Origin of the sequence: Actinokineospora sp. PR83 (assembly GCF_021056305.1) — a bacterium.
GTDB classification, from domain to species: domain Bacteria; phylum Actinomycetota; class Actinomycetes; order Mycobacteriales; family Pseudonocardiaceae; genus Actinokineospora; species Actinokineospora spheciospongiae.
In genome coordinates, this window is sequence record NZ_JAJCXD010000127.1 from 17,112 (window position 1) to 74,782 (window position 57,671).

Sequence of the window (57,671 nt, forward strand, 5' to 3'; positions counted from 1 at the left end):
GGTCAGCGAGACCGGTACCGCACCGCTGCTGCCGGTGCCGAGCACCAGTCCGGCCGCGACCAGTCCGGACGTGGTGGTGGCCGCGAGGGCGGCCACCAGCTTCCGGGAAACCTTGCGAGGACTCACGGTCTTCCTTCCTCGGTATCGACGACTGACACGAGACCGAATGCGCGCGAGGGTGGCTTTTGGAATGCGGGAGGCCGAAAGGGAATTTTCTTTCCCGGACCGCCGCGCACCGGCCAGAGTAGAGCCGCCGCAGAAGCGCACACAAGCGCGCAGGGCAATTTGTCAGCCGACCATGAACACCCCGTTCGAAATTGTCCACCGACGAGAACCCGCAGCTCAGAAGGAGTATTGACATCCAGGTACGATCTGATACCCGTCTTGGTCGCACGCAAGTGAAAACAGCCAGCCGAATCCGTCACCGAGCACGGGACACCCCTCGGACGATTGCGCGAACACGCATCCGGGGGGCAAACCGCACCGGCGGGTTTGTCAGATCCGGGGAGTGACGGCCGCCCCGGCGACCGGGTGGCGATCCCGCGCGGCGGCGCCCCGGTCACGTGCGCGCCCTCCCCGGGGCAGCCCGGGGTCCAGAGGAGCCGGGTGCGCGCCTGCCCCCGGCGCCCACGGCGCGGTGCGCGGCGGGCGCCATTACCCGGAGGTAACGCAGCGGGGCGTAGAACAGGGGTGCCGCAAAAGTTGTCCGCGTGCGTCAATAGTCCGGCCCCGATGGGGCAGGCCGGTGATGAGTTCCGGACTTTTTCGCGGTGATTGTGTTTCAACACCGTGACTCGGTGCGATGGATGAGGCAGTGTGGGTGGCCGGTCAGGTCAGCCGAACCGGGTGCGAACCCGGTTTCTTCGAGAAAGAACGAGGGACGGGGTCACGCTGTGAAGTCGGGCAAGTCGCGGGTCGGGAAGCACAGGCACAAGCGGCCCAGGGGGCGCGGGGTGATGGCTGCGGCGGGTGCGCTGCTGCTGGTGCCCGTGGCCGCCGCGGGCGAGCCGGTGAACTGGAGCGACCACCCCGAGGACATCATCCCGGCGGCCATGGCCACCGGTGGTGGGCTCATCGGCCTGAGCGCCGGTTCCGGTGCCGCGGACGGCTCCCCGGCGGAGGACAGCGCGCTCGACGCTCAGGTCCTCGCGCTGGCGGGCAACCCCGACCTGCTCGCGTACGGCGCGGGCCCGGAGATCGCCACCCCCACCGGGGCGCTCGGCATCCCCGGCAACATGCTCAAGGCCTACCAGCAGGCCGCGGCCGCCATGCCCGCCGCCTGCAACATGGACTGGCCGCTGCTGGCCTCCATCGGCCGCATCGAGTCCAATCACGCCCGCGGCGGCCGCACCGACGCGGCGGGCAAGACCGCCACCCCCATCCTGGGCCCGGTCCTCAACGGCGGCGGCTTCGCGGCCATCGCCGACAGCGACGGCGGCAGGTGGGACGGCGACGCCCGCTGGGACCGCGCGGTCGGCCCCATGCAGTTCATCCCCTCCACCTGGCGCGGCTACGCCTCCGACGGCAACGGCGACGGCCAGAGCGACCCCAACAACGTCTACGACGCCGCCCTCGGGTCGGCCAAGTACCTGTGCTCGGGCGGGATGAACGTCGCCAACCCCCAGCAGCGCGCGACGGCGGTGTTCCGCTACAACCACTCGGACACCTACGTCCGCACGGTGCTGGTCTGGGCGGACGCCTACGCCAAGGGCGTCACCCCGGTCGCCACCACCCCGGTCACCGCGGTCGACCTGGCGCTCCCGTCGGCCCCCGGCACGGTCGTGCACCCGCCCGCCCCGGTCCCCGCACCCCCCGCGGGCACCCCGGTCCCGCCGCCGGTCACCACCCCGCCCCCGCCGGTCACCACGGTCCCCCCGACCACCCCGCCCCCGTCCACCACGGTCCCCCCGGTCACGACCACGCCCCCCACCACGGCCCCGCCGACGACGAGCACCCCCGGGTGCCCCACCACGTCCCCGAGCGCCCCGCCGACCACCTCGGCCGCGCCCACCACGGCCCCGTGCGCCCCGGCCACGACCACCCCGGCAGGCTCCCCCGCCCCGACCACGTCGGGCAGCGCCGCCGGGTCGAGCCTGACCCCCACCCCGTAACAACCGCACGCGCAGAGGCCGCCACCCCGAACCGGGGTGGCGGCCTCTGCGCATGTCCAGCCAGAAAGCGGACGAAGCGGGCCCCCGAGAACCGCCAGTCCGGCGACCACAACCGCCCACCACCACAGCCACCCCACACGCCACAGGCCCATCACCAGCCCAGCCACCTGAACCCCATCGGCGCGCAGCCAACCACCCCACCAACCGGCGGCCGGACGGCCAGGCACGCCGAATCCCGCCGGACGCAGCCGCCGACCACCCCACCAAGCGCAGACCTGGCGGCCAGCCGCCCGACCCCCACCAGCCACCCCACCAACCGCCAGCCCACCAACCAGCCACCCCGAACCCCACCGCGCGCAGCCGCCGACCACCCCGAAAACCGGCGGCCCGGCTACGGAAATGCCCGGGTGGGTGGATTTGCTTGTGTGGGGGAGCCGATCATGTGCAAGCCTGCCTGGGCAGTGGGGCACTCTTTTCGCCCCACTCGGTCACACCGGGCACATGATCGGCGTAGGGGCCCCGCCCAAGCAGATCCACCCACCCGGGCACGCGAACGAAAATCCCGGCCCTTAAAACCACGGCACGGCCAAGCAGATCAGCCCACCCGGGCCCCAAACCCCCAGGCTAAAGCGCCAGCCGCATCAAACAGACCGCTCAGCAGCCCCAGCACAAGGCCCAGTAGGCCACTGCCCCGCCAACATCTCCAACGCCTCATCCCCGAACGGATTCACCCCAGGCCCCTTGGCCAACGCGTGCGCGACGTGCACGTGCAGGCACTTGACCCGCCCAGGCATCCCCCCAGCGGTCACCTGCGTCCCCAACGACTCGATGGCGTCCCGCTCAGCCAGGTACGCCTCGTGCGCCCGCAGGTAAGCCGCGGCCAACTCCGGGTCGGTCCCCAGCCGATCCGTCATCTCCTTCATCACGCCACTGGTCTCCAGCGTCGAGATGGCCGAGTTGAGCCGGGGGCACGTCGAGTAGTACAGCGTCGGGAACGGTGTCCCGTCCTCCAGCCGCGGGCTGGTCTGGATCACCGCCGGGTGCCCGCTGGGGCAGCGGTGGGCGACCTCGCGGATGGCGCGCGGGGTGCGGCCGAGCTGGTCGGCGACGGTGTCGAAGTCCTGCTGGGCGATCACCGGCCGTTCACCGAGCCCCACAGGTCCTCGTACCACGAGCCGGGGCGGGCGGGGGCGGTGGCGGGTTCGCCCTGACCGGGGTTCACGGCCTGGTCGGGCAGCTCCACCATGTACGGCGTCTCTCCTGGCATCACGTAGCGCAGTCTCTTACGCGCCTCGATCTGCGTCTGCGCCGGGTCCGCCAGCTGGGCCTTGCGCCGCTCCAGCTCGTCGACCTGGGTGCGCAGCTCCGCCTGCCGCTGCTCCTGGGCCTGCACGTCCGAGCGCTGCGACAGGTAGGTGCGCAGCGGGACGGCGACGCTCAGGGCCAGGGCGCAGACCACCGTGGCGAAGACCGCCGCCCGGCGGGTGGTGGACAGACCGAGGATGGCGCGCTTGGCGTTGTCCTTGGCCGCCTTGTTCTTCGCCGGGGCCGAGACCGGCACCGGGTCCGGGACCGAGACCGCGGGCCGGGTGCGCCGGACGCGGGTCGGCCGCTTGGCCGGGGCGCTGTGGCCCCGACCGCGTTCGCCCCCGCGCCCGGCCACCGGTCAGGCCTCCGGGGTGAAGCGGGGGAACGCCAGGTCGCCCGCGTACCGGGCCGCGTCGCCGAGGGTCTCCTCGATGCGCAGCAGTTGGTTGTACTTGGCCACGCGGTCGCTGCGGGCGGGGGCACCGGCCTTGATCTGGCCCACGCCGGTGGCGACGGCCAGGTCGGCGATGGTGGTGTCCTCGGTCTCGCCGGAGCGGTGGCTCATCATGCTGCGGTAGCCGTAGGAGGTGGCCAGGGTGACCGCGTCCAGGGTCTCCGACAGCGTGCCGATCTGGTTGACCTTCACCAGCAGCGCGTTGCCCGCGCGCCGGGCGATGCCCTCCTCCAGCCGGTCGGGGTTGGTGACGAACAGGTCGTCGCCGACGAGCTGGACGCGCTCGCCCACCTCGGCGGTCAGCCGCACCCAGCCGTCCCAGTCGTCCTCGGCCAGCGGGTCCTCGATGGAGACCATCGGGTACGCGTCGAGGAGTTCGGTGTAGTACGCCGTCAACTGCTCGGCGCTCTTCTTCGACCCCTCGAAGGTGTAGGCGCCGTCGGAGTAGAACTCGGTGGCGGCGACGTCGAGGGCCAGCGCGATGTCGCGGCCCGCGACGTACCCGGCCTTGCCGATGGCCTCGACGATCAGGTCCAGCGCCTCGCGGTTGTTCGACAGGCTCGGCGCGAAGCCGCCCTCGTCGCCCAGGCCGGTGGCCAGGCCCTTGGACTTGAGCACCGACTTGAGCGCGTGGTAGACCTCCGCGCCCCAGCGCAGCGCCTCCCGGAAGCTCTCCGCGCCGATCGGCGCGATCATGAACTCCTGGATGTCGACCTCGGTGTCGGCGTGCGCGCCGCCGTTGAGGATGTTCAGCATCGGCACCGGCAGCACGTGCGCGTTGGGCCCGCCCAGGTAGCGGAACAGCTCCAGCCCGCTGGACTCCGCCGCCGCCTTCGCCACCGCCAGCGACACGCCCAGGATGGCGTTCGCCCCCAGCCGGGACTTGTCCGGCGTGCCGTCGAGGTCCACCAGCTTCTGGTCCACGATCCGCTGGTCGACCGCGTCGATCCCGGTCAGCTCCGGGCCGATCTCGTCCAGGACCGCGGTGACGGCCTTCTCCACGCCCTTGCCGCCGTAGCGGGCCGGGTCGCCGTCGCGCAGCTCCACGGCCTCGTGCTCGCCGGTGGAAGCCCCGGAGGGCACGGCCGCCCTGGCCAGGGTGCCGTCGTCGAGGGCCACCTCCACCTCCACGGTGGGGTTGCCCCGCGAGTCCAGGATCTCGCGTGCGCCGACCTGCTCGATGACCGCCACGTGGTGCTCCTCACAACGTCCGAACTACGCCTGATCGAGCCTAGCGGGCCTGCGGCCCCCGGTGCGCGAGGCGTGGCTCTCACCGAGCGTGATCACTCCCGTGGCGGGTCGAGGGACCACCGATCCGCGCGTAGGGTGAGGCGGAGTATGACTGAGCAGCCCGCCAACCCGGTCGAGGCGTTCCGCCACGCTGAGTCGCTCGTGGCGCAACGCAGGCCGCTGGACGCGCTGGCGGCTCTGGCGCCGATCCTCGACGCGGACCCGGACGCCCCGAGCGTGCAACTGCTGGCGGGGCGGGCTTACCTGGGGTCGGCGCAGTTGCGGCGGGCCGAGGGGGCTTTCCGGCGGGTGTTGGAGTTGGATCCGACCGATCACTACGCGCTGTTCGCGCTGGGGAAGACGTTGCAGCGGCAGAGCCGGTTGGCTGAGGCGCAGACGCAGTTGCGGATGGCGGTGGCGATGAATCCGCTGCCGGAGTACCAGGAGGCTTTGGGGGAGGTTTCGGCTCGGATCGCGGTTGAGCGGTCTGACTGAGGCTTGTTCCGGGCCTTGCATCCTGCTGGCGTGGTTTAAGACGCCGGGATTTTATCTGTGGCGCCCGGGTGGGTGGATCTGCTTGGGCGGGGCCCCTACAGCGATCATGCGCCCAGTGTGACCGAGTGGGGCTGAAGAGATGCCCCACAGCCCAGGCAGGCTTGCACATGATCGCTTCCCCCACCCAAGCAAATCCACCCACCCGGGCCTCTGCTTAGCCGGGCCGGCGGTTTTCGGGGTGGCTGGTTTCGCTGCGCCCGATGGGGTTGCGGGTGGCTGGCCGCCAGGCCGCCAGGCCAGCGGGGTGGGGCGGTCGGCGGCTGCGCCGCTGGCGTTTCGCGTGGCAGGCCGTCAGGCCGCCGGTGTGTGGGGTGGCCTGACGGCGGGTCCTAGCCCAGTTCCACGGTTTTCTTGGCGTAGGCGTCGACGCCGCTGTAGACGTCTCGGGCGTACTTGTTCGAGGCGTTGTAGGTGAGGATGGCCTTCCACCAGCCCTGGCCGGTGGCCAGGTCGCCGCCGCTGGCGCACAGGTAGCGGGCGGCGGTGAGTGCGGCGTCGTCGACGTTCTGGGGGTTGGCTGGTTGGCCGTCGCCGTTGGAGCGTTCCGACCAGCGGGTCCAGGTGCTGGGGAGGAATTGCATGGAGCCGACGGCGCGGTCCCAGACCGGGTCGCCGTCGAGGCGGCCCTGGTCGGTGTCGGGGATGGCCTGGACGCCGGGGGAGCCGTCGAGGGGGACGCCGACGATGGGTTTGGTCAGGTCGCCGTTCGGGCCGACCTCGGTGCCGTTGTAGAGGCCGTGGTGGGACTCGACCCGGCCCACGCCCGCGAGGGTGATCCAGGTGAGGTTGCAGCCGGGGGTGGCGGCGCGGGTGCGGGCCTCGGCCTCCACGTAGGCCTGCACGGTGCGCACCGGCATGTCGGTGCGGTCGGCCATGCGCTCCAGCCAGGCCGCCCGGTCGGTGGTGGGGACGGGGCGGGGGGTGGGGACGGCGGTGCCGGGGGCGACGCTCACGGCGGGCACCACGAAGCGGTACGGGCGGGCGCGGGACGAGCGGTCCTCGCCCGCCGACCTGAGGAACACCACGAAGCCCGCGCCGAGGACGAGGACGGCGAGGATCACCGCCACCCGGCCTGCCCCGCGCAGGCGGGGTCGGGGCGGCGGGGACGACGTCGGCCCGGGCTGCGGGGCTTCCGGGTACGTGGTCGGCGGGGGTGTCGGGGATGCGGCCACGAAATCCAGGCTACGTCCCCATCGGGGCAGGTTCGACCAAAGCCGGGCACCGAGGGGCGACGTACCGGCGGTAGGTCGGGCCGGACCCCTCTCCACCTGCGCGGACGTGGGCGGAGCCTGCGGGTGACCGACCCGAAATCCGTTACGGTCGGGTGGCCCGCAGGGCGTAGATCAGCGGGATGCGGGGGGCTTCGGCGGGCAGGGAGAACCAGCCCGCGTCCGGGGCCATGGTGGACCAGCGCGGCCACGGCAGGCGCTCGGTCTCGCGCAGCAGGGTGATCCGCAGGCCCGCGCCGATCAGGGCGGTGACGACCTCGCCGATGCCGTGCGCCCACTCGTGGTGGGTGATGGCCTCCGCCAGCGCCGGGCCGTCGGTGTAGGTGTGGGCGCCGTCGCGCTCGATGGCGCCGCGGCCGCCGAGGTAGTCGTGGCGCAGCAACAGGGACTCGTCGCCGTCCGGGCTGGGGACCGGGCTCAGGGCGTTGAGCAGGGGGTGGAACTCGACCAGGTAGAAGGTGCCGCCCGGCTTGAGCAGGCCCGCGACCTGGGTGGCCCAGGCGTCGAGGTCCGGCAGGTAGCAGACGGCGCCCTTGCCGGTGTAGACGACGTCGAACCCCTCCGCGCCGAGGGCGGAGACGGCGTCGTGGACGTCGGCCTTGACGTAGGTGACCTCGGCGCCCGCGCTCTCGGCCAGCTCGCGCGCGGCGCGCACCGACTCGCCGGAGATGTCGAGGCCGACGGTGTGCGCGCCCTTCGCGGCGAACGCCAGGGTCTCCGCGCCGATGTGGCACTGCAGGTGGGCGACGTGCCTGCCCGCCAGCTCGCCGAGGTCGTCCCACTCGAAGTCGGCGAACCAGTCGGCCGGGTCGCGGGAGGCCACGTCGTAGAACCGGCTGGCGACGTGCACGGGGGTGCGCACGTCCCAGTTGGCCTCGATGGCCTGGATCATGCGGGTGGTGGCGGGGTCCATGCGGCCATGATGCCGGTTCGTCCCCGACGCGCGGGGACGAACCGGCAACCGTCCTACTGCGGCAGTGGCGGCAGTTCCGGCGGGGTCACCGCCGGGCGGGTCTGCAGCGCCGCGAGCGCCAGCTCGATGGCCTTGTCCAACTGGGTGTCGCGGCCCGCGGCGTAGTCCTGCGGGGCCATGACTACCTCCACGTCCGGGTCGACGCCGTAGTTCTCCAAGCCCCAGCCCACGCTGTAGAGGTACGTGGCGTAGCGGGGCTGGGTGACGAGGGTGCCGTCGACGAGCCGGTAGCGCATGTCCATGCCGATGACCCCGCCCCAGGTGCGCACACCGACGACCGGCGCGATGCCCAGGGCCTTGATGGCGGCGTTGACGATGTCGCCGTCGGAACCGGAGAACTGGTCGGCGACCGCGATCACCGGGCCGCGCGGGGCGTCCTGGGGGTAGGTCTCCTCGGCGTAGCCGTCGCGGGCGGTGTTCCAGCCGATGACCTTGCGGCCGAGCTTCTCCACCACGAGCTGCGACAGGTGCCCGCCGCGGTTCTCCCGCAGGTCGACCACGACCGCGTCCCGGCGCAGTTCCAGCCGCAGGTCGCGGTGCAGCTGCGCCCAGCCGGTGGCGACCATGTCCGGCACGTGCAGGTAGCCGACGCGGCCACCGGTGGCCGCGTGCACGTGCGCGCGGCGCCCGGCGACCCACGCCTGGTAGCGCAGCGGCATGTCGTCGAGCAGCGGCACCACGACCACGCGCCGCTTGGCACCGCCGGAGCCGGGGGCCACGGTCAGCTCCACCGGGCGGCCCGCGGTCCCGGCGAGCAGCGCCGCGGGGCCGGTGGCCGGGTCGACCGGGCGGCCGTCGACGGCGGTGATCGCGTCGCCCGCGCGGACCGCGACGCCGGGGGCGCGCAGCGGGGAGCGGGCCCTCGGGTCGGAGCTGTCGCCGGGGACGATGGCGGCGACCCGCCAGGCGCCGTCGTCGTCGCGGGTGAGGTCGGCACCGAGCAGGCCGAGCCTGCGCTTGCCGTCGGCCTGCCCGCCCGGCGGTATCACGTAGGAGTGCGAGGTGCCCAGTTCGCCGTGCACCTCCCAGAGCAGGTCGACCAGCTCGTCGTGCGAGCCCACCGCCCCCACCAGCGGGCGGTAGCGGTCGAGCACGCCCGCCCAGTCGACGCCGTTCATGTCCGCGCGCCAGAAGTGGTCGCGCATCAGGCGGCCGGTCTCGTCGAAGGCCTGCCGCCACTCCCCCGCCGGGTCGACGGTGACCCGGACCCGGTTGAGGTCGACGGTGATGTTGTCCTCGCCGCCCTCCTCCGGGTCGGCCTTGCGGTCGGCGGGCAGCACCCGCAGCCGGGCGCCGTCGCGGACGGCGATGCGCGTGCCGTCGCCGCTGGGCCACACCCGGTCCAGGCCCTCGACGAGCACGTCGGTCTTGAGCTTGGCCAGGTCGAAGCGCTCCAGCACCGAGCGCGGGGCGGGCTCGCCCAGCTCGTCGAGGTCGTCGCCGAGGCTGCCGCGGACCGGGTCGCGCAGCCACAGCACGCCGCCCTTGGCCGCGAACAGCCGCGAGTAGCGGGCGGTCGGCACCGGGAAGGCGATGACCCGCTCGGCGATGCCCTCGACGTCGACAGTGGTGCGCGGGGCGTCGTCGGGCCCGCTGTCGCCGTCGCGGCCGTCCTTGTCGTCCTTGCGGTCGTCGTCGGCGCCGAACGGGCGGCCCTCGCGGACCGGGGCGAACGGGGACGGCGTGGCGGCGGCCAGCGGCACCAGGTAGGGGCGCGAGCCGCTGGCGAAGGACAGGTCGAACACGTGCACGTCGTAGATCGGGTCGAAGCTGCGGGCGGAGAGGAACGCCAGGTGCTTGCCATCGAGGGTGAACGCCGGGTCGGAGTCGGCGAAGCGCATCCCGGTCACCTCGACCACCGACCGGTCGCTGGTGTTGACCATGCGGATCTGCCGCAGCGGCTCCGGCCCGGGGTGCGACCAGGCCAGCCAGGTCGAGTCCGGGGAGAACGCCAGGTCCTGCGGCTCACCGGACTCCGAGCGGGCCACCTCGTCCAGCTCGCCGCTGTCCACGTCGACCAGCAGCAGCCGCGAGTCGTGGGTGACCGCGGCGACGCGGCGGCCGTCCGGGGACGCGGCCAGCTCCAGCACCCGCCCGAGCTGCCCCAGCCCGATCCGGCGCGGTTCCACCCCGGGTTCGCGGCCCGCGACCGGCCCGAACTCCAGCGCGTCCTCGCCCTCGGCGTCGGTGACCCACACCGCCTCGCCGGTGCCGCCCAGCACCACCGGGAGCCGGGCGCGCGCCCCGGGTTCCACCGACAGCGCGCGGACCGGACCGTCGCGGTGGGTCAGCCAGTGCACGGTGCCGCGGACCTCGACGGCGCTGGCCCGGCCGGTGCGGTCCACGCCCACCGAGCCCAGGTGCCGGGACGGGACGACCGGGTGCGGGGCGCGGGCGTTGCGCGGCCCGCCGAGGCGGATGTCCAGCTTCCTCGGTTCCGCGTCGAGGCCCTCGACCAGCCACACCGCGCCCGCCGAGTGGTAGACCACCCGGGTGCCGTCGGTGCCGGCGTTGCGCGCGTAGAAGTCGTGGTCGCTGTGCTTGCGCAGGTCGGTGCCGTCGGCGGCGCAGGAGTAGAGGTTGCCGACGCCCTCGTGGTCGGACAGGAACGCGATCCGGCCGCCCACCCACATCGGCGACACCAGGTGTCCGTCCACATCGGACAGGATGCGGGTGAAGCCGCCGGTCCCGTCCGGGTCGACCCAGACCTTGCCCGCGGTGCCGCCCCGGTAGCGCTTCCACCAGGCGGGCTCGCGGGAGATCACCGAACCGAGCAGGACCGCGCCGGTGCCCGCCACCTGCAGGGCGCCGACCGGGCCGTGCGGCAGCCGCTCGGCCGGGCCGGGCTCGACCGGCACGGCGTAGGCCCAGGTGCGCCGGGTGGAGTGCTCCCCGGTGGCGCTGCGGGCGAGGACCCGGCCGTCGGGCAGCCAGCCCAGCACCTGGGTCGCCACGTCGCCCCAGTGCGTCAGCCGGGTGCTCGGGCCGCCGTCGACCGGGGCGACGTGCACCTCGGGTTCGACGTCGCGGGTGCTGGTCCAGGCGATCAGACCGCCGTCCGGGGAGAACCGGGGGTTGTCCACCGGTACCCGGTCGGCGCTGACCCGCCACGCCCGGCCGCCGTCGAGCGGGGCCGACCAGACGTCGTCCTCGGCCACGAAGGTGATCAGGCCCGCGTGCAGGTGGGGGAATCTGAGATAGGCGTCGGTCACCCTGTCAAATTAGCGACCGGGGCCGGGTCCCGTCCTAGTTTTCCCGAGCGGGCCAGTACCGGCGCCAGCCGTCGTGGTCCATCCGGGCCGGGTCCACCCCGTCGGCCCTGGCGGCGAGTTCCGCGGCCCGCACGTCGGCGGTGAAGCGCCGGGCGACGGCGCGGGCGGCGTCCTCGGGGTCGGTGCCGTCGAGCTTGGCCCGCGCGGCGGTGGCGAACAGCCGCGCGCCGACGTCCTCGCCCGCCGGGAGCAGGTCGGCGGGCAGGTTGGCCCTGGCGGTGCGCTGGGTGAGCTTCGCGGCCAGGGCGAGCGCGGGCTGACCGGACGCCACGCCGTCCACACAGGACTCGCGACGCTTCTCGGTCTGCTTGAGCTCCTCCCAGCGCAGCTCCTGGGTACCCGCGTCGCGCACGGCCGGGTCGCCGCCGGAGAACACGTGCGGGTGCCGCCCGACCAGCTTGGTCACCAGGTCGCGGGCCACGTCGTCGACCGTGAACGGGTCGGCCGCGTCCTCCTCGGCGACCCTGGCGTGGAACAGGACCTGCAGCAGCACGTCGCCGAGTTCCTCGCGCAGCGCCACCCGGTCGCCCTCGTCGATGGCGTCGAGCAGCTCGTAGCACTCCTCGACCAGGTACTGCCGCAGCGACGCGTGCGTCTGCTCGGCGTCCCACGGGCACCCGCCCGGGGAGCGCAGCACGTCCATCACCCGGGCGGCGGCCAGCAACCCGGTCCCGGGGGCGGCGAGCACCGGCACCCCGAGCGCGGTCAGCGCCTTCGCGGCGGGCAGGTCGAGGTCGTCGACGACGAGCACGACGGGTTCGGCGGCGGCCAGCTCGACCAGCGCCCCCGGGGGCGGGTCGCCGAGGGCGGGGTCGGTGGCGAACAGGTGCGCGGCGGCCCGCAGCGACGGCAAGGCCGCCGAGGGGATGACCCCTTCGGCGGCCAGTACAATCGCGCTGCCCTGGTGGGGCGTGCTCACCGCTGCGCTTCGACCTTCACCGGCACCAGCACGCCGGTGGACTCCGCGTCGCCCGCCGCCAACCGCATGGCGACCTGGTCGAACACGCCGTAGCGGGGGCTGATCTTCACCCCGACCCGGTCCACCCACGACTGCAGCACGCGCTGCCCGAACGGGATGGCGATCTGCAGCGGGTTCTTCGCCGCACCGGCCTGCGGCGCGGACACCTCGCGCTCGCGGATCAGCGCGATGATCCACGACGCGTTCTGCTGGTTCGGCTGGAACGCGACCACGGTGTTCGGCTCGGTGCCGAACAGGGCCGAGGACTCCAGCCCCTCCTGCGCCGTCGGGGTGGTGGTGATGGTCTCCCACTGCAGCGCGCCGTCGGCGGTGTCCTGCTTCTGCACCGCCGCGGCCCGGTCCAGGCCGACGGCGAGCTGCTCGGCCTTGGCCAGCGCCTTCTCCCGCAGCGACCCGGTGGCGCCGTCCTGGCCGGGGGCCAGGACCGCGTAGTCGAAGGTGACCTTGACCGAGTTCAGCTCGCGGTCGCCGATCGCGGCGAGCGCCAGGTAGTCGCGGGCCAGGAACTCCGGCTCGAACACCTTCGTCGCCGCGGTGGCCACGATCGCCTCCGGCGCCGCGGTCCCGTCGGTCGGCAGCGGCTCGGTGCTGGACCGGATCTGATCGGCCACCTGCGACAGCTGCGCGGGGTCGATGGTCACGGGGTTCTGCGCGGTGTAGGAGGTGATCAGCTCGTGCATCACGAGCTGGGTCAGCACCTCGCGCGAGAGGTCCCCCAGCTTGTGCTGGTCGGCGAGGGTCTGCGCGGCGGGCTCGGCCTTGACGGCCCGGTCCACGAGTTCCTGCACCTGCCCCACCCCGATCGTCCGCCCGTCGACGATCGCGGCGGCGTTGACCTGGCTCGGCCCGGAGGCGCAGGAGCCGAGCACGAGCCCGAGGACGACGGTCAGCACGGCGGCAGCGCCCCGGCGGCGGATGACTGTGGTCACAGTGGCACACCCTCTCACAACCACGCTGAGCAACGCACGAGCACCCGTTCGGGCGACGAGCTTCGTGGCCTGGTCACAGCGGGGACCGCGCGCCGGGCGCGTCAGCCCCGCGCGGTCCGGTCCAGGATGTCGATCAGGCCCCGGCACAGGGTCGGTGCGTCGGCGGGGTGGACCGCCACCCACCCGGCGCCGCCCGGTCGCGGGGTCCGCACCAGGGCGTAGCGGCCGTCCCCGGGGACGTCGAACCAGGACAGGACCGGGCCCCGCGCGCGGTCCACCCGCACGCCGAACTGGCCCGCCCTGGTCCGGGGGGCGTGGACGAGGTCGGTGAACGGCCTGGCCTGCTCCGCCCGGTCCGCGGGCCAGCGCCCGCCGGGGCGCCGACCGGGCGGGGCGGGCGGGATGCCGCGGACGACCGCGTCGACCAGGGCGGAGACGCCGATGTCCCGCAGGGTGATCGGGCCACCGGTGAGCTGGTCCGGGCCCGGGGCCTGGAGGGCGAGGACGGCCCGGCGCCCGGTCCGGGCGGCCAGGGCCCGGTACGGGGAGCCCGCGCCGCGGGCGTCGAGCCACACCGAGTCCACCGCGGCCTCCGGGGCGGCCAGCAGCCGCAGGGCGGATTCCAGGTCCGGGCTCGGGCGGCCGTGGCGGTCGAGGAGGCCGAGGGCGCGCAGCCCGGCCCGCACCTTCCCGCCCGCGACGGCGGCCTCGGCCTCGGTCAGCCCGTGCCTGCGGACCTGGACCGGGTACGGCAGCACGTCGAGGCCCGTGCGGTCCCACAGCTGGGCCAGTTGTTCCGGGGTGAGGGTCCAGTCGCGGGTCGCGGTGGTCACCGGGTCTCGCCGATCACCGGGGTGACGGAGGACAGGCCGTGGCTGAACAGGGCGTCCTTGTCCTCCTCGACCACGTACCGGGAGCGGTGTTCGGCGTCGTCCTCGGGTCGGCCGCCCGCACCGCCGCCACCACCCATGGGCATGCCCGCGGCACCGGGCGCGGCCGCGGCGGGCCGCGGGGTCTCGGCGAGCGGGCGGGCGAACGCCTGCGTGGTGCCGGGCTGCACCGGACCCCGGCGGGAACCGACCGCGGCACCGCCGTTCACCGCCTCCTGGGAGGGCGTGGGCGCCACCGGGCCGCCGCCCGGGTGACCACCGGCGGAGGCCGCGGCGGAAGCACCACCGGGGCCGAAGACGCTCGCGGCGGAGGTCTGGGTGGTGACCTCCTGGCTGATCGCCAAGTCGGCGGGGGCGACGACCGGGGGCTTGGGCGCGGTCGGCGCGGGAGCCTGGACCTGCGCCTGCTCCACGGGGGCGGCGACGGCGGGGGGCTCGGTGTACGGGACCGGGACGCCGAGACCGGTCCACATGGGATAGCCCGCGCCGCCGACCGGGGTGCCCGCGTACGCGCCGCCGGGGCCGTACTCGACCGGGGCGGACCCCCGGACCAGGCCGGGCGGGTCGGGGAAGGCGGGCACGGTCGCGTCGGCCTCGCGGTACCCGGCGGTGATGAACGCGTCCATCACCCGCACCGCCTCGGCCTTCGCGTTCTCCTGCTCGGCGTGCTGGTCGAACAGGTCCTGCTCCGGGGTGGGGCTGAACAGCGCCCGCTGCCAGTCGAGGTCCCTCGGCTCCGGCAGGTTCGTCTTCGCCTGCCGGGCGGCGAGGTCCGCGGCGAGCATCCGGATCCCGGTGACGGCGGTGACCTGACCCAGGGCCTGCCCCCAGGCACCGACCGGGGTGGTGGCCGCGGTGGCGGAATCGGCCGCCGCGCCCTGCCACCCCGAACCCAGCGCCGCCGACAGCTCCCGGTCGAAGGCGGCGAAGTCCTCGGTGATGCGGGCGCCGATGCGGCTCCACTCGTGGCCCGGGGTGCCCCCCGTGCCGGAGGTGATCCGGTCCACCAGCGCCACCATGTCCCGGTGCCGCCAGGCCCGCCAGTTGTCCACGGCCCGGATGGAAGCCGGGTCGTACCCCGCCACCGAGGCGTCGAAGTCGGCGGCGATCCGCCGCAACCGGGCGGGCAGGTCCTCGTCGGAGGCGCTCATGCCCACCCCACCCCGCGCAGCGCCGCGGCCGCGCCCGCTTCGTTGTCCCGGTAGGCCCGCGCGGTCGACTCGAAGTGCCGCGCGGCGGCGTCGAGCCCGGAGCGCGCCGACACCAACCGGGCGATCAACCCGTCGGGGGCGGTGCGCTTGTCGGCGAACTTGCCCGTCAGCCCCCGTCCCAGCGCACACGCCCCGAAGTCGGGGTCCACCAGGCCCTCCACGGCCCGGATGTGCTCGTCCAACCGGGCGATCTGCCCCCGGCACGCCGCCGCGGCCCGTTCAGCCGCACCCGGGTCGACCGCCAGGAAACCGGAACCGGACACCAACCCCACCTCACCCACCTGCACGCACCGACGTGGACAACTTCGCCCGGCGACGACGGGTCGTTACGAGCCGCTGGGCGTCGCTACAGGCCGATCACCGGGGGAGCGGTGGCCTCATCGGTGCCGAAGAGGCCCTCCGGGTCGGCCTCCACCAGGTAGTCGGGACGCTGGTGCTCGAGGTCGTCGTCACCGGAACCACGGGCCCCGCTCCCGGCACCCGCACCCACCCCGGCCGCGCCGGGTCGCCCGGCACCGCGAGCGGTGGGCGAACCGCCCGCTCCGACCGGTCCGCCGGGGTGGGACGCACCGGCACGGGCACCCGTTCCCGGCCCACCGGAACCAGGTCCACCGCCGGGGCCCCTGCCGCCGAGCCCACCGGACTCCCCGCCCGGCCCACCGCGCCCCACCCCACCGCGCACCACCCCGCCGCCGAGACCGATCCCGCCCGCGGAACCGGGACCGCCGCCTGCCCCGAGTCCCCACGACACACCGTCGGGCCTGCGACCGGCACCGTCCCGAATCCCCGGTCCGAGGTCCGCGCCCCCGGTCGGAGCGCTGACCGTTCCCGCTCCCGAACTGACGGTCTGCCCCGGCGTCCCGCCGACAACCGGAGCCGATCCACCGACAACCGGGATGACGGGACCGCCCCCACCGGACCCACCCCCGGGTCGACCGGGGCCGCCCCGGGGACCCGGTCCGCCTGCCGAGTCCGACCCCGCCGTGATCGGTGCGGGCTCCCCGATGCCACCGCCCCGGTCACCCCCTCCGCCCCGTGGGCCGACCCCACCGGGTTCACCGCCACCGGGGTCCACGACGGGCGGTGGCGGGGCGAACGCGGGGGCTGCAGCAGCGGTCGCTGTCAACGTCTGGTCGTAGGCCCGCACCGCCTGAGCCGCCTGCTTGTGCGCGGCCTCTTGGGCGGCGGCCTGCTGCTGGTCCTGCTGCGCCTGCTGGGCGTAGGCCACCGGATCGGTGATGGTCTGCAGGTGCCGGGCGGCCGAAAGCGGGTCGTAGGGCGGGTTCGGCGGGGGCGGCACCGTGTTCTTCGCGGTGGCCAACGCCTGCGCCTGCTGGTTCCCGACCGTCCCGGCCAACTGCGCAGCCCGCCCCGCCTCACCGGACTTGTTCGCCAGCAACGCCAACGCCTGCCGGGCACCATCGGCGGCCGCACCCTCCCAAGTAGACTCACTGCTGCCGATAGCCTTGGCCACCAGGTCACCGAACCCGACCATCCGGTTGCCGACCTCGATCCACGACTCGGCCACGGCCCCCACGGCGCCCGGGTCGACCCCGTTGTTCACCGCGTCGTACAACTGCTGGTGCGGAACGCCTTCGTAGTGGACCCCGGGAGCACCCGGGGCGGAGCGGGTCAACGTGTCCTGCCGCAACTGCCGAGCCTGCGCGTCGAGCTTGTCTTCGGTCTGGGTCAGCACGTTGAGCGTCCCCATGAGCGCCCCGAACAACGGCCCGTAACGCCCCACGCCCTCCGCCATGAACCGCGCCCGCAGTTCTTCCACGGTCGGGACCCGCCCGTGGACGTGAATCCCGTACTCCTGCGCCACCTCAGCGGGCGGACGGTCTCCCACCATCGTCCCCAGCCCCCTACGATTCCGGCAGATTCGGCTCGATCAACTCAGCCGCCCGCAACGCCAGCTCACACGCCGCATCCTGGTTGCCACGCAAATCACCAGCAAGAACATCCACCCGGGATGATGCAGTCACACCCAGGAAGACAAAGCAACCGCCGGTGGTGGTCCGCATCTGCCTGGCCTGGTGCGACCCGATCGAGAGATCACTTATCGGCCCGTTCACCACCACCCCGGCAAGCCCCACATTGGTACGTATCCCGGGCGAGACAGACCCTTCGGCGGTCAGGTGCACGCAGACGTGTTCGGTGCCCACCTTCTCGGCCTTCTCGGACTCAGTGATCTGCAAAGCCGCTTTGTCAGCGGTGGTCAGCAGGTCACACGGATCCATGTCGGCCAACGTGTCGCCCTTCTCGGGTGCGGACACCGTCGTACTCGGTGAGCCCGCACCGGTTCCCGACACACCGGTGGTCACCGAACCCGGCTCCGGAACAGCCGACCCCGTCGTCCGAGCAGCGCCACACCCGGCCAAGACGAAAGCACCGATCACCACAGCGGCCGCAACCGATCCTCGCACGCCCACAGGCGCCTTTCCGATCACGTGACGATGCCCTCTCATATGTGCACCGAGGAGATGCCCCTGCCAGCAGCCTGGTCACTGTCATCGTAGGACGCCATGGACTTGCGCAACGCCGCCTCCACGTCAGCCAAGTCCCGTTGCAGGCGCATCAAAAACGGAAGGAACCCCTGGACCGGATCAGTGGCGATCGACGCCATGAACGGCTTGTACACCTGCGCCGCAGGCGTCTGCCCCAATGCCGGTTCCTGACCGAGCCTGTCAGCCTTGCGGAGTATCGCGTCCACGTCGCGCTGCATCTCCGTGACGGCGCTGATCAGGGCGTCCGCGCCGGGACCGGAGACGGTGAACCCCCGGTCGGCGGCGACGCCGAGTTGGTGCACGGCGGCACTGATCCCCGCGAAGCTCGCAGGCAGGCTCATCGTCACTCCCCCCCATCCCCCCGAACACCCAGCGTGAAAACCGTAGCAAGTCGGTCGGCGTCGATTACACGGTTTGAGACGATGCGTCGAATTGACGCGGTTCCTCCTCCGATCAGGTGAATCTGGCCAGCACGCGCTGGATTTCGCGTTCGAGCCGGGCGTGGTCGGCGGGCAGGTAGGTCACGTGCAGGCGGCCTCCTGGCCCGCGGCGGTGGTCACGGCGTAGCGGCCCACGTCGGTGTCGACCCAGGAGATGGCCTCGCTCGGGTCGGGTTGGGCGGGTCTGCCGCGGGTGCTGATCAGGAACGCGCCGCCGCCGCGTCGTGGTCTGGCCAGGATCCGCCGTGCCGCGTGGAAGTCCCGGCCCGCGCGGTCACCGGCGCGGTCGGAGCGCCGCAGGACCGTGGTCGGTGACTGCTGCACGGCGGCGGGGGCGGGAGAGTCGGACACAGTCACGGAGTTGCCCGGTCCCGCCGGGAGCGGGGGCACCGTGTCGACCACGGCGCGGGCCACGCGTTCGGCGGGTAGCGGGCGGAAGGCGATGCGCCCGTCCCGCAGCACGGCGAGCACACCGCGGGTGCCGTTGAGCACCGCGAGGGCGGTGACCTGCGCGCCCCCGGCCATGCCGTTGACGGCGATGGACACCCGGCCGGTGGCGTGGAGGCGGAGGACCGCCTCCAGGTCGGGGTCGAACCGGCCCCGGTGGATGAGCCCCCGACTGCTCAGGCCGGCGTTGACCGCGGCGAACAGCTCGGCCCGACCGAGGCCGCCGAACACCGGTGCGGTGAACGGGAAGCGCCACACCGGCAGGTCCAGCGCCGAGCCCAGCGCGTCCAGTTCCGCGAGCGAGCACTCGATCCGAGGCATGTTCGACATCGTGGCACAGCGGCCGTCGCGCAGGCCCCCGATCAGCCGACCCGGGCGGGGCACTCACATCCGCCATCAGCGGCCCGCCAAGGCGGAGCGCCCACGGCCGCCGTCACACGCCCGCCGGGGCGGGGGCGACCTCCAGCGATTTCAGGAAGCCCGCGCACCAGTCCAGCAGTTCGCGGTCGCGCAGGACCGGGGCGCCCATCCGGCCGCCCGCCGCGCCCTCGGTGGGGCGGGGGACGGTGACGGTGTTGGTGACCGCCTTGTGCACGGCCTTCGGGTGCAGCCGCTTGAGGCGGACCAGTTGGGAGTCGCGCAGGGGCAGGGGGGCGAAGCGGATGCTGCTGCCCTGGGCGATGGCCTCGGTGACGCCGTGGGCGCGGCAGGTCTGGCGGAAGGCGGCGACGGCGAGGAGGTTGACCACCGGCTGCGGCAGTTCGCCGTAGCGGTCGACCAGTTCCTCCCGCACCGCGTCCAGGCCCGCGGCGTCGGGGGCGGCGGCGAGCTTGCGGTAGGCCTCCAGGCGCAGCCGTTCCCCCGGCACGTAGTCGTGCGGGATGTGCGCGTCGACCGGGAGGTCGACGCGGACGTCGGCCAGCTCCTCCTCGTCCTCGGCGCCGGGGGCGCCCGCGTGCTTGCGGAAGGCCTCCACCGCCTCGCCGACCAGGCGGATGTAGAGGTCGAAGCCGACGCCCGCGATGTGGCCGGACTGCTCGGCGCCGAGGATGTTGCCCGCGCCGCGGATCTCCAGGTCCTTCATGGCGACCGCCATGCCCGCGCCGAGTTCGGTGTTCTGGGCGATGGTGGCGAGCCGGTCGTGCGCGGTCTCGGTGAGCGGGGCCTCCGGCGGGTACAGGAAGTAGGCGTAGCCGCGTTCGCGGCCGCGGCCCACCCGCCCGCGCAGCTGGTGCAGCTGGGCCAGGCCGAGCATGTCGCCGCGCTCGACGATGAGGGTGTTGGCGTTGGAGATGTCCAGGCCGGTCTCGACGATCGTGGTGCACACCAGCACGTCGTGCTCGCGCTCCCAGAACCCCTGGATGATCTTCTCCAGCCGGTCCTCGTTCATCTGCCCGTGCGCGGTGACCACCCTGGCCTCGGGGACGAGTTCGCGCAGCGCCCGCGCGGCCTTCTCGATGGAGGAGACCCGGTTGTGCACGAAGAAGACCTGGCCGTCGCGCAGGAGTTCGCGGCGGATCGCGGCGGCGACCTGCTTGTCGTCGTAGGCGCCGACGTAGGTGAGGATCGGGTGGCGGTCCTCCGGCGGGGTCAGGATGGTCGACATCTCGCGGATGCCCGCCAGCGACATCTCCAGGGTGCGCGGGATCGGCGTGGCCGACATGGTCAGCACGTCGACGTGGGTGCGCAGGGCCTTGATGTGCTCCTTGTGCTCGACGCCGAAGCGCTGCTCCTCGTCCACGATGACCAGGCCGAGGTCCTTGTAGCGCAGGCCGGTCTGCAACAGGCGGTGCGTGCCGATGACGATGTCGACCGTGCCGTCGGCGAGGCCCTCGATGGTGCGCTCGGACTCCTGCGCGTCGGTGAACCGGGACAGGCCCTTCACCGTGACCGGGAACGAGTGCATCCGCCCGGCGAAGGTGGACAGGTGCTGCTGGGCCAGCAGCGTGGTGGGCACCAGCACGGCGACCTGCTTGCCGTCCTGCACCGCCTTGAACGCCGCGCGGACCGCGATCTCGGTCTTGCCGTAGCCGACGTCGCCGCAGATGACCCGGTCCATCGGGACGCCGCGCATCATGTCGGTCTTGACCTCGTCGATGGCGGCGAGCTGGTCGACGGTCTCGGTGAACGGGAACGCGTCCTCCAGCTCGCGCTGCCACGGGGTGTCCGGGCCGAACGCGTGGCCGGGGGCGGCCTGCCGGGCGGCGTAGAGCTGCACCAGCTCCGCGGCGATCTGCTTGACCGCCTTCTTCGCCTTGGCCTTGGTGTTCTTCCAGTCCGATCCGCCGAGCTTGTTCAGCGTGGGCAGTTCGCCGCCGACGTAGCGGGAGACCTCGTCGAGCTGGTCGGTGGGCACGAACAGCCGGTCGCCGGGGTGCCCGCGCTTGGAGCTGCCGTACTCCAGCACCAGGTACTCGCGGGTGACCGAGCCACCGGAGGTGTCCTTGGTGGCGCGCTGCACCATCTCCACGTAGCGGCCGATGCCGTGCTGCTCGTGCACCACGTAGTCGCCGGGCTTGAGCGCCAGCGGGTCGACCGCGTTGCGCCGCCGCGACGGCATCTTGGTCGACATGTCGCGGGTGGAGGTGCCGTGCCTGCCGCCGGTCAGGTCGGACTCGGTGAGCACGACCAGCGCGCACCCGGGCAGGCTGAACCCGTCCTCCAGCCCGGCCCGGACCACGGTGACCCGGCCCGCGGGCGGTGCCCCGGTCAGCCCGTCCTCGGCGAACGCGGCGGTGACCTCGGCCTCGGCCAACTGGTCGACCGCGCGCTTGCCGGTGCCCGCGCCGGGCACGACCAGCACGGCGGCGCCGCCCGCGGCGGTGTGCGCGCGCAGGTCGGCGAAGGCGCGGGCGATGTCGCCGCGGTAGGACTCGACGGGGTGCACGTCGAGCGGGACCGCGTTCTCGTCGGTGAGCTGCGACAGCGTCCACCAGCAGCGGCCCGCGTCGCGGGCGTGCGCGGCGACGTCGCCCAGGTCGCGGTAGGCCGAGGCGCCCAGGTCGATCGGGGCGGTGCCGCCACCGGCGGCGGCCATCCAGGACGCCTCCAGGAACTCCTGGCCGGTGCGCACCAGGTCGTGCGCGCGGGTGCGGACCTTCTCCGGGTCGTTGACCACGACGTGCGTGCCCTCGGGGAGGGCGTCGGTGAGCATCTGCATCTCGCCGGGCAGCAGCGCCGGGATCAGCGCCTCCATGCCCTCGGACGGGATGCCCTCGGCGAGCTTGGTCAGCATCTCGTGCAGGTGCGCGTCGGACTCGTGGTGCCCGGCCAGCGCGGCGGCGCGGGCGCGGACCTCCTCGGTGAGCAGCAGCTCCCGGCACGGCGGCGCGGTGACCTCGGTGAGCTCCCCGGGCAGCGACCGCTGGTCGGCGACGGCGAAGGAGCGGATCTCGGAGACCTCGTCGCCCCAGAACTCCACCCGCAGCGGGTGCACGGCGGTCGGCGGGAACAGGTCGACGATGCCGCCGCGGACGGCGAACTCGCCGCGCTTCTCCACCATGTCGACCCTGGCGTAGGCCAGGTCGGCGAGCCGGGCGAGGACGGCGTCGAAGTCGGACTCCGCCCCGACCTCCAGGTGCACCGGGGTGAGTTCGCCCAACCCGGGGGCCATCGGCTGGATCAGGCTGCGCACGGTGCAGACCACGACCTTGAGCGGCCCGGCCGGGTGCTCTTCGGGGTGGGCGAGCCTGCGCAGCACGGCCAGCCGGGCACCGACGGTGTCCGCGCGCGGGGACAGCCGCTCGTGCGGCAGCGTCTCCCAGGACGGGAAGTCGGCGACCGCGTCGCGGCCGAGCAGGTCGCCGAGGACGGCGACGAGGTCGTCGGCCTCGCGGCCGGTCGCGGTCACGGCCAGCACCGGCCTGCCCGCGCCCACCAGCGCGGCCACCACCAGCGGCCGGGCCGCCACCGGGCCCTGCATGGCCATCGCCGGGGCACCGGCCGCCTCGGCCACGGCCAGGCAGGCCGGGTCGGCCAGCAGGGTGTCGAGAAGGCCGTGCAGCACGGCCGGGGCCTGGGACACGAGTGCGCCTGTCCTTTGCGGAGGTGGGTGTGGTCATCGAGTTCGGACGCGGACATACCCCTGCCGGGGAGGTGTCACCGGTGGGGGTACTCGGCTGCCAAGACTACGCACTGGCACCGACAGTCGTCGCGCCGATAGCGTTCGCCCATGTCGACCGAGGTGTGGGCGCGGCTGTCGCTGCCCGAGCCGCTGCTGGCCGCGCTGCTGGACCGGTGGGCGGAGGGCCACCGCCGCTACCACGACCTGCGGCACCTGCGCGCGGTGCTGCGGCACGTGGACACCCTGGCCGGGCACGCCGCCGACCCCGACCTGGTGCGCTTGGCCGCCTACTACCACGACGCCGTCCACCAGGGGAAACCCGACGACGAAGAAGCCAGCGCCCGACTCGCCGAGACCGACTTGGCCGCGCACCTGCCCGCCGGGGCGGTGGCGGAGGTCGCCCGGCTGGTGCGCTTGACCAAGGGCCACCGCACCGAGCCGGGCGACACCAACGGCGAGGTGCTGTGCGACGCCGACCTGGCGATCCTCGCCGCGACGCCCGAGGACTACGACGCCTACGCCAGGGCGGTCCGCTTCGAGTACGCCCACGTCCCGGACGAGGCGTTCCACGCGGGGCGGGCCGTGGTGCTGCGGGGCCTGCTCGACCTGCCCTCTCTCTACCGGACCCCTCTTGCGCGGAGCCGCTGGGACGCGAGAGCGCGCAGGAACCTCAAGCGCGAACTGGGAAGCCTCACGCCTTCGGGGTGATCCGCAGCAGCTTGTCGTCCGAGCCGTTGGAGGTCGTCACGTAGAGGGCGCCGTCCGGGCCCGTCCGCGCCGCGCGCAGTCGACCGAACTGGTCGGCGAACTCCTGCGGGATCGCGACCGACTGCACGTTCGCGTCCTCGTCCAGGGACAACAGGAGGAGCTTGGCGCCCTTGAGCGCGGTGACCACAAGAGCGCCGTTGAGCGCTCCCCACTGCTCACCGTCGAGGAACGCGGACGCGCACACCGCCTCGGTGGTGGGACCGGACTCCCACTTGGCCGGGACGGCGTCGGGGAAGCGGGTCAGGTCGGTCATCGGGACGCTCTCGTCGTACTCGGAGACCGTGCCGCCCTGCGACGGGTCCCAGCCGTAGTTCGCGCCCGCCGCCAGGAGGTTGACCTCGTCGTTCTTGTCCGGGCCGTGCTCGGCGGTGAGGACCTGCCCGGAACCCGGGCGGACGGCCACCCCCTGGACGTTGCGGTGGCCGTAGGTGTAGACCGGCGACCCGGGGGTGGGGTTGTCCGCCTGCGCGGCCCCCGTCTTGAGGTCGATGCGCAGGACCTTGCCGCCCAGGTTGCCCTTGTCCTGCGACGCCGACGCCGAGGCGGTGTCGCCGGTGCCGACGAGCAGCGCGCCGTCGGCGGCGATCGTCGGCCTGCACCCGGAGTGGCGGCCGCTCGCGGCGATCGGCAGGCCGGTCAGCAGGTCCTTGACCTTCGTGGCGGACTGCTCGTCGTCGGACAGCTTCCAGGTGACCAGCCGGATGTCCTTCGGCTGCCCGCCCTCGGTGTGGGTCTGGCAGGTGGTGAACTCGCGGGAGGTGGCGAAGTCGGGGTGCACGACCATGCCCAGCAGACCGCCCTCACCGCGCACCTGGATGTCGGCGGTGTCGGCCCGCAGGGTGGTCGCGGTGGCCCCCGGCCGCCCGGACGACAGCAGGGCGAACTGCCCGGTGCGCTGGCTGACCAGCACCTTCCCACCCGGCAGGAACCCGATGTCCCACCCGTGGGTCAACCCGCCCGCCACCGTCTCCACGGCCAGTGCCGGGGCGACCGCCGAGGTGGGCGTGGCGGGCGCGGTCGAGCCCGGGGCGGGGACCTGGCCGACCGCGGAGTCGGAACAGCCTGCGAGGCCCAGTGCCGCGGCGGCCGCGGTCAGTGCACGGGTCCGGAACATGTGCCCAGGATGCCCGTTCCCGCCGCGGGGCGCCGTCCGACCACCCGGCCCGCGCCCCGCGTGACGGCGCTCTCGGGGACTCCCCCGACCGGGGGCGGGCGGATACGGTGTGCCGGTGAGCGAGTACCTGAGCCTGGCCGTCGAGGGCCCGGTGGCGACCCTGACCATCGACCGCCCGGCGAAGCGCAACGCGCTCAGCTACGAGATGTGGGCGGCCATCCCCGGCCACGTGGCCGCGGTCGCCGCCGACGACGACGTCCGGGTGCTGGTCGTGCGCGGCACCGACACGTTCTCCGCGGGCGCCGACATCAGCGAGTTCACCACCCTGCGCCGCGACGCCGAGGGCGCGGTCCGCTACGGCGAGGCGGTGGAGGCGGCCACGGCCGCGCTGACCGGCCTGGCCAAACCCACCATCGCCGCCATCACCGGCTTCTGCATCGGCGGCGGCTGCGAACTGGCCCTCGCCTGCGACCTGCGCATCGCCACCGACGACGCCCGCTTCGGCATCACCCCGGCCAAGCTCGGCATCGTGTTCAACCTCCCCTCCACCAAGCAGCTGGTGGACGCGGTCGGCCCAGCCTGGGCCAAGCAGATCCTCTTCACCGGCGACATCCTCGACGCCGCCACCGCCCTGCGCATCGGCCTGGTCAACGAACTCCACCCCGTCGACGACCTCCCCAAGCGCGCCGAGGACCTCGCCACCCTGATGGCCAGCCGCTCCCAGGTCACCATCCGCGGCGCCAAGACCATCATCACCAAGATCGTCGACGGCGCCGCCCAGGCCGACCCCGAGGTCGAGGCCCTCTACAGCCACTCGGTCACCAGCGCGGACTACGCCGAGGGCGTGACCGCCTTCCTGGAGAAGCGCGCCCCGAGGTTCTGACCCGGCGGTTCCGCCCGCGGCGGCCGATCCCGCCCCCGCAGCCGAAGCACGCGATCCGACGCCCTCGGAACACCCCGCCCGCGGCCCCCGTCAGGCGCGTTCGCGCAGCGTCGGCCTGCCCTCCAGGTGCGACAGCCCGTTCCACGCCAGGTTCACCAGGTGCGCCGCGACCTCGTTCTTCCCCGGCTCCCGGGCGTCCAGCCACCACTGCCCGGTCAGCGCCACCATCCCCACCAGCGACTGCGCGTACAGCGCGGCCAGCTCCGCGTCGTAGCCGCGCTTGGAGAACTGCACGCCCAGGATGTGCTCCACCTGGCTGGCGATGTCGTTGAGCAGGCTGGAGAAGGTGCCGGTGGCGGTGGCGACCGGGGAGTCGCGGACCAGGATGCGGAACCCGTCGGTGGAGCCCTCGATGTAGTCCAGCAGGGAACAGGCCGCCCGTTCCAGCAGCAGGCGGGGGTGGGCGGCGTCCTCGGCCAGCGCGTCGGTCATGCCTGCGAGCAGGGACTGCATCTCGCGGTCGACGACGACCGCGTAGATGCCCTCCTTGCCGCCGAAGTGCTCGTACACGACCGGTTTGCTGACCTCCGCCCGGTGGGCGATCTCCTCGACCGACGAACTGTCGTAGCCCTTCTCCGCGAACAGCGCGCGGGCCACGTCCAGCAGTTGCCTGCGGCGCTCCTCGCCCGTCATGCGCACGCGCGATTCCCCTTGCCGACGCCGACCGCTCATCGGCACACCCTAGATAGTCACCTGGGGGCGGTGAGCTTGGCCAGGCGCTGGGGGGTGGGCCAGCGGACGTCGGTGGCCCAACCGAGCTTCTCGAACACCCAGATCAGGCGGGCCGAGGTGTCGATCTGGCCGCGCTTGACCCCGTGCCTGGCGCAGGTGGGGTCGGCGTGGTGCAGGTTGTGCCAGGACTCGCCGAAGCTGAGGATGGCCAGCGGCCAGAAGTTGGCGGCCTTGTCCCGGCTGGTGAAGGGGCGCTCGCCGATCAGGTGGCAGATGGAGTTGGTGGACCAGGTCACGTGGTGCAGGACCGCGATGCGGACCAGGCCCGCCCAGAAGAACGCGGTGACCCCGCCCCACCACGACCAGGTGAGCAGGGCGCCGAGGGCGGCGGGGAGCAGCAGGGTCGCGGTGGTGCACAGCCAGAACAGCTTGTGCACCCGGACGATGTCGCGGTCGGCGAGCAGGTCGGGGGCGAAGCGCTGCTTGTTGGTGACCTCGTGCTCGAAGATCCAGCCCATGTGCGCGTGCCAGAAGCCCTTGGCGATGCCGAGCGGGGTGGTGCCGTGCAGCCACGGGGAGTGCGGGTCGCCCTCGCGGTCGGAGAAGGCGTGGTGGCGGCGGTGGTCGGCGACCCAGATGATCGGCGGGCCCTGGATGGCCATGCAGCCCATGACGGCCAGGGCGATCTTGAGCGGGCGCTTGGCCTTGAACGAGCCGTGGGTGAACAGCCGGTGGTAGCCGACGGTGATGCCCAGGCCGGTGAAGTAGAAGAAGAACACCGCCAGCGCGACGTCGACCCAGCCCAGGCCCCAGCCCCACAGCAGCGGCACGGCCGCGACGAGGGCGGCGAACGGGACGAGGATGAAGATGTAGACCGCGACCCGGTTGGCGGCGTTGCGGCTGCCCTCGTAGAGGGGCTTCGGGCCGCCGGACGATTCGCCGCCCGCCTTCGCGTCGAGGGTGCTCGTCATGTTCAGGTACCTCTTTCCGAACCGGGCTGAGGCCAGGCTCACCTACGGCGCCGTAACTTACGTCAGCGTAGGGAATGGTCGCGCCGACGCGCCAGCGCTGCGGCGCCCCCGTCGGCGCGTCGGGTGCGGCGGCTCCCCGCCACTGTGCCGGGGAGCGGAAACGGTGCGTTCCGGTGCGCGTTCCGTGCGTAGCGGTGCGGCCGTCCGAGTGACCCGCGTAACACCCGATCGGACGCGAGCGACGACCAATCCGCCGGGTACCGGTGCTGGCCGCCCGGCGGTCGTGCCACGATGTCCTCGCGGTCGGTGGTGATCCACCGGCGGTCCGCCGTGGTGTAAAGGCAGCACCTTGGATTTTGGTTCCAATGGTTCAGGTTCGAATCCTGGCGGCGGAGCGGGCCACCCGGTCCGGGCGGGACGGGGACGGCGACAACAGAACACGCGGGGGCGCGGGACACCGCGGACACAGCAGGCCTCGAGCCCGGAGGGTGCAGCGACGGACGTGGACGACGAGCAGCGTGGCGACGGCGAGCTGCCCGCGTTGGAGGAGCGCTCCGACGCCTGGCTGGTCGGCCGCGCGCGCGAGCTGCTCGCCGTCATCCAGACCAGCGCGCTGCGCGACCGCCCCCGGCACACCGACGAGGTCGACCGGCTGCTGGCCGAGGCGCAGAGCCGGGGCGAGCCCAGGATGGTGGCCCAGCTTCTGCGCTCGGCGGTCGCGGTCCGGGTGGTCAACAACGAGCTGGCCGACTCCGCCGAACCGCTGCTCGACGAGATGCTGGCGCACACCCGCCGCCACGGCCTGGTGGTGCTGCAGGCCGACGCGCACGCGCTGCGCGGGCGCAGGCTGCTGCTGGCGGGCGCCGAGGACGCCGCGCTGACCGAGGCCGCGGTCGCGCTGGCCATGCTGGACGAGGACATCACCCCGGACGTGATGCTCGGCGGCCGCACCTGGGACATGATCATGGCGGCCACCCTGGTCGACATCGGCACCGTGCTCACCCAGCTCGGCGTCTACGAGGTCGCCGACCAGGTGATGTCGCGCGCGCACAAGTGCATCCGGGCCAGCGCCGGGCCGCACCTGATCTCGGTGCACCTGATCAACCGGGCCCGGCTGCTGGTCGGCTGGGGCCTGCGGCTGGAGCGCATCGGCGAGGACGAGCGGGCCGCCGAGCGGTTCGCCACCGCGGCGGCCATCGCGGTCGCGGTGGAGGCGCCGTTCCGCGAGTCGCTGTTCCCGCGCGACCCGCACTCCGCCGCCGCCGACCAGAACCCGATCATCGGCGCCGCGCTGGCCCTGGCCCAGCCCGGCGAGGCGCACATCGGCAGGCTGCGCGGGCTGATCGCCTCCGACAGCTACCCGCGCGAGCTGGTCATCGTGGCGATCGCGCTGGCCCGCTGCCTGGAGCACGAGGGCCGCGAGGAGGAGGCGGTCGAGGTCCTCGGCAGCGCCCGCGCGGAGATGTGCGACGAGGCCGCCGAGCCGACGCTGCGGCTGTGCCTGATCCGCGAGTTCGCCCGGCTGTCCGGCCCGGACGGCGGCGAGCGCACCGCCTCGGCGCTGGAGCACTACGCCACCGAGCTGGAGGCCCAGCTCTGGGACATGCGCGAGTCGCGGATCGCCACCCTCAACACCCGCCGCGAGCACGAGCGGCTGTCGCGGATGCACTCCTCGATCGCCCGGCAGGCGTTGCAGGACCCGCTGACCGGGCTGCCCAACCGCCGCGCGCTCGACGAGCGGCTGGAGGCGCTGGCGTCCTCCCCGACCAACCACCCGCTGGCCATCGCCCTGGTCGACCTGGACGGCTTCAAGGGCGTCAACGACCGCATGTCGCACGCCGAGGGCGACGACGTGCTGCGGGTGGTGGCGGGCACCCTGCGCGACGCGCTGCGCGGCAGCGACATGGTGGCCCGCTACGGCGGCGACGAGTTCATCGTGCTGCTGCCCGGGGCCCCGCTGCACGCCGCGGAGGCCGCGCTGCGCCGGGCGCTGACCGCGGTGGCGAACCTCCCGCGCGACATGTCCCACGGTGTGACGTTGTCGATAGGCGTGGTGGCGCTGCGCCCGCAGGAGACCGCGGTGCGCGCGCTGGCCCGCGCGGACGCGGCGATGTACCAGGCCAAGCGCGGTGGCGGCAACGACATCGTGGCGATCACCGCGGCCGACTCGGGCAGGCGGCCCCGGGTCGAACCGGGCACGCTGTCGACCGCCGGGGCCACCGACCGGGCGTGGGTGCTCCCGGAGACCACGTAGGATCGGCTCCCGGCCGCACCTCGCCGGATGATGCCAGCGGGATCGCCGGACGCGGCCGCTGTGGTGACCGACCGTGCCGACCCGACCGTGCCCACCCGACCGTGCCGACCCGACTGTTCCGACCCGCCCATGCGGGCCAGACCCGCCGACCCGAGTTGCCGACACCCCGATGCCGAGGAGCGCGATGCCCGCCAACCACCCGGACCACCCGCCGCTGGGGCAGGTGAGCGCGGTCGTGCTCGCCGCGGGCGAGGGCACCAGGATGCGCTCGGCCACCCCGAAGGTGCTGCACCCGGTGGCGGGCAGGCCGCTGGTCGAGCACGCCGTGCGGGCCGCGGCCGGGCTCAAGCCCGCGCACCTGGTGGTCGTCCTCGGGCACGGCCGGGACGCGGTCGGCGCGCACCTGTCCACCGTGGCCGAGGCCCTGGGCCGCGAGGTCGTGACCGCGGTGCAGGAGAACCAGAACGGCACCGGCGACGCGGTGTCCTGCGGGCTGGCGCCGCTGCCCGCCGACCTGGCCGGGACGGTGCTGGTCACCTACGGCGACGTGCCGCTGCTGGACACCGCCACGCTCACCGCGCTGCTCGACGAGCACGCCGGGCGCGGCAACGCCGTCACCGTGCTGACCGCCGTGGTCGCCGACCCGACCGGCTACGGCCGGATCACCCGGACCGCCGACGGCGCCGTCGAGGCGATCGTCGAGCACAAGGACGCCACCGCCGAGCAGCGGGCCATCACCGAGGTCAACTCCGGGGTGTACGCCTTCGACGCGGCGGTGCTGGTCGACGGCCTGTCCCGGCTGTCCACCGACAACGCCCAGGGCGAGCTGTACCTGACCGACGTGCTGGGCATCGCCGCCGCCGACGGCCGCCGGGTCGGGGCGCTGGTGTGCGCGGACCCGTGGCTGACCGAGGGCGTCAACGACCGGGTGCAGCTCGCCCGGCTCGGCGCCGAGCTGAACCGCCGGGTGGTGGAGTCCTGGATGCGCGCCGGGGTCACCGTGGTCGACCCGGCGAGCACCTGGGTCGACGTCGAGGTGGAGCTGGCCCGCGACGTGCTGCTGGAGCCGGGGGTGCAGTTGCGCGGGCGGACCACCGTCGGCGAGGGCGCCACCGTCGGACCGGACACCACGCTGACCGACGTGCAGGTCGGGGCCGGGGCGAGCGTGGTGCGCACGCACGGCTCGGGGGCCGTGGTCGGGGCGGGGGCCACCGTCGGCCCGTTCGCCTACCTGCGCCCGGGGACGCGGCTGGGCGAGCGCGGCAAGATCGGGACCTTCGTGGAGACCAAGAACGCCGACATCGGCACCGGTTCCAAGGTGCCGCACCTGTCCTACGTGGGCGACGCCACCATCGGCGAGCACAGCAACATCGGCGCGGCCAGCGTGTTCGTCAACTACGACGGGGTGGCCAAGCACCGCAGCGTCGTCGGGTCGTACGTGCGCACCGGCTCGGACAACATGTTCGTGGCCCCGGTGACCGTCGGCGACGGCGCCTACAGCGGCGCGGGCACGGTGATCCGCGCGGACGTGCCCCCCGGCGCGCTCGCGGTGTCCGGCGGCCCGCAGCGCAACATCGACGACTGGGTCCTGCGCAGCAGGCCGGGCACCGCCTCGGCGGACGCGGCGCGCAGGGCGCGGCAGGCGGCGGGCACGGCGGCAGGCGCGGACGACACCGCGACCCGGACCGAGCCCGGCACCGACTAGAGGTTCCCCCGACAGCCTGTGGTTTTCTGACAGCGAGGACGCGCATGAGCACCAAGACCGGCGGCACCCCGAAGAAGAACCTGATGCTGTTCTCCGGACGGGCCCACCCGGAACTCGCCGAGGAAGTCGCCAAGCACCTCGACGTGGAGATCACCCCGCAGGCGGCCTACGACTTCGCCAACGGCGAGACCTTCGTCCGGTTCGAGGAGTCGGTGCGCGGCTGCGACGCCTTCGTCATCCAGAGCCACTCCGCGCCCATCAACCAGTGGGTGATGGAGCAGTTGCTCATGGTCGACGCGCTCAAGCGGGCCAGCGCCAAGCGGATCACCGTGATCATGCCGTTCTACCCGTACGCGCGGCAGGACAAGAAGCACAAGGGCCGCGAGCCGATCTCCGCCCGGCTCATCGCCGACCTGTTCAAGACCGCGGGCGCCGACCGGATCATGACCGTCGACCTGCACACCGCGCAGATCCAGGGCTTCTTCGACGGCCCGGTCGACCACCTGTTCGCCCAGACGCTGCTGTCGCGCTACGTCAAGGAGAACTACCCGGCGCAGAACATCACCGTCGTCTCCCCCGACGCCGGGCGCACCAAGCTGGCCGAGAAGTGGGCCAACGACCTGGGAGGGGTGCCGATCGCCTTCATCCACAAGACCCGCGACCCGCTGCGACCCAACGAGGTCGTCGCCAACCGGGTGGTCGGCGAGGTCGAGGGCAGGCTGTGCGTGGTCATCGACGACATGGTCGACACCGGCGGCACCATCGCCAAGGCGGTCGGCCAGCTGATCGACGAGGGCGCCGCGGACGTGGTCATGGCGGCCACGCACGGCGTGCTGTCGGGCCCGGCGCAGGAGCGGCTCTCGGGCTGCGGCGCCAAGGAAGTGATCTTCACCAACACGCTGCCGATCGGCGAGGACAAGCGCTTCCCCGGGATGACCGTGCTGTCCATCGCCCCGCTGCTGGCGCGTGCCATCCGCGAGGTCTTCGAGGACGGCTCGGTCACCTCGCTCTTCGACGGCGACGCTTGATCTTTTTCTCCCGCCACCCACCCCCTCGTCCCCACCCGGCATCGTCCCCCGGTGGCGGCCTGGACTCGCCTGTCCCGGTGGTCGTGGTGGTACCCGGGGTCGACTCGGTCCGTCAGGGCCGGTCGACCCCGGTTTCGTTCCCAGGTGGGGTCGTGCGTAGACTATTCGAGTTGCCTCGGCGAGGCGGGCATCGCGCCTGGCGTGATCGACGTGGCGGTTCTCGGACCGTTCCCATTGGTCCCGGGTTATCGCGCGCCCCCTTGCCGCAGGTCGCCGCAGCCGACTGAGAAGTCGCGCTCCCGCCGCCGTTGTTGATCGCAAGGAGTGTTCCGTCGTGTCCGAGGTAAAGCTGGCCGCCGAGCAGCGCACCGAGTTCGGCAAGGGCGCGGCTCGCCGCACCCGTCGCGCGGGCAAGATCCCCGCCGTGCTGTACGGACACGGTTCCGACCCGCAGCACCTGGCCCTGCCCGCCCTGGAGTTCGCCCGCGTCGTGCGTGAGCACGGTCAGAACGCGGTGCTGACCCTGGACTTCGGCAGCGGTGCCGAGCTGGCGCTCACCAAGACCGTCACCACCCACCCGCTGAAGAACTACATCGAGCACGTCGACCTGCTGCTGGTCAAGCGGGGCGAGAAGGTCACCGTCGAGGTGCCGGTCGTCATCACCGGCGAGGCCGCCCCGGGCACCCTGCTCACCCAGGACCTCACCACCCTGCAGGTCGAGGCCGACGCGCTGAACATCCCGGACCAGGTCGAGCTGTCCATCGCGGGCGTCACGGCCGGTACCCAGATCAACGCCGCCGAGGTCCCGCTCCCGGCGGGCACCACCCTGGTGACCGACCCGGCCGCCCTGGTGCTGGCGGTCAACGCGTCGCCGACCGCCGAGCAGATGGAGGCGGAGATCGACATCGAGGGTGCGGGCGTGGTCGAGGAAGCCCCGGAGACCCCCCAGGACTGACACCGCCGCAACGGCGCGTTTGACACAATCCCCGATGCCCCGGTCCGACTGGACCGGGGCATCGGGCCGTGGAACGGAGGGTGCATGGGCGAGGACGACGCACCCCAGGTCGTCGTCGGCCTGGGCAACCCCGGCCCGCAGTACGCGGGCAACCGGCACAACATCGGCTTCCTGGTCGCCGACGAGCTGGCCGCCAGGGTGGGCGGGAAGTTCAAGGCGCACCGGTCCGGGGCCGAGGTGTTGGAGGGCAGGCTGGCCGGGGCGCGGGTCGTGCTGGTCAAGCCCCGGTCGTTCATGAACGTCTCGGGCGGCCCGGTGGCGGGCGCGCTGCGGTTCTTCAAGGCCCCGCTGGAGCGGCTGAGCGTCATCCACGACGAGCTGGACCTGCCCTTCGGGGCGGTCCGGCTCAAGCTCGGCGGCGGCGAGAACGGCCACAATGGATTACGGTCGATCTCGAAGTCGCTGGGCAGCAGGGAGTACCACCGTGTGCGGTTCGGCATCGGCAGACCACCGGGTCGGCAGGACCCGGCCGACTTCGTGCTGCGCGATTTCAGCGCCACCGAGCGCAAGGAGCTGGCGTTCGAGGTCGACCGGTGCGCCGACGCGGTGGAGGCGCTCGTGGGCCAGGGCCTGACGGCCGCGCAGAACAGTTTCCACGCGACCTGAGTCGCCGCTACCGTCTGAGGAGTGCAGCCGAACATGCCGCTGACCGCGGAGGCCGTCCGGGCGGCCACCTTCGACAAGGCGCCCTTCGGCAGGCGCGGCTACCACGAGGACCAGGTCGACGCGTTCCTGGACCGGGTGGAAGCCGCCCTCGAGGGTGGCGAGCCGATCACCGCCGCCGAGGTGAGCTCGGTGGAGTTCGACGCCGCCCCGATCGTGCGCCGCGGCTACCACGAGGGCCAGGTGGACGAGTTCCTCGACCTGGTCGTGGAACACCTGGAGCGGGTCGAGGCCGGGGAGGACGACCCGGACGACGACGACTTCGACGACCCGCCCGCACCGCGCCGCCAGCCGGGCCAGGCCACCGGCCCGCGGGTCGTCCTGCCCCCCACGCCACCGGGGAAGACGGCCCTGGAGCTGCCCCCGGGCATGTCCGCCGACCCGACCCCGCCACCGCGGCGCCGGGTGATCCCCAACACCCCCGAGCCCGCCCGCCAGACCGCCCCGCCCCCCGCGGCCCAGCCCCCGGCGGCCCAGGTCCCGGCAGCGGCGGACGACGACTTCGAACCGTTCGTGCTGAGCGACGACCTGCCCGCCGACCGCCCGGCCGCGCCCGCCCAGCAGCCGGTCCAGCCCACCCAGCAGCCCGCCCAGCCCCGGCAGGCACAGCACCGCCCGGCCGCGAGCGGGTCGATCAGCCACACCTCGGGCCCGCACCAACTCCCGGTCAAGGACCAGCGCCGGGTCTTCCTGCCACCCCCCGGCAACAGCACCCCCGACAACGGCGACGGCGCACAGCACCCGAGGCAGGTCCCCGCCCGCCCGGTCCAGCAGCCCCAGGCGGCCCCGCAGCCCCCAGCCGCCCAGCAGGCGCCGGTCCGGCACAGGCACGAGGCGGAGGAGCCGCCGCGCCGGGACAACCGCGAGTGGTTCACCGAGCCCAGGGGCTACCCGCCGGTGCCGCCGGAGCACCAGGGCCAGCACCAGCAGCCCGCCCCGCCCCCGGTCCAGCAGCAGCCGGTCCAGCAGCAGCCGCGCCCCCAGTCGTACCCGACCCGGCACGCGGCCCCCGAGCAACTGCCGATCGACTCCGACGTGCCGTTCCTGCCGCTGCCCCCCGCCCCCGCCGGGGTCCGCGGCTACCGCACCGGCGACGTCGAGCGCCTGGTCCAGATCCTCACCCGGGCCGCCACCTCCCTCGACGACATCCCCACGGCCGAGGAACTGGAAGCCGCCCGCCCCGGCCTGACGTTCTTCGTCGGCCAGGGCTACCACCAGGCCGCGGTGGACGCGGTCATCGAAGCGTGGGTGGACGAACTGCACCGCCGGGAGCACTGAGCACGATGACCCCCGAGGACGTCCACGCGGCCCGCTTCAGCAAGCCGATCGTGGGCAGGCGCGGCTACGACGAGGACGAAGTCGACGCCTTCCTCGACCGGGTGGTCGAGGCCCTGGAGGGCCGAACCCGGCTCACCGCCGCCGAGGTGAACGAGGTCAGCTTCGGCAAGCCCCCCATCGGCAGGCGCGGCTACTACGAGTCGGAGGTGGACGACTTCCTGGACCGCGTGGCCGCGCACTTCACCCGCCACCCCCCACCCCCGGCGCCCCCACCGCGCCCGCTGACCGACCACGACATCCGCACCGCCCGCTTCCCCCCGACCCCCTTCGGCCGCCGGGGCTACGACGCCACCGAGGTCGACGCCTTCCTCCTCAAGGCGGAGGAAGCCTTCCGGGGCACGGTCGACCTGACCGCCCAGGACGTCCGGGACACCAAGTTCGGCCCCTCCCCCCGCCTGGGCCCCGGCTACCGGGAAGCCGACGTCGACGCCTTCCTGGAAGCCATCGCCACCGAGCTGGCCCGCCGCAAAGCCTGAGCCACCACACCCCCGGGCCAACATAAAACCGCCTGCCCGGCCGGCTACCAGCCACACCAACCCCACCAGGCACAGCAGCCGCCCACCTCGAACCGCCGCTTGGCGGCCGGCCACCCGGAACCCCACCGCGCGCAGCCGGCGACCACCCCGCCAACCGGCGGCCGGGCGGCCAGCCACCCGCAACCCCACCGGGCGCAGCGAAAACCAGCCACCCCCGCAACCGCCAGCCCGGCTACAAAAATGCCCGGGTGGGTGGATCTGCTTGGGTGGGGGAAGCGATCATGTGCAAGCCTGCCCGGGCTGTGGGGCATCCCTTCAGCCCCACTCGGTCACACTGGGCACATGATCGCTGTAGGGGCCCCGCCCAAGCAGATCCACCCACCCGGGCACCACCGACAAACGGCCGGGCTTCAAATCCGCTTGAGCACCGGGCATCAAGACGCAGCAGCCCGGATCGACGACTCCAACTGTTCCCCAGCAGCCGCCCGCCGCAACTTCCCCGAGGGCGTCTTCGGCAGAGTCCCCGGCGCCAACACCAACACCGAAACCGGCCGAGCGTTCACCGACTCGAAAACCCGAGCCCCCACGTCCTTCCGGATCCGCTTCTCCTCCCCCGCGTCCCCCGCGAACTTCGACTCCACCACCACGGCGAACCGCTCCCGCAGGCTCCCCGCGTCCAACCGCACCGCCACCGCGTTCCCCGCCCGCACCCCCGGCACCGTCCCGGCAGCGCGCTCGATGTCGGTCGGGTAGATGTTGCGCCCAGCCAGGATGATCACGTCCTTCTGCCTGCCGCAGATGACGATCTCCCCACCGGCCAGGTATCCGATGTCCCCCGTGGACAGCCACCCATCCGCGTCCTGGGTCGCAACAGGACCGTCCACCGTCAGGTACCCGGGCGTCACGGCCTCCCCGCGCAACTGGATCTCCCCGACCTCGCGCTCCCCGCGCACCACCCCGTCCCCCGAGACGATGCGCGCCTCGATACCCGCCAACGGCTTGCCCAGCAACGCGAACGACCGCACCGGACCGTCGGCGGCGGGCACGGCGAGCTGTTCGGACTCCAGCTTGTCCGCGTCCACGGAGTCCAGGCGCAGCCCGGAGAGCAGCGGCGCGAACGACACCGCCAGCGTGGTCTCGGCCATGCCGTACGCGGGGAAGACGCACTCGGCGCGCAGGCCGAAGCGGGCACCCTCGGCGGTGAACGACGCCACCGCCTTCTCGTCGATGGGCTCGGCGCCGTTGAGCGCCAGGCGCAGCGACGAAAGGTCGTACTTGCCGTCTTCGTCCACTCCGGACAGGCGCCTGCCGAGCAGGGCGTAGGCGAAGTTGGGGGCGGCGGTGATGGTGCCGCCGTAGCGGCTGATCAGGTCGGCCCAGATGAGCGGGCCGGTGAGGAACTCGACGGGGGTGACCTTGACCAGTTCCATCCCGATGGTCATCGGCACGGTGAGGAAGCCGACCATGCCCATGTCGTGGAACAGCGGCAGCCAGGACACCATCACGTCGTGCTCGACGTCGAGGGCCGACGCGGCGCGCATGGAGGTCAGGTTGGCGAACAGGTTGCCGTGCAGGATGCGCACGGCCTTCGGGTCGGCGGTGGACCCGCTGGTGAGCTGCAACAGCGCGGGCTGGTCCTCGCCGACCTCGACGACCTCGGCCAGCGGCTCGCCCCCGGCCAGGTCGGTCAGCAGCAGGTAGCCGATGCCGTGCTGCTCCAGCACCGGGGCGAGCTGGTCGAACGGGGCGCCGAGCAGCACCAGCTCGGAACCGATCATGGCCAGCACCCGCACGGTGTCCTCGGCCCACTCGGCGAGGTCGGTGCGCGGGGTCGGCTGGTGCAGCATGGTGACGCTGCCGCCGGAGAGCCACACGGCCTGCACGGCCGGGGCGATGGTGATCGGTTCGGCGGCCAGCACGGCGACCGCGCCCCCGGGCTCCAGCCCGCCAGCGACCAGCGCGCCCGCCATCCGCAGCGCCCGCCGGTGCACCTCGCCCCAGGTGGTGCGCACCGGGTCGGCGGGCTCCCCCGTGGTGATCCCGCGCGCGTCCCCCCGGGTGCGGGCGGTCTCCAGCAGCATGTCGACGAACCGGCTCATGACCGCCAGTTTAGGGCCTGCGTCACACCTCCGGGTGAGCCGCGGTGATCACTCGGCGGCGTCGGCCACCTCGAGCCAGCGGCCCTCCAGCTCCTCCTTCTCCGCGACGACCCTGCGCAGCTCGGCGTCGAGGTCGAGCAGCTTGCCGCTGTCGGTGGCCGCCTCGGCGAGGGCGGCGTGCAACTGGGCTTCCTTCTTGTCCAGGGTGGCGATCTGCCGCTCCAGCCGCGACAGCTCCTTCTGCGCGGCCCGGCGCTCGGCGGCGTTGACCCGCGGCCCCTCGTCGCGGACCGGCTTCGCCGCGGCGGGCGCGGTCGCGGAGACGATCTTCAGCCGCAGGTCCAGGTACTCCTCGATGCCGCCGGTCAGGTCGCTGATCTTGCCGTCGCCGAACAGCGCCACCACCCGGTCGCACACCCGCTCGACCAGGTACCGGTCGTGGGAGACGACGACGATGGTGCCCGGCCAGGAGTCGAGCAGGTCCTCGAGCTGCTGCAGGGTGTCGATGTCGAGGTCGTTGGTGGGCTCGTCGAGCAGCAGCACGTTGGGCTCGGCCATCAGCAGCCGGGCCAACTGCAACCGCCGCCGCTCCCCGCCGGACAGGTCGCCGACCGGGGTCCACTGCTTCTCCGCCGGGAACCCGAACCGCTCGGCGAGCTGGGACGCGGACAGCTCCTGCTTGCCGAGCTGCACCCGGCCCGCGATCTCCTCGACCGCCTCCAGCACCCGCTTGCGCGGCGGCAGCTCGACCAGTTCCTGGGTCAGGTGCGCGATCCGCACCGTCTGCCCCTGGATCCGCCTGCCCGTCTCCGGCTCGCTGTCCCCGGCGAGCAACCGCAGCAGGGTGGTCTTGCCGGACCCGTTGACCCCGACCAGGCCGACCCGGTCGCCGGGGCCGATCCGCCAGGTCTCGTGGTCCAGGATGGGCTTGTCGCCCGCCTTGACCGAGGCGTCCTCCAGCTCCAGCACCGTGCGCCCGAGCCTGCGCTTGGCGAAGGCCAGCAGCTCCACGCTGTCGCGCGGCGGTGGCACGTCGGAGATCAGCTCCTCGGCGGCCTCGATCCGGTAGCGCGGCTTGGAGGTGCGGGCCGGGGCGCCGCGGCGCAGCCAGGCCAGCTCCTTGCGGGCCAGGTTGCGCCGCTTCTCCTCCAGGGTGTCGGCCAGCCTGGCCCGCTCAGCCCTGGCGTAGACCCAGTCGGCGTACCCGCCCTCGTACTGCTCGACCCGGCCGCCGACGACCTCCCAGGTCCGCGTGCAGACCGTGTCGAGGAACCACCGGTCGTGCGTGACGACCACCAGCGCGGTCCCGCTGGTGATCAGGTGGTCGGCCAGCCAGCGCACCCCCTCGACGTCGAGGTGGTTGGTGGGCTCGTCCAGCACGACCAGGTCCAGGTCCTGCACCAGGGCCGCGGCGAGGGCCACCCGGCGCCGCTCACCACCGGACATGGTGTCGACCGGGCTGTCCAGGCCGAGGGTGAGGATCTCCAGGCCGGTCAGGATCGACCGGGCGCGCGGGTCGGCGGCCCACTGGTGCTCCTCTGTGATGCCCAACGGGTCCAGCACCGCGTTGCGCACGGTCGACCCGGCGGGCAGGTCGGTGCGCTGGGTGACCACGGCCATCCGCAGGTCGCGGTTGCGGCTGACCCGCCCGGTGTCGGCGGGCTCGATGCCCGCCAGCACCTCCAGCAGGGTGGTCTTCCCCCCGCCGTTGAGGCCCACGACCCCGATCCGGTCGCCCTGGTTGACGCCCAGGGAGACGGAGTCCAGCAACGGGCGGACGCCGTAGCTCTTGCTGACGTTCTCGATGTTGACGAGGTTGACCATTCGCGCTTTCCAGGTGTGGTTCGGGGGCGGATTACGCGTGCGCCTCGGGCGGCACCGGGCGCGGGGTGTCGTCGGTGACGACCCGCGCCCCCGGCACCGGGCCGTGCGCCACCCGGACCGTGCGGCACACGCCCGCACCGGACAGCTCCGCGGCCACCCGCAGCGCGGCGTCGCCGTCGGCGCAGAGGAACGCGCAGGTGGGCCCGGACCCGGAGACGATGCCCGCGAGGGCACCGGCGGTGACCCCGGCCCGCAGCGTGCGCCGCAGGCCCGGCCGCAGGGAGACCGACGCGGCCTGCAGGTCGTTGCCGAGCAGCGGCGCCAGCCTGCCCGGGTCCCCGGAGGCCAGCGCCTCCAGCACCGGCTCCACGGCGCCGATCCGGGGCGGGTCGCCGTCGGCGCGCAGCCGGTCCAGCTCGCCGTAGACGCTCGGGGTGGACAGGCCGCGCCGGTCGAAGGCGAGGACCCAGTGGTAGGTGTGCCGGGACAGGACGGGCACCAGCTCCTCACCGCGGCCGGTGCCGAGCGCGGTCCCGCCGTGCAGCACGAACGGCACGTCGCTGCCCAGCCGCGCGGCGACCCCGGCCAGCTCGTCGCGCCCGATGTCCAGGCGCCACAGCGACGACAGCGCGACCAGGGTGGCCGCCGCGTCGGCGCTGCCACCGGCCATGCCACCGGAGACCGGGATGCCCTTGCGGATCACGACCCGGATCTTCGGCTCCTCCGGGTCGCGGCCGACGTGCTCGGCCAGCTCCCGCACCGCCCGCCAGGCCAGGTTGCTGGGACCGGTGGGCACCGAGTCGGCCCCCTCGCCGTGCACCTCGACCCCGGGCTCGTCGGCGATGGCGACGGTGACCTCGTCGGTCAGCGAGAGGGCCTGGAAGATGGTGGCCAGGTCGTGGTAGCCGTCCGGCCGCAGGTCCCCGACTCCCAGGTGGAGGTTCACCTTGGACGGGACGCGAACGGTGACCGGCGGAGGCACGACAGCAAGCACCCGCCCAGCCTACGGCCGCCCTGCCCCTGGCCGGTTCCAAGGTCCCTGCCGCGGGCTCGTGGGGGTGGGTCAAGTGTGCTCAAAAGCTTGAAGAGCCGATCGTTTGTTGGTGGCGCCCGGGTGGGTGGATCTGCTCGGGCGGGGCCCCTACAGCGATCATGCGCCCAGTGTGACCGAGTGGGGCTGAAGAGATGCCCCACAGCCCAAGCAGGCTTGCACATGATCGCTACCCCCACCCAAGCACATCCACCCACCCGGGCATGTGGTCACCGGGCCGGCGGTTGCGGGGGTGGCTGGCTTTCGCTGCGCCTGGTGGGGTTGCGGGTGGCTGGTCACTCGGCTGCCCGCTGGTGGGGTGGTCGGCGGCTGCGCCTCGGCGGGGTTTCGGGTGGCGGGGGTCGGGAAAAGCACCGCGCCCGCCCTGCCGGGGGTGCCGGTGGGGCGGGCGCGGTGGTTCGTCGTGCGGATCAGGCGCAGGCGGCGACCAGGCCCTGGGGGCCGGTGCGGCGCTGCTGGACCTGGCCGCCGCGTTCGGCGATCCAGGTCAGGGCGGTGTCGGCCTGGGTGCCGGAGAGGCCGAGGAGGAAGCGGGCGACCGGGGTCTCGCCGATGCGGGTCAGGCCGCCGCCGACGACCGAGATGGTGGTGCCGAAGCGGGAGGTGGCCTCCGGGAGGAGGGCGCCGACGGCGGCGAAGCCGACGAGGACGACCTCGGCCAGGCGGTCGTGGCGGGCCTTGGCGGCCTTCGGGGCGTCGATCTCCGGGAGGAGGGACTGGGCGACGGCGCTGCGGGGGTCCTGGACCAGCGAGAGCAGGTGGCCCGCCTCGGTGATCCGGCCGCCGTCGAGGAGGGCGACGTCGTCGGCGATGCGGCGGACGACGCCCGCGTCGTCGGTGGCGACGAGGACCGTGGCGCCCAGTTCGGCGCGGGCGCGGTCCAGGACGGTGAGGACGCCCGCGGCACCGTCGGCGTCGAGGTCGCGGGTGGGGTCGTCGGCGAGCAGGAGGCCGGGGTCGCCGACCAGGGCCCTGGCGACCGCGACCCTGGCCTGCTGGCCCGGGGTCAGGGCCTCGGGGTAGTGGGCGGCCTTGTCGGTGAGGCCGATCAGGTCCAGGAGCCTGCCCACCTTCTCCCGGCGCTGGGGGCCGTCGACGCCCGCCTGCTCCAGGGGGAGGGCGATGTTGCCCGCGGCGGTGCGCTGCTCCAGCAGGCCGCCCCGCTGCACCACGCCGATGCGGCGGCGGGCCGCGCGGAGCCTGCGCGGGTCGAGGCCGGAGGTGTTGAACCCGTCGAACCGGATGACGCCGGAGTCGGGGCGCTCCTGGAGGGCGACGAGGCGGGCGAGGGTGGACTTGCCGGACCCGGTGGGGCCCACCACGCCGGTGATGGAGCCCGCGGGGACGTCCAGGGTGACGTCCTGCAGGGCGTGCACGGGGCCACTGTCGCCGGGGAAGGACTTGGTCAGGTTCTCAACGGTGATCACGATCTGCTCCAACGCGGCGCGACGGCAGCCCTCCGGACCGGCTCGCGTCCACAGTGGACGTTCCGGGGCAGGACGGGCTGGGGTGGTACGAAGACGACGTTCTACTGGGGACAGCTCAGCCAGATACGCGCGTACGACGACATGCGGTCACGCCTCGTCGGCATTGGTCGATGACCCGCCGGGTGGTGAGGATTCGCATCGTGGTTCCTCCATCGTTCCTGGCGGTAGCACCTGCCCTCGGTGGGTGGTTGCTGCGGCGTCAACGAGCCAGGTCTCTCAGCCGCTCGGGATGGAATGCTCACAAAGTACACCCGATGGGGATGCTCAAAAGCAAGCGCGCGACGACAACACCGCGCGAGATCACACCAGCGGAGTAGTGATCTCCGGCCGCGGTGGGTACCCGGTGCGGTCGGTGCTCAGCGGGCGGCGGCGATGCGCACGAACGCGTCGATGTCCAACTGCTCACCGCGCGCCCCGGGGTCCACCCCGGCCGCGACCAGGACCTCCTCCGCGCGGGCGGCCGACCCGGCCCACCCGGCCAGCGCCGCGCGCAGCGTCTTGCGCCGCTGGGCGAACGCGGCGTCGACGACGCCGAACACCGCGGCCCGGTCCGCGTCGGGGGTCGGGCGGCGGGTCATCAGCACCAGCGCGGAGTCGACGTTGGGGACCGGCCAGAACACCGTCCTGGGCACGGTGGCGACCCGCTTGGCCGAGGCGTACCAGGCCACCTTGGCGCTGGGCACCCCGTAGACCCGCGAGCCCGGCCCGGCCGCCATCCGGTCGGCCACCTCCGCCTGGACCATGACCAGCACGGTGCGCAGCGAGGGCAGTTCCGCCAGCAGGTGCAGCACCACCGGCACGGCCACGTTGTAGGGCAGGTTGGCGACCAGCGCGGTGGGCGCCCCCAGTTGCTCCGCCCGCACCCGCATCGCGTCGCCGAGCACGACGGTCAACCGGTCCGCCAGCTCGGGGGCGTGCTCCCGGGCGGTGGTGGGCAGCCGCCCGGCCAGGACCGGGTCGATCTCCACCGCGACGACCCGCGCGCACGCGGGCAGCAGCGCCAGGGTCAGCGAGCCGAGTCCGGGGCCGACCTCCAGCACGACGTCGTCCGGGGCCAGGTCGGCCACCCCGACGATCCGCCGCACGGTGTTGGGGTCGTGGACGAAGTTCTGCCCCAGCTTCTTGGTGGGCCGCACGTCCAGCTCGCCTGCGAGCCTGCGCACGTCCGCGGGCCCCAGCAGGGCAGATCCACCCACCATCACCCGCGAGAGCCTACGCAACCCCGCCCCGCCGACCGGGTCCGGGCCAGGACGCGCCGACGGCCACCCCCGGAAAACCGGTGGTGGCCGTCGGCGGGCGCTGCGAAGATCTGCCTACTTGGGCAGGCCCAGCTTGCTGGAGCAGTGCGGCCAGGCGCCGTAGCCGCCGCGGCTGTCGCGGAGCTTGGTGGCGACGGCGATCTGCTGCTCGCGGGTGGCCTGGTGCGGGTACGCGGCGTACGCGCTGCCGCCGTAGGCGTCCCAGGTGCCCTTGTTGAACTGGAGGCCGCCGTAGTAGCCGTTGCCGGTGTTGATGGCCCAGTTGCCGCCCGCCTCGCACTTGGCCAGCGAGTCCCACACGCCACCGCCGGAGATGACCGGCTGCGCGGCCTGCACGGGCTGCGGGGGCTTCTTGGTGCCGACCTTGACGACCTTGGGCTGCGCGGGCTTCGTCTCCTTGGAGCCGATCTCCTCGCGCGCGACGACCTTGCCGTTCTTCTCGGTCACCCGGTAGGTGGCGATGCGCTCACCGGGGGCGCCCGGCTCGACGACGACCTCGGAGCCCTTCTCGGCCTCCGGGTCCTCGACCTTCTGCACCGGGACCGCGATGGGCTCGGTCTGGTTGATCACGGTGACGCCGGTGCGGCTGATCCGCACCTCGGCACCGGGGGTGAGCTTGACGTCGGCACCGGGCAGGATCGCGTCCTGCGGGCCGAGGGCCACGCCGCGCTCGGCCAGCAGCTCGCCCACGGTCACCGCGGTGGTCTGCACCGGGGCGGGGGCGTTGCCGCCGTCGAACAGGGTGATCGCCTTGGCGGTCTTGATCTCGACGGCCATGCCCTCGAGCGGCACCTGGGCGTCGGAGCCCGCGGAGACCCAGGAACCCTGCACCGGGGCGTTGGCCTGCTTGAGGGCCTCGCCGAGGGTGTCGGCGCGCACCCACGCCTGGCGCTGCTCGCCGTCGACCGTCATGGTCAACTGGCGGCCGCGCTGGAGCACGATCTTGCCGTCGTCGCCGATGGAGGCCGACGGGGACGGGCTGACCGAGTCGTGCGACCCGACCGTGATGCCCTCTTCCTCCAGCACCTCGGCGACGGTGTCGGCGTAGGTGTTGACCTGGTGGGCCTCACCGTCGACGTCGACGGTGACGGTGTTGTTCATCGCGATGGCCGCCGCGCCGCCGCCGGTCAGGGTGACCAGCACGGCCGCGATCGTGGCCTTGAGGAACGTGGACTTCCAGCGGGTGACCGCGGCGAGGAGGCCGGGGGCCTCACCGTCCCGGCGGACCTTGAGCCGCTGCGGGGCGTCGAGCGTCTCGTCTTCCGACGCGTCGTCCGGGAGCATCGCCAGCGACGGCAGGACGGTGGTCTCGGCGTTGATGAGCCGGATCAGCTCGTCGACGTCGACCCCGGCGGTCGCCATGATCTCGTCGGCCTGCGGGCCGAGGGCGTAGCGGACGTCCTGGTCGGTGATGTCCAGCGACGACGAGTAGCCGGTGTCCAGGTCGTACTCGGGGAACTCCGACTTCCAGGCCGAGAAGTCGGCCTCGTGGTCGTCGAGCGTCGTGGCGGTCGCGCGCACCGGGGTGAACCAGTCGGTGTCGACGAAGCCGTTGTGCTCAGGACGGCCAGGGCCGTCGGTCTGTTTGCCGCTCACAGGGTCGTTTCCTCCAGAAGGCGGGAGCCGTGCTCCGCAGGCGATGGGGTCAGGTCAACCGAGAAATCGATGGCCTGCTCCTTCTCACCGTCCGAGCGCGTCTCCGCGCATTCATTCGTCTCGACAACCCGCAGCCAGCCACCCCGACGTGTACTGGCGAAGCTCCGGGTGTTCACCGGGACGTTCAGCCCCGGGTGGGTACGATCACGGGACAGTAACGAGCCCCGGGTGGTTGCGCAAACACATCCGGCAAGGTTATGAGTCCTGTCACAACACCTTCGGAGCAATTGTCTCGTCCGTTCAACGCAACCCCGCACGGGGTGAAAGGTCGGATGTTGCGCTGGGCAACCGGAACGTGCGCTCAGCGGTGGCCGACACCGCGCCTGCGAGGTCTGCCACATCGACCCCGCGGAGCTCCGCGAGTCCCCTGATCGTGTAGGCCGCGCCGTACGGCTCGTTCTTCCAACCCCGGTACGGGTGCGGGGTCAGGAAGGGCGCGTCGGTCTCCACGAGCATCTGCTCCACCGGCACCCAGGCCGCCGCCTCGCGCAGCGCGCCGGAGTTCTTGAACGTCACCGGCCCCGCGAACGACAGCACGAACCCCTGCGCCACGCACGCCCTGGCGAAGTCGAGGTCGCCGGAGAAGCAGTGGAACACCACGGTCTCCGGGGCGCCCTCCTCGCCGAGGACGCGCAGGATGTCCGCGTGCGCGTCGCGGTCGTGGATCATCAGCGGCTTGCCGACCCGCTTGGCCAGGTCGATGTGCCAGCGGAACGCCTCGTGCTGGGCTTCCGGCGGCGAGTGGTCCCAGTAGTAGTCCAGGCCCGTCTCGCCGATGGCCACCACCCTCGGGCGCACGGCGAGGGCCTCCAGCGCCGCCTTGTCGGCGTCGGAGAAGTCCTTGGTGCGGGTGGGGTGCACGGCGACGGCGGCGAACACCCGGTCGTCCCACTCCGACGCGTCGGCCGCCCAGTGCGCCGACGCCAGGTCGTCGGCGACGGTGATCACCCGGTCGACGCCCGCGGAGCAGGCCCGGTCGAGGAGCACGGCCACGTCGGTGGCGTTCTCCGCCCCGCAGGCGTCGAGGTGGGTGTGCGCGTCGACCACCGGCACCGGCAGGCGCTCCGGCACCGGTGGTCGCTCGGACCTGCGCGGGCTCACGTGACGATCGGTGCCCACTCGGGGCCGTTCTCGCCCAGCTCCGCGTCGAGCTTGGCGAACAGCGGCGACGGCTTGGCCAGCGGGCGGCCCACCTCGATGTCGACCGACTCCCACTTCGCGGCCTCGCCCGCGTAGTCCCCGGTCAGCACCGGGTACCCGCGGTCGGGCACGTCGAGGTCGTCGACCTCGCGGATCTCCGGCTGCGCCGCCCACACCCCGGTCCCGCCGAGTGCCTCGTGCACCTTCTGCGCCGAGTGCGGCAGGAACGGGGTCAGCAGCGTGTTCGCGTCGGAGACCACCTGCAACGCGGTGTGCAGGATGGTGTCGCGGCGCTCCGGGTCGTCCTTGCGCTTCCAGGGCTCCTCGTCGGACAGGTACTTGTTCGCCGCGCCGACCACCCGCATCGCCTCGGTGGCCGCCGCCTTGAACCGCGACCGGCGCAGGTTCGCGCCCACCGTGTCGAAGGCGGCCCTGACCTGCGCCTTGAGCTGCTCGTCCGCGGCCGTGGGCGCGGTCGGGCGGGGGATGGCGCCGACGTTCTTGTGCGCCATCGACACCGACCGGTTGACCAGGTTGCCCCACTCGTTGGCCAGCTCGAAGTTGCTGCGCCGGACGAACTCGTCCCAGGTGAAGTCGGTGTCCTGGTTCTCCGGCCCGGCCACCGAGATGAAGTACCGCAGCGTGTCCGGGCCGAACTCCTTGAGGAAGTCCCGGACGTAGATGACCGTGCCGCGCGAGGTCGAGAACTTCGACCCGCTCATCGTCAGGTACTCGCTGGAGACGACCTCGGTGGGCAGGTTCAGCGTGCCGAACCGACCCGGCTCGCCGCCCCGGTCGCCCGCGCCGTTCTGCCCGAGCAGCAGCGACGGCCAGATCAGCGAGTGGAAGACGATGTTGTCCTTGCCCATGAAGTAGTAGCCCTGGGCCGACGGGTCGGTCCAGAACTGCTTCCAGGCGTCCGGGTCCCCGCTGCGCCTGGCCCACTCCACCGACGCGGACAGGTAGCCGATCACCGCGTCGAACCAGACGTAGAACCGCTTCATCGGGGCGTCGCGCCACCCGTCGAGCGGCACCGGGACACCCCAGTCCAGGTCGCGGGTGATGGCGCGCGGTCGCATGTCGCCGAGCAGGTTCTGGCTGAACTTGAGCACGTTCGGCCGCCACTCGGTGCGGGTGGACAGCCACGACCCGAGCGTCTCGGCGAACGCGGGCAGGTCCAGGAACAGGTGCTCGGTCTCGACGAACTTCGGCGTCTCGCCGTTGATCCGCGACCGGGGGTTCTTCAGGTCGGCCGGGTCGAGCTGGTTGCCGCAGTTGTCGCACTGGTCGCCGCGGGCGCCGTCGTAGCCGCAGATGGGGCAGGTGCCCTCGATGTAGCGGTCGGGCAGCGTGCGACCGGTGGACGGGCTGATCGCGCCCATCTGGGTCTTGGGCGTGACGTAGCCGTTCTTCCACAGCGCGGAGAACAGGTCCTGCACCACCCGGTAGTGGTTGCCGGTGGTCGTGCGGGTGAACAGGTCGTAGGACAGGCCCAGGCCCTGGAGGTCCTCGGCGATCACCCGGTTGTACTTGTCGGCCAGCTCGCGGGTGCTCAGCCCCTCCTTGTCGGCCTGCACCGAGATCGGCGTGCCGTGCTCGTCGGTGCCGCTGACCATGAGCACCTGGTGCCCGGACATGCGCATGTAGCGGGAGAAGACGTCCGACGGGACACCGAAGCCGGAGACATGACCGATGTGGCGGGGGCCGTTGGCGTATGGCCAGGCCACCGCGGTCAACACGGAGGCACTCATGGTCGATCAGCGTAGAGGGGACCGGCAGGCGGACGCTCACCGGTTTCGGTCCCGGGGTCGGCGGGCCGGAGAACCGCGCGGGTCAGGCCGCCAGTTCCGTGCGCATGAGGAACACGTTGTACGGGCTCCACTGCGACATCGCGTGGTACAGCACCGGCCCGTCGGCGGAGTCCGGGTGCAGGAAACCGCCGTACAGGCCCGGGTACCGGTCCCCGGCGACGACCACCTGCGGCAGGGTCCACGGGCCGGTCAGCGTTTCCGCGGTGCGCAGGACGATCGCCGACAGCGTCTCGTCGAGGTGCAGGGCGAGCCAGCGGTCGAAGTGGGTGTTGTAGACGACCGACAGCTCGGCCACCGGCCCCGACAGCACCGGCACCGCGCGGAAGGGGTCGCGCTCGACCCACGACGAGCCCGTCCAGTACGAGTACGCCGCGGGCTCCAGGACGTCCGAGAACCCCACCCTGGCCAGGGAAGCCGAGCCCCACCGGCCGTTCGGGGTGCCCAGCAGGTACAGCCGGGAGTCGTCGCGGGCGAAGGCGCCCATCTGGAACGGGTGGTCCTTCTCCGCCCGGTTCACCCAGCGCGACCGGCCCGGCTTCTCCCAGGTGTGCCCGTCGTCCACCGAGAAGGCGATGCCCGCGTAGTTGGTGAACCACTTGCCGCGCACGCCCCAGTTCCGCACCGACATGTAGTGCAGGTAGTGCACCCCGTCGACCTCGATCCCCGCGCACGGGATGACGGTCTCCTCCTCCGAGCCGGGGTCGCGCTCCAGGACCTGCCGGGCGGCGCCGTCGTCGCGGGCCACCACCGAGGTGAAGCGCAGGCCCGCCGAGAGGTCCTGGGGTTCGGCGACGGCGAGGAAGTTGCAGCGCCAGTCCGCCCCGGTCGACGGGCCCGCGCCGTCGCCGCACCAGCCGTCGCCGTAGGTGTCGCCGAAGACGACGAAGGTGCGCTCGCCGGAGGACCACATCACGCCGAGGTCGGTGGCGTGGACGCCGAAGGCGGTCCCGTTGACCGACTCGTGCCCGGTGATCTTGCTGACCAGTTCGGTTCCGACGACGCGCACGGGTGGACCCTACGTGGGCAGCCCCGCCAGTTCGGCCAGGAACGCGGTCGAGCGCTCCGGCGACCAGGCGTGGGCCAGGATGCGCTGCCAGGCCAGCCGGAACACCTCCACGTCCGCAGGCTCGTCGAGGAACACGCTGCGCGCCCGGTGCTCGGTGTAGGCCAGCGCCGGGTCGGCGGGGAAGTCCATCAGCACGAACGACCCCTCCAGCCCGGGGTGCGCCTCGGTGTCCGACGGCACGACCTGGAGCACCACCCGGGGGCGGCGCGACATCTCCAGCAGGTGCCGTAGCTGCCCGCGGTGCACGTGCGGGCCGCCGACCGGCACCCGCAGCGCCCACTCCCCCAGCACCACGTGCAGCACCGGCGGCGACTCGCGGCTCAGGATCGCCTGCCGGGCCAGCCGGGCGGCGACCTTGCCGTCCAGCTCGGCGGGCGAGAGCGGCGCCGGGGCGGTCCCGCGCAGGACCGCGCGGGCGAAGTCCGGGGTCTGCAGCAACCCCGGGATGATCAGCGGCTGGTGGTTGCGCAGGCGCGAGGCCTTCGACTCCCAGTCGACCAGCGTCTGCCACTGCTCGGGCAGGCCGCGGCCGTGCACCTGGACCCAGCCGGGCTCGGCGGCCTGCCGGACCAGGTCCAGGATCTCCACCCGCCGGGGCGCGGGCACCCGGTAGAGCCCGAGCATCGCCTCGACGTCCGGGAGGCGCAGCCCGGAGCTGCCGGTCTCCACCCGGCTCACCTTGGCCTGCGACAGGCCGAGCCGCGCGCCGACCTCCCCGGTGGTCATCCCGGCCTGCTTGCGCAGCCTGCGCAGCTCACCGGCGACCTGCCGGGACCGAATCGTGGGCCGTCCAGGAGGCACCCCGCACCCCGTCTCCAGTGGATCCACTACCGCCTCCACTTTGCTACCCCCTCTGAGCTGGGCAAACAACTACACGATCAGTTGATTTGCCCGATTCCGGGCGGTCCGGGGCCCCGCGTCGACCATCCCGACGCGGACCGCACACCGGGCGCCTTACGATCCACGGCGTGAGCGCGCCCGCAGTCGAGGACGAGGCAGACCGGATACCACCGCCCGGGCAGGTGGGCGGGCCGAGCCCGGCCGCCGTGCTGCGCGAACGCGTCCTGGGCAGGCCGATGCCGACCGACCGGCTGCGCGGCTGGCTGGTGACCGCCGTCATCGGCGTCATCGGCGCCGTCGTGCGGTTCCAGAACCTGGGCTCGCCCACCGACAACGGCACCCCGGTCTTCGACGAGAAGCACTACACCCCGCAGGCGTGGCAGATGCTGCGCAACGGCGGCGTCGAGGACAACCCCGGCTACGAGCTGACCGTGCACCCGCCGCTGGGCAAGACGTTCATCGCCCTCGGCGAGTGGCTCTTCGGCTACAGCGGTTGGGGGTGGCGGTTCACCGCCGCGCTGTGCGGCACGCTGATGATCATCCTGGTGGTGCGGATCGCCCGCAGGCTCACCCGCTCCACCCTGCTCGGTGCGCTCGCGGGCATCCTGCTCATCGCCGACGGCGTGTCGCACCTGCAATCGCGCATGGGGATGCTCGACATCTTCCTGGCGTTCCTGATCCTCGCCTCCTTCGCCTGCGTGCTCGTCGACCGCGACCAGGTGCGCTCCCGGCTGGCCGCGGCGGCCGACGAGGGCTGGGTGAACTCCCCGGGCACCGGGCCGGTGGCCCGGTTCTTCCAGAAGGTGCCGCCGGTCCGCTGGCTGGTGGACGGCGCCGGACCGCGGCTCGGGGTCCGCTGGTGGCGCTTGGGCGCGGGCGTGCTGCTCGGCCTGGCCTGCGGGGTGAAGTGGTCGGGCATGTACTACATCGCCGCGTTCGGCCTGCTCACGGTGATGTTCGACGTGGCGGCGCGGCGCGCGGCCGGGGTCCGGCACCCGTGGCGCGGCGCGATCGTGCGCGACGTGCTGCCCGGGCTGTGGGCGTTCGTGGTGCTCGGCGTGGTGGCGTACCTGTCGACCTGGTGGGCCTGGTTCGGCTCGGAGACCGCCATCGACCGCACCCTGGTGGCGACCACCGGCACGGACCCGCTCTCGGTGGCCAGGGGCGCGCTCGGCTCGCTCTTCCAGTACTCCACCCACGTGCTGGACTTCCACGCCTCGCTGGTGACCAAGCCCGGCCAGCAGCACCCGTGGGAGTCGAAGCCGTGGACGTGGCCGATGAGCCTGCGGCCGATGCTCTACTACTACGAGGGCGGCACCACCGGCTGCGGCGAGACCCGCTGCGTGTCGGCGACGATGCTGATCGGCACGCCCGCGCTGTGGTGGCTGTCGCTGCCCATGCTGGCCTGGGGCCTGTGGCGGATGTTCGCCAGGCTGGACTGGCGGTACGCGGCGGTGGTCGTGGGCTACCTGACCGGGCTGCTGCCCTGGTTCGCCACCCTCGACCGGCAGATGTACTTCTTCTACGCCACGCCGATGGCGGCGTTCCTGGTCCTGGGCATCACGCTGTGCCTGGGGCAGGTCCTCGGTGCCGCGCGCGCCGGGGCGGAGCGGCGCGGCACCGGGCTGCTGGTGGTGGCCCTGTACGTGGGCCTGGTGGTGGCGAACTTCGCCTGGCTGTGGCCGATCCTCAACGGCGACCCGATCACCGAGAGCCGGTGGCAAGCCGAACTGTGGCTGCCCTCCTGGCGCTGACTTCCGGCCGGACCGGTTCCGGTTCGCGGGCGCGCAGCTCGGCGGCCACGCGCACGGCGTCGCGGTCCTCGACGTCGCGGCTGCCCGCGGGTCCGGGGGTGTGGTTGCGGTTGAGGCCCCAGGTGAGCAGGGCGAACAGGGCGGCGAGGACGAGTGCGGTAGTCATGGCAGCAATGCTGCGCCGCATCAATTCCTGCCACCAGTGGCAGCACTGACCCTGCACCACAAAATCCTGCCAACTACGCTGTGCCCATGCTCAAGACCGTCGCGGCCATCCTGATCGACGACTTCGCCCCGTTCGAGTTCGGCGTCCTGTGCGAGGTCTTCGGCACCGACCGCACCGACGAGGGCGTGCCACCGGTGGAGTTCCGCGTGGTCGGCGAGGAACCCGGGAAACCGCTGCGCACCGACGTCGGCCTCCGCGTCCTGCCCGACCACGGCCTGGACGCGCTCGACGGCGCCGACCTGGTGGCCGTCCCCGCCTGCACGATCCGCGACGAGTACCCGGAACCGGTCCTGGCGGCCGTCCGCGCCGCCCACGCCCGCGGCGCCACCCTCCTGTCGGTGTGCAACGGCGCGTTCATCCTGGGCGCGGCGGGCCTGCTGGACGGCCGCCGCTGCACCACCCACTGGCGCCACGCCGCCGAGTTCGCCGCCCGCCACCCCAGGGCCGTCCTCGACCCGGACGTCCTGTTCGTCGACGACGGCGACATCGTCACCGGCGCGGGCACCGCCTCGGGCATCGACGCCTGCCTGCACCTGGTCCGCCGCGAACTCGGCTCAGCCGCGGCGACGACCATCGCCCGCCGCATGGTCGTCCCCCCGCAGCGCGACGGCGGCCAGCGCCAGTACGTCGACCTGCCGGTGCCCGACTGCCAGGCGGAGAGCCTGGAACCCATCCTCACCTGGATGCTGGAGCACCTGACCGAGGAGCACCCGGTGTCCGCGCTGGCCAGGCGGGCCACGATGTCCGAGCGCACCTTCGCCCGCCGCTTCGTCGCCGAGACCGGCACCACCCCGCACAGGTGGCTGACCACCCAACGGGTCCTGCACGCCAGGCGCCTCCTGGAAACCACCGCCCTCACCCTCGACGAGGTGGCCCACCGCTGCGGCTTCACCTCCACCGCCCTGATGCGCCACCACTTCCAGAAGCAGGTCGGCGTGGCCCCCCACGACTACCGCAGGACCTTCGCCACCCGCTGACCTCCCGGGCCCCGCCGCGGGACCGGAGGTCGCCGTCTTCGAGTTCAGCTGCACCGGCTCGGCGGCCTGCCCTTCGCGCTGCCGCTCAGGCGTTCTGCAGGCGCCGGATGCGGTCGACGTGGGCCGGGTGGGAGGCGAGGACGCGGGCACGCCAGGTGCGGCGGTCGCCGCCCGCGGCGGCCAGCCAGCCCTTGAGCACGTCGCGCAGGGCGGGGGCGTAGCCGAGGGCGGCGGCGGCGCGGTCGGCCCGGTACTCGCCCAGCCGCGACGACCAGGCCACGACCGGGGCCAGCAGGGGCATCAGCAGCAGCCACGGGTTCAGGTAGACCACCCCGGCGAGCAGGACCAGCACCAGCAGCACCGAGGCCAGCACGACCGCCGCGCCGCCGAAGCGGCCGAAGAACCTGCCCACGGCCAGCACGCCCTTGGCCACCAGCGCGACCAGGATGATCGCCCCGCGCGCGGGTAGCTGGTACCACCAGCCCAGCAGCGACACCCGGGCGTGCCCGTGCAGGTGGTGGCCCAGCTCGTGCGCGAGGACCGCCTCGAGCAGGTGCGGCGGCAGGTCCAGCGCAGCCCTGGTCACCGCCACCGTCCGACCGCCCGCGGCGAACGCGTTGAGCCCCTTGGAGCCCTCGATCCACAGCCGGTAGCGCTCCCGGTTGACCCCCGCGGCCCGGCACACCGACGTCCAGACCGGTTCCAGCCGGGACAGGTCGCGCGCGGACGGCTCGTGCATGTCGAACAGGCCCTTGGCCAGGACCGCCTCGATCGCCGGGACGAACACGACGACGCCGGAGAGCACCCACACCACCGGGATCACCCACGACTGCGACGGCCACGCGATCGAGCCGAGCAGGATCATCACGACCAGGCTGCTGAGGAACGCGGGTGCGATCAGCCCGAGGGACAGCACGGCGGCCAGGTCCGGGCCGCGGCGTTGTTCCACGGGCAGGATGCGCGTCTTGGGGCGGTGCGGCTGCTCGTCCATGGCCGGTCTGCTCAGTCCTCAGCGGGGTGCGGGGGTGTCTGGTGCGGGGTCGTCGGCACCGGGGTGCCAGTCTGCTCCAGATTGCCCGGGAACCCGCCCGCTGTCCATCGGCCGTCAGCGCACCCGCTGCTCCTCGAACCTGCCCTTGACCTCCTCGTCGAAGAAGGAACCGGAGCTCTCCGCGGAGGCGAACCGCCAGTACACGTGCTTGGGCACGTCGAGGTACCGGTGCACCTGGCCGGTGCGGAACTCGACCTCCAGGGTGTTGGTCATGGCGTCGAAGGCGATCGCGGCGATGACCGCCGAGTCGAGCTGTCTTCGGTGCACCGGCGCTCCTCACTCGGTCCGGTCGGGTGCGGCGGGTCAGGGTTCGCGCAGCACCGCGCGCAGCGCCTCCAGCACGGCCGGGTCCTCGATCGTCGACGGTGAGGGCTCGTCGCGGCCGTCGGCGATCGCGCGCATGGTCTTGCGCAGGATCTTCCCCGACCGCGTCTTCGGCAGCGCGTCGACGACCGCCACGTGCCGGAACGCGGCCACCGGCCCGATCTCCCGCCGGACGGCGGCCACCAGTTCCCGCCGCAGCTCCTCCTCTTCGACCTCCACCCCCGACTTGAGCACCACGAACCCGTGCGGGAGCTGCCCCTTCACCGCGTCCCGGACCCCGATCACCGCGCACTCGGCGACCGCGGGGTGCGCGGCGAGCACCGCCTCCATCGACCCGGTGGACAGCCGGTGGCCCGCCACGTTGATCACGTCGTCGGTGCGGCCCATGACGTGGACGTAGCCGTCGGCGTCGATCGAGCCGCCGTCGCCGGTCAGGTAGTGGCCGGGGAACGCCGTCAGGTACGACCGCACGTACCGCTCGTCGTCACCCCACAGCGTGGGCAGCGCCCCCGGCGGCAGCGGCAGCCGCAGGACGATCGCCCCCTCCTCGCCGGTGGGCAACTCCTCCCCACCCGGCCCGAGGACCCGCACGTCGTAGCCGGGCATCGGCACGCTCGGGGACCCCGGCTTGATCGGCAGCGGCTCCAGCCCGCGCGGGTTCGCGCAGATCGGCCACCCGGTCTCGGTCTGCCACCAGTTGTCCACCACCGGCACGCCCAGCTTCTCGCTCGCCCAGCGGTGGGTCTCCGGGTCCAGCCGCTCCCCCGCCAGGAACAGCGCCTCCAGCCCGCTCAGGTCGTACCGGGCCAACTCCACCGCGTCCGGGTCGGCCCGCTTGATCGCCCGGAACGCGGTCGGCGCGGTGAACAGCACCTTCGCCCCCGTCTCGGCCGCCACCCGCCAGAACGCGCCCGCGTCCGGCGTGCCGACGGGTTTGCCCTCGTAGAGCACGGTGGTGGCGCCCACCAGCAGCGGCGCGTAGACGATGTAGGAGTGGCCGACGACCCAGCCGACGTCGGAGGCGGTCCACATGACCTCACCCGCGCCCACGTCGTAGACGTTCGCCATGGACCAGGCCAGCGCCACCGCGTGCCCGCCGTTGTCGCGGACCACGCCCTTGGGCTTGCCGGTGGTCCCGGAGGTGTAGAGCACGTACAGCGGGTCGGTCGCGGCCACCGGCACGCAGCCGACGGGCTCGGCGGCGGCCATCGCCTCGTCCCAGTCGAGGTCGAGCGGCTCCGGTTCGGTCCTGGCCTGCTCGCGCTGCAGCAGCACGACCCGCTCGGGCCGGTGCCCGGTCAGCTCCAGCGCCTCCCGGATGATCGGCCGGTACTCGACCACCCTGGTCGGCTCCACGCCGCAGGTGGCGGTCACCAGGACCTTGGGCTCGGCGTCGGCGATGCGACCGGCCAGCTCGCGCGGGGCGAACCCGCCGAAGACGACCGAGTGCACCGCGCCGAGCCGGGCGCAGGCCAGCATGGCCACCACGGCCTGCGGGATCATCGGCAGGTAGATGACCACCCGGTCGCCCTTGACCACCCCCAGCCCGGCCAGCACCCCGGCGAAGCGCGCCACCAGGTCGGTCAGCTCGGCGTAGGTGTAGGTGGCCTTGGTACCTGTGACCGGCGAGTCGTACACCAGGGCGACCTGCTCGCCGCGCCCCGCCGCGACGTGCCGGTCGAGGGCGTTGTGGCAGGTGTTGAGCACGCCGTCGGGGAACCACCGGTACAGCGGTGCCGCGCTGTCGTCCAGGGCCCGGGTGGGCGCCCGGTCCCAGTCCAGGGCCCCGGCCGCGTCCAGCCAGAAGCCCTCCGGGTCGGTCAGACCGCGCTCGCGCGCCGCCGCGTAGTCGCCCATCCCCGCCCTCCGATCGCCGCGCTGAAGTGCCTTGCCGATACCTTGCCACCGAACCGGGGGTCGTGGCGGCGCCGTCGGCAGCCTGTGGACAACTGATGGAACCGGGGTACGGGCCGTCGCGTCCTGTGGACAACCGCCGCCGCCGGACCACGGGTCGACATACCCTGGGAGCAGGCGCGCCGCGCCTGGTCCGGTGGACACCCGGCCGGAACACGAGAGGAGCTGGTGGACGCAGTGCTGGAGCTAGCCGCTTCGCTGCTGTCCCTCGCGCACAGCATCTTCGGCCCCGGCCTGTGCCCGGGTGACTGGGTGTGGGCGACCGCGACGGCCGGGGCGCTGATCGCGCTGCTGCCCGTGCTGGGCACGCTGACCATCGCACTGGTCCGCAAGTTCACCGGCAACACCTACAACGCGGTCACGCTCTCGGTGATCGGGGCGATCGGCGGCCTCGCCGTCTTCCTGTTCCCGTGGCTGCTGTTCAACGGCGTCGGCAGCGTCTACCGGGCGGTCTTCGCCGGGGAGCGGGTGCCGCTGACCGAGGCCGAGCTGGGCTCCTTCACCGAGGAGTACTGCTGGGTCGGGCAGCAGAGCCTGTACCTGGGCGAGCGGCCGACCGCCTACGAGGTGCTGTTCCACCCCTACGAGTCGATCCCGATGTACCTGCTGCGCCTGGGCGTGCTCGTCGTGGTGCCCGTGCTGTGCCTGCTGTTCGTGATGCTGCAGGGCCGCGCCGCGCTGCGCCGGGGGCCGAAGTGGCCGGGTCGGCTGATCTGGATCCCGTTCGCGCTGATGGCGGTGGCGAGCCTGACGGTCGAGGCGAACGCGCTCGCGTTCCTCTGGATCGGGTTCCTGCTGGTCAGCGTGCTGGGGTTGATCCCGGTGTACGTGGTGGGGCCGCCGAGCTGGTCCACCATCGAGCGCCAGTACCAGAACCAGGGCCCCGACTCGGGGGACCCCCGGCACGGCAACCCGCAGCACGGCAACCCCCAGCAGGGCCGCTCGCAGCAGGTCCCGCCGTACCAGCCGCCGCCGCAGGTGTCGCAGTACCAGCCGCCGCAGCAGCCGGTGCGCAGGCCGCCGCCGTACCAGCCCCCGCAGCCGCCGCCGCGCCCGCCGGTCACCCCGACCAGGATGGAGCCGCAGCCGGACCGGGCCGCCCTGGCGAAGCTGGCGGCCGACCCCGGCCCGCTGCCGTTCACCCCGCGCGGCGCCGCCCCGCCGCCGATCAAGCCGTCGGGCAGCCGCTTCCGCCGCGTCCGCCCGCTGGGTCAGGGCGGGTTCGGCACGGTCTGGCTGGCCGTGGACACCCAGCTCGACCGCACGGTGGCGGTGAAGATGGCGCACGCCCCGGACGCGGAGACCGAGGAGCGGATGCTGCGCGAGGCCCGCGCGCTGGCGGCGGTGCACCACCCGAACTGCGTGCGCGTCTACGACATCGTCTCCGAGCCGGACGGCCTCGGCCTGATCATGGAGTACATCGAGGGCCAGCCGCTGGCCGACCGGGTGGGCACCGGCGGCCCGCTGGACGACGTGGCGGTGGCCCGGCTGTGGATCACCATGGCGGGGGCGCTGGCTGCCGCGCACGCCAAGGGCGTCCTGCACCGCGACGTGAAGCCGTCCAACGTGATCATCGACCCGGACGGCAACGCGCACCTGATCGACTTCGGCATCGCCAGGGCCAAGGGCGACTCCACCCTGACCGCC

Annotated in this window: 47 protein-coding genes, 1 tRNA gene and 1 riboswitch (1 of these 49 only partly in view); of the genes, 15 read left to right on the forward strand and 33 right to left on the reverse strand. The window is 73.1% G+C overall.

From position 1 onward, the window contains the following. The first annotated feature begins 956 nt into the window (after window positions 1-956). Entirely contained in the window at window positions 957-2,111 is a 1,155-nt protein-coding gene (locus tag L6E12_RS32540) for a lytic murein transglycosylase (protein WP_236231760.1), read from the forward strand. A 641-nt stretch (window positions 2,112-2,752) separates the two neighbouring features. Here the strand turns inward: L6E12_RS32540 and L6E12_RS32545 are convergent. From L6E12_RS32545 to eno, 3 genes are read right to left on the reverse strand one after another with little or no spacing between them, the layout of a single operon-like run. Next, complete coding sequence (locus tag L6E12_RS32545) at window positions 2,753-3,247, reverse strand: DUF501 domain-containing protein (protein WP_236231761.1); 495 nt, start codon at window positions 3,245-3,247, stop codon at window positions 2,753-2,755. Beyond that, a complete protein-coding gene (locus L6E12_RS32550) occupies window positions 3,244-3,774 on the reverse strand; it encodes a septum formation initiator family protein (RefSeq protein WP_374201980.1) in 531 nt (176 codons plus the stop codon). The genes L6E12_RS32545 and L6E12_RS32550 overlap by 4 nt, the downstream gene beginning before the upstream one ends. A gap of 3 nt (window positions 3,775-3,777) precedes the next feature. Next, the gene (eno, locus tag L6E12_RS32555; RefSeq protein ID WP_110078986.1) at window positions 3,778-5,064 is read right to left on the reverse strand and encodes a phosphopyruvate hydratase; all 1,287 of its coding nucleotides are present in this window, start codon (window positions 5,062-5,064) and stop codon (window positions 3,778-3,780) included. Window positions 5,065-5,211: 147 nt separating this feature from the next. Here eno and L6E12_RS32560 point away from each other — a divergent pair, with 147 nt between their 5' ends. Next, window positions 5,212-5,598 (forward strand): tetratricopeptide repeat protein, encoded by a 387-nt coding sequence (locus tag L6E12_RS32560; RefSeq protein ID WP_236231762.1) that lies wholly within the window; start codon window positions 5,212-5,214, stop codon window positions 5,596-5,598. A 389-nt stretch (window positions 5,599-5,987) separates the two neighbouring features. Here L6E12_RS32560 and L6E12_RS32565 read toward each other — a convergent pair whose 3' ends face one another. From L6E12_RS32565 to mfd, 13 genes are all read right to left on the reverse strand, one after another. Continuing rightward, window positions 5,988-6,830, reverse strand: a complete 843-nt coding sequence (locus L6E12_RS32565) for a lytic transglycosylase domain-containing protein (protein WP_236231763.1) — start codon at window positions 6,828-6,830, stop codon at window positions 5,988-5,990. A gap of 142 nt (window positions 6,831-6,972) precedes the next feature. Further along, window positions 6,973-7,800, reverse strand: coding sequence for a class I SAM-dependent methyltransferase (locus L6E12_RS32570; RefSeq protein ID WP_236231764.1), 828 nt, complete (start codon window positions 7,798-7,800; stop codon window positions 6,973-6,975). A gap of 53 nt (window positions 7,801-7,853) precedes the next feature. Next, window positions 7,854-11,072: a S41 family peptidase gene (locus tag L6E12_RS32575; protein ID WP_236231765.1), complete on the reverse strand. Its 3,219-nt coding sequence runs from the start codon at window positions 11,070-11,072 to the stop codon at window positions 7,854-7,856. A gap of 34 nt (window positions 11,073-11,106) precedes the next feature. Next, the gene (locus L6E12_RS32580) at window positions 11,107-12,051 is read right to left on the reverse strand and encodes a MazG family protein (RefSeq protein ID WP_236231766.1); all 945 of its coding nucleotides are present in this window, start codon (window positions 12,049-12,051) and stop codon (window positions 11,107-11,109) included. After that, window positions 12,048-13,040: a hypothetical protein gene (locus L6E12_RS32585; RefSeq protein WP_236231767.1), complete on the reverse strand. Its 993-nt coding sequence runs from the start codon at window positions 13,038-13,040 to the stop codon at window positions 12,048-12,050. The genes L6E12_RS32580 and L6E12_RS32585 overlap by 4 nt, the downstream gene beginning before the upstream one ends. Window positions 13,041-13,141: 101 nt before the next feature. Beyond that, the gene (locus L6E12_RS32590; protein ID WP_236231768.1) at window positions 13,142-13,873 is read right to left on the reverse strand and encodes an ESX secretion-associated protein EspG; all 732 of its coding nucleotides are present in this window, start codon (window positions 13,871-13,873) and stop codon (window positions 13,142-13,144) included. Next, window positions 13,870-15,081: a hypothetical protein gene (locus L6E12_RS32595; protein WP_236231769.1), complete on the reverse strand. Its 1,212-nt coding sequence runs from the start codon at window positions 15,079-15,081 to the stop codon at window positions 13,870-13,872. The genes L6E12_RS32590 and L6E12_RS32595 overlap by 4 nt, the downstream gene beginning before the upstream one ends. Further along, complete coding sequence (locus L6E12_RS32600) at window positions 15,078-15,404, reverse strand: hypothetical protein (protein WP_236231770.1); 327 nt, start codon at window positions 15,402-15,404, stop codon at window positions 15,078-15,080. The genes L6E12_RS32595 and L6E12_RS32600 overlap by 4 nt, the downstream gene beginning before the upstream one ends. Window positions 15,405-15,487: 83 nt before the next feature. After that, a complete protein-coding gene (locus L6E12_RS32605) occupies window positions 15,488-16,993 on the reverse strand; it encodes a hypothetical protein (RefSeq protein ID WP_236231771.1) in 1,506 nt (501 codons plus the stop codon). A 13-nt stretch (window positions 16,994-17,006) separates the two neighbouring features. After that, window positions 17,007-17,609: a DUF3558 family protein gene (locus L6E12_RS32610; RefSeq protein ID WP_236231772.1), complete on the reverse strand. Its 603-nt coding sequence runs from the start codon at window positions 17,607-17,609 to the stop codon at window positions 17,007-17,009. Beyond that, window positions 17,606-17,989, reverse strand: a complete 384-nt coding sequence (locus tag L6E12_RS32615; protein WP_236231773.1) for a hypothetical protein — start codon at window positions 17,987-17,989, stop codon at window positions 17,606-17,608. Before L6E12_RS32615 ends, L6E12_RS32610 begins: the two co-directional genes overlap by 4 nt. A gap of 180 nt (window positions 17,990-18,169) precedes the next feature. Further along, on the reverse strand, window positions 18,170-18,856 hold the full coding sequence (locus tag L6E12_RS32620; RefSeq protein WP_236231774.1) for an ESX secretion-associated protein EspG: 687 nt from the start codon (window positions 18,854-18,856) through the stop codon (window positions 18,170-18,172). Window positions 18,857-18,968: 112 nt separating this feature from the next. After that, a complete protein-coding gene (mfd, locus tag L6E12_RS32625) occupies window positions 18,969-22,559 on the reverse strand; it encodes a transcription-repair coupling factor (protein ID WP_236231775.1) in 3,591 nt (1,196 codons plus the stop codon). A 147-nt stretch (window positions 22,560-22,706) separates the two neighbouring features. Between mfd and L6E12_RS32630 the strand changes: the two genes are divergently transcribed. Next, window positions 22,707-23,306 (forward strand): HD domain-containing protein, encoded by a 600-nt coding sequence (locus L6E12_RS32630; protein ID WP_236231776.1) that lies wholly within the window; start codon window positions 22,707-22,709, stop codon window positions 23,304-23,306. Here the strand turns inward: L6E12_RS32630 and L6E12_RS32635 are convergent. Continuing rightward, entirely contained in the window at window positions 23,290-24,480 is a 1,191-nt protein-coding gene (locus tag L6E12_RS32635; protein ID WP_236231777.1) for a sorbosone dehydrogenase family protein, read from the reverse strand. The two genes, L6E12_RS32630 and L6E12_RS32635, sit on opposite strands and share 17 nt — an antisense overlap. A gap of 115 nt (window positions 24,481-24,595) precedes the next feature. Here L6E12_RS32635 and L6E12_RS32640 point away from each other — a divergent pair, with 115 nt between their 5' ends. Next, window positions 24,596-25,363, forward strand: coding sequence for an enoyl-CoA hydratase/isomerase family protein (locus L6E12_RS32640; RefSeq protein WP_236231778.1), 768 nt, complete (start codon window positions 24,596-24,598; stop codon window positions 25,361-25,363). Window positions 25,364-25,453: 90 nt separating this feature from the next. Here the strand turns inward: L6E12_RS32640 and L6E12_RS32645 are convergent, their stop codons facing one another. Then, window positions 25,454-26,056 (reverse strand): TetR/AcrR family transcriptional regulator, encoded by a 603-nt coding sequence (locus L6E12_RS32645; RefSeq protein WP_236231816.1) that lies wholly within the window; start codon window positions 26,054-26,056, stop codon window positions 25,454-25,456. Between the two features lie 56 nt (window positions 26,057-26,112). Beyond that, complete coding sequence (locus L6E12_RS32650) at window positions 26,113-27,066, reverse strand: acyl-CoA desaturase (protein WP_236231779.1); 954 nt, start codon at window positions 27,064-27,066, stop codon at window positions 26,113-26,115. A gap of 324 nt (window positions 27,067-27,390) precedes the next feature. Here L6E12_RS32650 and L6E12_RS32655 point away from each other — a divergent pair. The 8 genes from L6E12_RS32655 (at window position 27,391) to L6E12_RS35210 (ending at window position 35,545) form a co-directional block, all read left to right on the forward strand. Then, window positions 27,391-27,461: transfer RNA gene (locus L6E12_RS32655), tRNA-Gln, on the forward strand. Between the two features lie 107 nt (window positions 27,462-27,568). Further along, window positions 27,569-29,320 (forward strand): GGDEF domain-containing protein, encoded by a 1,752-nt coding sequence (locus L6E12_RS32660; RefSeq protein WP_236231780.1) that lies wholly within the window; start codon window positions 27,569-27,571, stop codon window positions 29,318-29,320. A 184-nt stretch (window positions 29,321-29,504) separates the two neighbouring features. Next, window positions 29,505-31,025, forward strand: a complete 1,521-nt coding sequence (gene glmU / locus L6E12_RS32665) for a bifunctional UDP-N-acetylglucosamine diphosphorylase/glucosamine-1-phosphate N-acetyltransferase GlmU (protein ID WP_236231781.1) — start codon at window positions 29,505-29,507, stop codon at window positions 31,023-31,025. A gap of 44 nt (window positions 31,026-31,069) precedes the next feature. Beyond that, window positions 31,070-32,053, forward strand: coding sequence for a ribose-phosphate diphosphokinase (locus tag L6E12_RS32670; RefSeq protein WP_035280750.1), 984 nt, complete (start codon window positions 31,070-31,072; stop codon window positions 32,051-32,053). Between the two features lie 334 nt (window positions 32,054-32,387). Further along, window positions 32,388-33,008 carry a 50S ribosomal protein L25/general stress protein Ctc gene (locus L6E12_RS32675; RefSeq protein ID WP_236231782.1) on the forward strand — a complete coding sequence of 207 codons (621 nt, stop codon included), beginning with the start codon at window positions 32,388-32,390 and terminating at the stop codon, window positions 33,006-33,008. An 84-nt stretch (window positions 33,009-33,092) separates the two neighbouring features. Further along, the gene (gene pth / locus L6E12_RS32680) at window positions 33,093-33,674 is read left to right on the forward strand and encodes an aminoacyl-tRNA hydrolase (protein WP_236231783.1); all 582 of its coding nucleotides are present in this window, start codon (window positions 33,093-33,095) and stop codon (window positions 33,672-33,674) included. A 21-nt stretch (window positions 33,675-33,695) separates the two neighbouring features. Then, entirely contained in the window at window positions 33,696-35,009 is a 1,314-nt protein-coding gene (locus L6E12_RS32690; protein WP_308075422.1) for a DivIVA domain-containing protein, read from the forward strand. Window positions 35,010-35,014: 5 nt separating this feature from the next. Continuing rightward, complete coding sequence (locus L6E12_RS35210; RefSeq protein ID WP_304523934.1) at window positions 35,015-35,545, forward strand: DivIVA domain-containing protein; 531 nt, start codon at window positions 35,015-35,017, stop codon at window positions 35,543-35,545. A 434-nt stretch (window positions 35,546-35,979) separates the two neighbouring features. On the opposite strand, the gene L6E12_RS32710 is transcribed toward L6E12_RS35210, so the two are convergent. From L6E12_RS32710 to L6E12_RS32755, 10 genes are all read right to left on the reverse strand, one after another. After that, window positions 35,980-37,644 carry a fatty acyl-AMP ligase gene (locus L6E12_RS32710; protein WP_236231784.1) on the reverse strand — a complete coding sequence of 555 codons (1,665 nt, stop codon included), beginning with the start codon at window positions 37,642-37,644 and terminating at the stop codon, window positions 35,980-35,982. A 48-nt stretch (window positions 37,645-37,692) separates the two neighbouring features. Next, window positions 37,693-39,468, reverse strand: a complete 1,776-nt coding sequence (locus tag L6E12_RS32715; protein ID WP_236231785.1) for an ABC-F family ATP-binding cassette domain-containing protein — start codon at window positions 39,466-39,468, stop codon at window positions 37,693-37,695. Between the two features lie 31 nt (window positions 39,469-39,499). After that, complete coding sequence (locus tag L6E12_RS32720; protein ID WP_236231786.1) at window positions 39,500-40,462, reverse strand: 4-(cytidine 5'-diphospho)-2-C-methyl-D-erythritol kinase; 963 nt, start codon at window positions 40,460-40,462, stop codon at window positions 39,500-39,502. A 467-nt stretch (window positions 40,463-40,929) separates the two neighbouring features. Further along, window positions 40,930-41,946, reverse strand: a complete 1,017-nt coding sequence (locus tag L6E12_RS32725) for a methionine ABC transporter ATP-binding protein (RefSeq protein ID WP_236231787.1) — start codon at window positions 41,944-41,946, stop codon at window positions 40,930-40,932. A 206-nt stretch (window positions 41,947-42,152) separates the two neighbouring features. Beyond that, window positions 42,153-42,242: riboswitch (SAM riboswitch) on the reverse strand. A gap of 120 nt (window positions 42,243-42,362) precedes the next feature. Continuing rightward, entirely contained in the window at window positions 42,363-43,205 is an 843-nt protein-coding gene (gene rsmA, locus L6E12_RS32730; RefSeq protein ID WP_236231819.1) for a 16S rRNA (adenine(1518)-N(6)/adenine(1519)-N(6))-dimethyltransferase RsmA, read from the reverse strand. Window positions 43,206-43,319: 114 nt separating this feature from the next. Continuing rightward, the gene (locus L6E12_RS32735) at window positions 43,320-44,861 is read right to left on the reverse strand and encodes a resuscitation-promoting factor (RefSeq protein ID WP_236231788.1); all 1,542 of its coding nucleotides are present in this window, start codon (window positions 44,859-44,861) and stop codon (window positions 43,320-43,322) included. 300 nt (window positions 44,862-45,161) lie between these two features. Then, a complete protein-coding gene (locus tag L6E12_RS32740; protein ID WP_236231789.1) occupies window positions 45,162-46,022 on the reverse strand; it encodes a TatD family hydrolase in 861 nt (286 codons plus the stop codon). Continuing rightward, window positions 46,019-47,812 (reverse strand): methionine--tRNA ligase, encoded by a 1,794-nt coding sequence (gene metG, locus L6E12_RS32745; protein ID WP_236231790.1) that lies wholly within the window; start codon window positions 47,810-47,812, stop codon window positions 46,019-46,021. Before metG ends, L6E12_RS32740 begins: the two co-directional genes overlap by 4 nt. 82 nt (window positions 47,813-47,894) lie before the next feature. Then, on the reverse strand, window positions 47,895-48,878 hold the full coding sequence (locus L6E12_RS32750) for a DUF4185 domain-containing protein (RefSeq protein ID WP_236231791.1): 984 nt from the start codon (window positions 48,876-48,878) through the stop codon (window positions 47,895-47,897). A gap of 9 nt (window positions 48,879-48,887) precedes the next feature. After that, window positions 48,888-49,739 (reverse strand): helix-turn-helix transcriptional regulator, encoded by an 852-nt coding sequence (locus L6E12_RS32755; protein WP_236231792.1) that lies wholly within the window; start codon window positions 49,737-49,739, stop codon window positions 48,888-48,890. A 275-nt stretch (window positions 49,740-50,014) separates the two neighbouring features. Between L6E12_RS32755 and L6E12_RS32760 the strand changes: the two genes are divergently transcribed. Next, window positions 50,015-51,532: a dolichyl-phosphate-mannose--protein mannosyltransferase gene (locus tag L6E12_RS32760; RefSeq protein ID WP_374201983.1), complete on the forward strand. Its 1,518-nt coding sequence runs from the start codon at window positions 50,015-50,017 to the stop codon at window positions 51,530-51,532. Here the strand turns inward: L6E12_RS32760 and L6E12_RS32765 are convergent. Continuing rightward, entirely contained in the window at window positions 51,483-51,698 is a 216-nt protein-coding gene (locus L6E12_RS32765; RefSeq protein ID WP_236231793.1) for a hypothetical protein, read from the reverse strand. The genes L6E12_RS32760 and L6E12_RS32765 overlap by 50 nt on opposite strands. A gap of 86 nt (window positions 51,699-51,784) precedes the next feature. Here L6E12_RS32765 and L6E12_RS32770 point away from each other — a divergent pair, with 86 nt between their 5' ends. Next, a complete protein-coding gene (locus tag L6E12_RS32770; protein WP_236231794.1) occupies window positions 51,785-52,735 on the forward strand; it encodes a helix-turn-helix domain-containing protein in 951 nt (316 codons plus the stop codon). 85 nt (window positions 52,736-52,820) lie between these two features. Here L6E12_RS32770 and L6E12_RS32775 read toward each other — a convergent pair whose 3' ends face one another. The 3 genes from L6E12_RS32775 to L6E12_RS32785 form a co-directional block, all read right to left on the reverse strand. Then, complete coding sequence (locus L6E12_RS32775) at window positions 52,821-53,726, reverse strand: M48 family metalloprotease (RefSeq protein WP_236231795.1); 906 nt, start codon at window positions 53,724-53,726, stop codon at window positions 52,821-52,823. A 114-nt stretch (window positions 53,727-53,840) separates the two neighbouring features. Then, window positions 53,841-54,053: a KTSC domain-containing protein gene (locus L6E12_RS32780; RefSeq protein WP_236231796.1), complete on the reverse strand. Its 213-nt coding sequence runs from the start codon at window positions 54,051-54,053 to the stop codon at window positions 53,841-53,843. 36 nt (window positions 54,054-54,089) lie between these two features. Next, complete coding sequence (locus tag L6E12_RS32785; RefSeq protein ID WP_236231797.1) at window positions 54,090-55,967, reverse strand: propionyl-CoA synthetase; 1,878 nt, start codon at window positions 55,965-55,967, stop codon at window positions 54,090-54,092. 225 nt (window positions 55,968-56,192) lie between these two features. Between L6E12_RS32785 and L6E12_RS32790 the strand changes: the two genes are divergently transcribed. Beyond that, a protein-coding gene (locus tag L6E12_RS32790; RefSeq protein WP_374201981.1) for a serine/threonine-protein kinase crosses the window boundary here: on the forward strand, window positions 56,193-57,671 show its 5' portion. 396 nt of this gene lie beyond the right edge of the window; the window shows 1,479 of its 1,875 coding nt (coding positions 1-1,479); its start codon is at window positions 56,193-56,195; the stop codon falls past the right edge of the window.

Excerpts from the sequence above, each read along its gene's own strand:
- rsmA (WP_236231819.1), bottom strand. The coding sequence starts at position 43,205 with ATGGTGGGTGGATCTGCCCTGCTGGGGCCCGCGGACGTGCGCAGGCTC.
- L6E12_RS32775 (WP_236231795.1), bottom strand. The coding sequence starts at position 53,726 with ATGGACGAGCAGCCGCACCGCCCCAAGACGCGCATCCTGCCCGTGGAA.
- metG (WP_236231790.1), bottom strand. The coding sequence starts at position 47,812 with ATGAGTGCCTCCGTGTTGACCGCGGTGGCCTGGCCATACGCCAACGGC.
- L6E12_RS32630 (WP_236231776.1), top strand. The coding sequence starts at position 22,707 with ATGTCGACCGAGGTGTGGGCGCGGCTGTCGCTGCCCGAGCCGCTGCTG.
- L6E12_RS32540 (WP_236231760.1), top strand. The coding sequence starts at position 957 with ATGGCTGCGGCGGGTGCGCTGCTGCTGGTGCCCGTGGCCGCCGCGGGC.
- L6E12_RS32650 (WP_236231779.1), bottom strand. The coding sequence starts at position 27,066 with ATGACGAGCACCCTCGACGCGAAGGCGGGCGGCGAATCGTCCGGCGGC.
- L6E12_RS35210 (WP_304523934.1), top strand. The coding sequence starts at position 35,015 with ATGACCCCCGAGGACGTCCACGCGGCCCGCTTCAGCAAGCCGATCGTG.
- L6E12_RS32760 (WP_374201983.1), top strand. The coding sequence starts at position 50,015 with ATGCCGACCGACCGGCTGCGCGGCTGGCTGGTGACCGCCGTCATCGGC.
- L6E12_RS32610 (WP_236231772.1), bottom strand. The coding sequence starts at position 17,609 with ATGAGAGGGCATCGTCACGTGATCGGAAAGGCGCCTGTGGGCGTGCGA.
- L6E12_RS32595 (WP_236231769.1), bottom strand. The coding sequence starts at position 15,081 with ATGAGCGCCTCCGACGAGGACCTGCCCGCCCGGTTGCGGCGGATCGCC.
- glmU (WP_236231781.1), top strand. The coding sequence starts at position 29,505 with ATGCCCGCCAACCACCCGGACCACCCGCCGCTGGGGCAGGTGAGCGCG.
- L6E12_RS32620 (WP_236231774.1), bottom strand. The coding sequence starts at position 18,856 with ATGCCTCGGATCGAGTGCTCGCTCGCGGAACTGGACGCGCTGGGCTCG.
- L6E12_RS32710 (WP_236231784.1), bottom strand. The coding sequence starts at position 37,644 with ATGAGCCGGTTCGTCGACATGCTGCTGGAGACCGCCCGCACCCGGGGG.
- L6E12_RS32645 (WP_236231816.1), bottom strand. The coding sequence starts at position 26,056 with ATGACGGGCGAGGAGCGCCGCAGGCAACTGCTGGACGTGGCCCGCGCG.
- L6E12_RS32770 (WP_236231794.1), top strand. The coding sequence starts at position 51,785 with ATGCTCAAGACCGTCGCGGCCATCCTGATCGACGACTTCGCCCCGTTC.
- L6E12_RS32670 (WP_035280750.1), top strand. The coding sequence starts at position 31,070 with ATGAGCACCAAGACCGGCGGCACCCCGAAGAAGAACCTGATGCTGTTC.
- L6E12_RS32635 (WP_236231777.1), bottom strand. The coding sequence starts at position 24,480 with ATGTTCCGGACCCGTGCACTGACCGCGGCCGCCGCGGCACTGGGCCTC.
- L6E12_RS32785 (WP_236231797.1), bottom strand. The coding sequence starts at position 55,967 with ATGGGCGACTACGCGGCGGCGCGCGAGCGCGGTCTGACCGACCCGGAG.
- L6E12_RS32560 (WP_236231762.1), top strand. The coding sequence starts at position 5,212 with ATGACTGAGCAGCCCGCCAACCCGGTCGAGGCGTTCCGCCACGCTGAG.
- L6E12_RS32715 (WP_236231785.1), bottom strand. The coding sequence starts at position 39,468 with ATGGTCAACCTCGTCAACATCGAGAACGTCAGCAAGAGCTACGGCGTC.
- pth (WP_236231783.1), top strand. The coding sequence starts at position 33,093 with ATGGGCGAGGACGACGCACCCCAGGTCGTCGTCGGCCTGGGCAACCCC.
- L6E12_RS32605 (WP_236231771.1), bottom strand. The coding sequence starts at position 16,993 with ATGGTGGGAGACCGTCCGCCCGCTGAGGTGGCGCAGGAGTACGGGATT.
- L6E12_RS32570 (WP_236231764.1), bottom strand. The coding sequence starts at position 7,800 with ATGGACCCCGCCACCACCCGCATGATCCAGGCCATCGAGGCCAACTGG.
- L6E12_RS32615 (WP_236231773.1), bottom strand. The coding sequence starts at position 17,989 with ATGAGCCTGCCTGCGAGCTTCGCGGGGATCAGTGCCGCCGTGCACCAA.
- L6E12_RS32765 (WP_236231793.1), bottom strand. The coding sequence starts at position 51,698 with ATGACTACCGCACTCGTCCTCGCCGCCCTGTTCGCCCTGCTCACCTGG.